Source organism: Aeromicrobium sp. 9AM (assembly GCF_902506105.1).
Classification (GTDB): domain Bacteria; phylum Actinomycetota; class Actinomycetes; order Propionibacteriales; family Nocardioidaceae; genus Aeromicrobium.
The window spans coordinates 1,764,082-1,820,343 of sequence record NZ_LR733304.1; the positions used below are offsets into that span (position 1 = coordinate 1,764,082).

Consider the following 56,262-nt stretch of genomic DNA (forward strand, 5'->3'; position numbering starts at 1 on the left):
GTCGAACCATGCGGCCAGCTCGTGCCCGAAGACCCGCGAGGCCCCGGCCGTGCTCAGCCGCTCGTGCGCGTCGATCAACAGCCATCCGGCTCGCACCGCCGCTGCCTCTGCCGGGTCCGACACCTCGCGATCCACGGGGCGTGGCGTGTCGGCCGGCGTGTTGACCACGCGGATCCACCGACCGTTGACGTTCTTGGCCTGCGCGCGGGTCCGGGTCGGTGCCTTCAGCGCCGGCTTCTGCGGCCTCGGGGCGGGCGCGCCCTTGACGAGGACGCGGGCGGTCGTCCGGAGCCGGTGGCCGACCCGCGCGAGGAGTCCACGGCGTGAGGTGGCTGGAGAAGTCATGTCGCGACCCTATCGACGGCTTGTCCGTGCCCGGAAATCGACGGCTCGAGGCAGCGACTCATTGGTACTGTCCGGCCCATGGCACGCCTGTTGATCGTCCATCACTCCCCCACGCCGAACCTGCAACGGATTCTCGATGCCGTGGTCGATGGGGCGTCGGACCCGGCGATCGAGGGGGTGGAGGTCGTCGTACGTCCTGCGCTGGAGGCGGGCGCCGACGACGTGCTCGGCGCGGACGGCTACCTGCTCGGTACGTCGGCGAACTTCGGCTACATGAGCGGAGCGCTCAAGCACTTCTTCGACACGATCTTCCTCGAGGCCGGTGGCTCGCTCGCCGAGGACGGCTCGGCGGGCAAGGGCGCGGGTGGCAAGAAGCCGTACGGCCTGTGGGTGCACGGCCGGTACGACACGACGGGTGCCGTGCGGTCGGTCCAGAGCATCGTGCAGGCGCTGTCGTGGACGCAGTCGGCCGACGTCCTCGAGATCCTGGGAGACGTCGGCGATGCAGAGCTCGTATCAGCCCGCGAGCTCGGCGGCACCCTGGCCGCACTGCTCATGGATTGAGCAGTCGCGTTCCTTGGCGTGCAGGTGGAGAATTGCTGCAGAACGAGGGAGTGACCATGAACATGCCCGATGCCCTGCCGACTCTGTCCGCGGGCTCCCACGACGCCGAGCACGGCGAAGCCTGCGTGATGGAGTACGTCTCGCTGCTCGCCGGCGAGGAGTGGAGCGACCGTCCGGACTGTACGCACCCGATGCTGGCGCACGAGGCGCGGACGACGAACGACCTCTTGCGCGACAGCGACCGCGCACGACTCGTCCCGTTGATCGGCCGGCTCTTCGGCACGACTGAGGACTCCTCCGAGCTTCGCGCCAAGCTCCGCATCACGCAGGCACGCCAGGTCATGGCGCTCCTGGAGCCCGACTCCCGCGGACGCGTCATCGCTGCGATCGAGGAGGCCGAGGCGTGGCTCGACCGCGAAGGCGACTCGACCCACGTCCAGCAGGCGATCGATGGCGCGATCGCCTACCCGCGGCGCAGCGGCGACCTCGACCCCGCCCACACGAGCTTCCACCTCAACGCGTCCAGGGTGTTCGCGTTCGTCATGACGCCAGAGCTCGGGCCCGCCGAGGCGTACGCCGCGAAGGCGCACGTCATCGCGCACCTCGTGGCCGCATCAGGCGAGTGCCGGGCCGACTGCGGCAGCGAGCCGGCACGGGCACGACGCATGGTCAAGGACCTGGCGGGACTGATCGATGCGTACGACGAGGTCACCGGCCGCACCGCGCGCGAGGTGTCCCCCGACGAGATCCGGGAGCTGGCCGACACCCTCGGCTGACTCAGCGTTTGGCGTGTGACCACTCGAGCAGGCGCTCGACGGGCCAGGTCGTGACGATGCGCGACGCCGGCACCTTGTTGGCCGCCGCCCGCTCCGCGCCGTAGTCGAGGAAGTCGAGCTGCCCCGGTGCGTGCGCGTCGGTGTTGATCGCGAACAGGCAGCCGTAGTCGAGCGCCATCTGCATCAGCTTGCTCGGCGGGTCGCGTCGCTCTGGTCGCGAGTTGATCTCGACGGCGACATCGAACTTCTCGCAGGCGGCGAACACGATCTCGGGGTCGAAGCGGGACTGGTCCCGCCCGCCGCGCGAGCCCGCGACGAGGCGGCCTGTGCAGTGGCCGAGCACGTTGATGTGCGGATTGGCGATCGCGTTGACCATGCGGCGGGTCATGAGGTCGCGGTCCATCTTGAGCTTGGAGTGCACGCTGGCGACGACGACGTCGAGGCGTCCCAGCATCTCGTCGGTCTGGTCGAGCTCGCCGTTGTCGAGGATGTCGACCTCGATGCCACTGAGCAACCGGAGATCGTCGTGCTCGGCGTCGACCTCCGCGATGACGTCGAGCTGTTCGGCCAGTCGCTCGGCCGACAGTCCGTTCGCGATCGTGAGCCGGGGCGAGTGGTCCGTCATGACCTGGTACTCCCGGCCCAGGCGTGCCGCCGCGCGGGCCATCTCCTGGATCGGCGAGCCACCGTCGGACCAGTTGGAGTGGCTGTGCAGGTCGCCGCGCAGCTTGGCTCGCAGCTTCGCACCGCCCGAGGCCAGCGGCGCCTTCCCACGTTCGCGCAGGTCGGCAAGGTAGCCGGGCACCTCGCCGGCGACCGCTTCGGCGATGATGCCGAACGTACGGTCGCCGATTCCCTTGATCCGCTTGAGGCTGCCGTCGCGGACCTGCTTCTCGACCTCGGCCGGAGTCAGGTGCTCGATCGCCGCGGCCGCCTTGCGAAAGGCTTCGACCCGGTAGGTCTTGGCCAGCTCGCGCTCGAGCCAGAACCCGATCTCCTTGAGTGCCTCGACAGCATCCATACGCCTCTCCTACCCCGCCCAGTGTCCGGGTCGCGCGAGCCGGGCCGGGATTCTCGTACGTGCGTCGCCGCGTGCGGAGTTGACCTGCGTCTGGGTGAGGAACAGGGCTCCGGTCAGGTCGGCGCCAGTCAGGTCGGCGTCGCGCAGGTCCGCGCCGATCAGGTCCGCCTCGCGGAGATCCGCGCCGCCCAGGTCGGCAGCGATCAGCAGCGCGCCTCGAAGGTTGGCACCCCGGAGATCAGCCTTGCGCAGCCTGGCCCCTACGAGATCGGCTCCGCGTCGCTCGGGCCCGCGGTGCGCCGATCGTACGAGCTCGCTGGCGCGCTGCAGCAAGGGGTCGACGCCTGCGCGATGGCCCGGGAGATCGAGTCCGGCGAGGGTGTCGGTGTCCGTACGCGTGAGGGCTTCCGTAGCGGCGTATGCCTGCTCGAGCTCGGGGTGCAGCGACTCGGCGGCAGGACGGGTCAGCGCCTCCGCGACGTACCAGAGCATCTCGTGCAGCTGCCGCATCACCGGGAGGGCGGCGAACATCGGCGCCGACGTCGCAGGCGCGTCCCGCCAGCTCACCCCGGCGAAGGTCACCTGGGCCACTTGTTGTCCCGCGCCGAAGCAGTCGTACACGGCCGAGCCACGAAATCCCTCGTCGCGGAGCCGATCGTGGATCCCGCAGCTGAAGTCGGCGGCCAGGTTGACGCACGGGTCCCCGGCTCGCTTGTCGATCGGGAAGTCGGCCGACTTCTCGAACGCGAGGGCGACGCAGCACAGCCCGAAGCAGCTGCTGCAGTCGGCGACGAGATCGAGACGGCGGTCCACGCCGGGAGCCTAATACGCTGGGACGATGATCCGCCGACGCGTCGTGGTGAGCGGCAACGTGCAGGGAGTCTTCTTCCGGGCCTCGTGCCAGCAGGAGGCGTCGAGGCATGGCATCGCCGGGTGGGTGTCGAATCGCCCTGATGGCGCGGTCGAGGCGGCTTTCGAGGGCGACGACTCCGCAGTCGAGGCATTGGTCGCGTGGTGCCGTCAGGGTCCCGCGCGGGCAGAGGTGTCCGACGTCGACGTGCGCGAGGAGGAGCCGGAAGGCCTGAGCGGATTCGACGTGCGCTGAGTTCGGCGACCGGAGCAACCAGTTGTGCGGGAGGATCTAGTCACCGGCGGAACCTCCGCCACGCGACGCAAAGGATCGACATGCCCAAGACCACGTTCACCGTGCACACGAGCCTGTCGCAGAGCGACGTGCTCGCGCTGCTGACCGACTTCGGCCCTGAGCGGCCCGACATCTGGCCGAGCATCGACGCGGCACACTTCACGGTCCACGAGCTCGGTGCGACCACCTCCGATGTCACCGAGGGCACCGCGATGGGCTGGGAGCGCAGCCACTACACGTGGGACGCCGCCGCCGGCACCGTGGCAGTCGACACGGTGGAGTCCAACCTGTGGGGACCCGGCAGCGGGTGGCTCTACAAGCTCGAGCCGGTCGCCGAGGGCACCGACGTGCACGTGACGCTGACCCGTGTCGGGAACTCGCTCAAGGGCAAGCTGATCGGCGCACTGATCCCGGTCGTGGGCGCCAGCGCGCTCAGCAAGCAGCTCAAGTCGGTGCTGCGAAAGGCCGAAGCACGCTGATCGCTGGCCGTCGTCGGGCAGGATGACTGTGTGACTACCAGTCTCACTCCGCACCGGACCGTCATCCTCGAAGCAGATGCCGGCCACCGTGAGGACATCTACCGGGCCCGCCATGAGGTGTACGCCCTTGAGCTGGGCCAGCACCAGCCCAACGAGCAAGGTTTGCTGCGCGACAGGCTGGATGAGGTCAATCGCTACCTCGTCGCGGTCCGTGACGGGACGCTCGCCGCGTTCGTGAGCATCACTCCGCCCGGCGAGCACGGCTACTCGATCGACAAGTACTTCGAACGTGCCGAGGTGCCGTTCGAGATCGGCACCGGCACGTACGAGATCCGGCTGCTGACCGTGCTCGAGGAGCATCGGGACTCCGACCTCGCCGCCACTCTCATGGTGGCCGCATTCCGCTGGATCGAGGCGCGCGGCGGCAGCAAGGTCGTCGCCATCGGGCGGGACGAGGTCGCGGGCATGTACCTGCGCGGCGGGATGCTGCCGACCGGCCTGTCGGTCAGCTCAGGGGCCGTGAACTTCGAGCTGATGTACGCCGACGTCGCGCAGGTCCGCTCCGACTTCGACGCCCTCGAACCGGTCGTCGCCTCGATCGAGCGGTCGGTGGAGTGGCGACTGCACGTGCCGTTGCGGAAGCCGGCCGCCTGCTTCCACGGGGGTGAGTCGTTCGACGCGATCGGCACCAGATTCGACGATCTCGGGCGCCGTCACGACGTCATCAACGCGGACGTGCTCGACGCGTGGTTCCCGCCGGCACCGGCGGTGGTCACGGCGATCGCCGATGAGCTGCCGTGGCTGCTGCGCACCTCGCCGCCGGTCGACTGCGCAGGCCTCGTGGCCGCCATCGCCTCGGCGCGTGATCTGGACGCCGCGGCGGTCCTCCCGGGCGCCGGATCGTCCGACCTCATCTTCCGTGCCCTGCCGCGCTGGCTGTCGCGCGACTCACGCGTCCTCCTGCTCGACCCGACGTACGGTGAGTACGCGCATGTCCTCGACAAGGTCGTCGGTTGTCACGTCGATCGCGTCCCGCTCGAACGCTCGACGGGCTATCGCCCGGACCTGGCGCAGCTCGAGGCGATGATCGCCTCCGGCCCCGACCTCGTCATCCTGGTCAACCCCAACAGCCCGACCGGGCAGTTCATCACGGCGGCCGAGATCGAGAGCCTGCTCCGAGCGGCGCCGCCGTCCACTCGGCTGTGGGTCGATGAGACGTACGTCGACTACGTCGGTGAGACCGTCGAGCCTCTGACGCGGCGCCACGACAACCTGATCGTCTGCAAGTCGATGTCCAAGGCATACGCGCTCAGCGGTGCCCGAGTCGCGTACCTGGCCGCTGGGCCGCATCAGCTCGAGGACCTGCGCGGTCTGACGCCGCCCTGGGTCATCGGCCTGCCTTCCCAGGTCGCGGCGACCCGCGCGCTCGAGTCGACTGCGTACTACGAAACGCGATGGGCCGAGACGCATCAGCTGCGCGAGACCCTGGCGGGCGGTCTCGCCGACCTCGACTGGGACGTGGTCCCGGGCTGCGCCAACTTCCTGCTGGCGCACGTGCCCGACCATGGGCCCTCAGGTGCCGAGGTCGTGGCTCTCGCGCGCACGCGCGGCCTCTACCTGCGGGACGCGACCAACATGGGCAGCGCGACCGGCGACCGAGCGGTCCGACTCGCGGTCAAGGACGCCACGACCAACCAACGGATGCTCGAGATCCTGACCGATCTCACGACAGCAAGCTCGTAGGCATCAGCCTTCGCTGATCCGCGCGTACATCCACATGTCACGACGGGTGTCGCCGACCAGCCGCCACGACCGCATCAAGCCCTCACGCTCGAACCCCGCTGACTCTGCGGTGCGGATCGATGCCTCGTTCCAGGGCTCCACGTAGAGCTCGAGGCGCGGGATCGACTGTGCGGTCAGCGCCCAGTCACCCAGGGCCCGCAGGGCCAAGGCGGCATAGCCGCGGCCTCGGTGTGACGGCCCGATCCAGTAGCCGGTCGACGCCCGCCCGTTCTCCAGCAGACTCAGCCCGATGTAGCCGACCGCCACGTCGTCCGACGCACGTGCGATCGCGTACGCGTAGCCGACGCCGGAAGGCAGCCGGCCATTCTGGCGAGCGATGTACGCCTGCGCACCGTCCTCGTCAGGAACGGGCGGAACCGTCGTGATGAGCGGGATCAGCGGATCCGTCGAGGCGGACAGCACCAGGGCGGCATCGTCGGGCCGGAAGTCGCGCAGCCGTACGACGCCTCCGTCGATGTCCGGCTGAGCCACCTCAGAAGCCGAGCTTGCGGAGCTGCTTGGGGTCGCGCTGCCACTCCTTGGCGACCTTGACGTGCAGGTCGAGGTAGACCGGCGTGCCCAACAGCTTCTCGATCTGCGAACGGGAGTTGGTGCCGATCTCGCGCAGGCGGGCACCCTGCTTGCCGATGATGATGCCCTTCTGGCTGTCGCGTTCGACGTAGACGTTGACGCGTACGTCGACCAGAGGCTTGCCCTCGGGGCGGTCGGGCCTCGGGACCATCTCGTCGACGACGACCGCGATCGAGTGCGGGAGCTCGTCGCGTACGCCTTCGAGCGCGGCCTCGCGGATGATCTCCGCGATGAGGGTCTCCTCGGGCTCGTCCGTCAGCTGGCCCTCGGGATAGAGCGCCGGGCCTTGGGGCAGCGTGCCGATCAACAGGTCTGCGAGCAGGTCGACCTGGTCGCCGGCCACCGCCGACACCGGGATGATCTCCTGCCACTGCAGGCCCGCGTCGATGCCGGCCTGCTGGATCTGGAGCAGGTGGTCCCGCAGCTTGTCGGGCTTGACCAGGTCGGTCTTGGTCGCGATCGCGAAGACCGGCTTGCTGCGGATCTGGGCCAGCTCGCGGATGAGGAACTTGTCACCCTCGCCAACGGTCTCGTTGGCCGGCAGGCACATGCCGATCGTGTCGACCTCGGACCAGGTCGACCGGACCAGCGCGTTGAGGCGCTCGCCGAGCAGCGTATGAGGCTTGTGCAGGCCGGGGGTGTCGATCAGGATCAGCTGCGCGTCGGGTCGGTTGACCAGCCCGCGGATCGCGTGACGCGTGGTCTGTGGCTTGGACGAGGTGATGGCGATCTTGCCGCCGACCAGCGCATTGGTCAGCGTGGACTTGCCGGCGTTGGGCCGGCCGACGAAGCACGCGAAGCCCGACTTGAACTCGCTCATGACTCGTTCACCGATCCCACGGCTCCAGTGGCGTCAGCGACGAAGACGCTGATGCCATGGCCAGCCAGATCACGTACGGATGCCGGGTCGACCGACTCTGCGTCGGTCACCACGGCGGCCGCCTCGAGGCCCTTGGCCCCGGACGAGACGGCCATGGCGACAGCGAGGTCGAGAGCCGCGACCTGCAGCGAGTCGAGCGCCACGGTCGACGCGGCGTACGTACGACCGTCGAGGTCACGCACCGCGGCACCTTCTGCCGTTCCGGTGCGGGCCCGCGAGGCACGCGCGAGCGTCACCAGCTTGGCGTCCTCAGGACTGAGTTCCATGGTCCGAACCTCTCGATGCAGCGTTGTCTGTGGTTTGTTCGATGCGGCTGACGACGACCTGGCCGATGCGATTGCGGCGACCCGACGGCCCCTCGGCCTCGAACCGCAGGCCTTCGACCTCGACGACGCTGCCCCGGATCGGCACCTTGCCGAGGTGCTTGGCCATGAGACCGCCGACCGAGTCGACGTCCTCGTCCTCGATCGGTATGTCGAACAGGTCCTCGAGGTCGTCGACCTCGAACCGCGAGCTGAGCCGCCACGAGCCGTCGGGCAGCTGCTCGCTCTCCTCGGGCTCGGAGTCGTACTCGTCGGTGATCTCGCCGACGATCTCCTCGAGGATGTCCTCGATCGTGACCATGCCCGACGTGCCGCCGAACTCGTCGACGACGATCGCGACGTGGGTGCGCTCGGCCTGCATCTCCTTGAGGAGGTCGTCGGCATGCTTGGTGTCGGGCACGAACAGGCACGGCCGGGCGATCGACTCGATGCGTTCCGTCGTCTCGGCGACGTGGTTGTCGAACACGCGCTTGGTGACGTCCTTGAGGTAGGCCATGCCGATGACGTCGTCGAGGTTCTCCCCCACGACCGGCATGCGTGAGTAGCCGCTGCGCAGCGCCAGCGACATCGCCTGCCGCAGCGTCTTGTGCCGCTCGATGAACACCAGATCGGTGCGCGGCACCATGACCTCGCGCGCGATCGTGTCGCCCAGCTCGAACACCGACTGCAGCATCTTGCCCTCGTCGGACTCGATGACCGAGCTTGCCGCGGCGAGATCGACGAGCTCACGCACCTCGACCTCCGAGGCGAACGGCCCTTCGCGAAAGCCCTTGCCGGGTGTCACGGCGTTGCCCAGCAGGATCAGCCACTGCGGGATCGGCCCGAGCAGCCGGGTCACGCCGATGACCGGGAGCGCGGACGCGAGCGCGATCGACTCGGCGTGCTGACGCCCGAGCGTACGGGGACCGACGCCGATCAGGACGAAGCTGACCACGACCATGATGCCGACGGCGATCAGCAGGCGGTGCCACAAACCGTCGACGTGATCGGCGACGAACAGCGCGACCAGCACGACGCTCGAGGTCTCGGCGACGACGCGGACCAGCAGGACCGAGTTGAGGAAGGGAGCGGGGTCCTCGAGGATCTGCGCGAGGCGACCGGCTCCCCCGCGTCCGTCGTCCTCGAGCTCCTCGGCGCGCGCCTTTGAGAACGCCGAGATCGCTGCGTCGACGCTGGCCAAGGTGCCCGCGACCAGCGCCAGGACGACCGACACGACGATCGGCGCCCAGCTCATCGTGGGCTCGTCACGGTTGTTCGGGGTCCTTGCCCTCGGCGGCCTGCTGCCACTCGAGGAGCAGCCGGCCCTGGATGCCGAACATCTCCTTGTGCTCCTCGGGCTCGGCGTGGTCGTAGCCGAGGAGGTGCAGGATGCCGTGCACGGTCAGCAGGTCGACCTCGTCCTGGGTCGTGTGGCCGGCGGCCGGCGCCTGCTGCTCGGCGACCTGCGGGCACAGCGCGATGTCGCCGAGGTAGCCCTCGGGGCTCTCTGCGTCATCGCGGCCCGGCGTGAGCTCGTCCATGGGGAACGACAGGACGTCGGTCGGCCCCTTCTTGCCCATCCACTGCTCGTTGAGCGTGGCGATCGTGTCGGGATCGACGAGGCGTACGGTCAGCTCGGTCGCGGGGTGCAGGCGCATGCGCCGCATCGTGAAACGGCACAGTCGGGTCAGGCCGACGACATCGACGTCGGCCCCGGACTCATTGAGTACGTCGACGTTCATGCGGCTCTGCACCTGCCTCGGCCACGCGGCGCTGAGGCTGATCGGCCTCGAACGAGTCGTAAGCGGCCACGATGCGACCGACCAGCTTGTGCCGGACGACGTCGGAGGCAGTCAGCTGCGAGAAGTGGATGTCGCGCACGTCGTCGAGGATGTTCTGGACCACGCGCAGGCCACTCTTGGTGCTGTTGGGCAGGTCGACCTGGGTGACGTCGCCGGTGACGACGATCTTGGAACCGAAGCCGAGGCGCGTCAGGAACATCTTCATCTGCTCCTGGGTCGTGTTCTGCGCCTCGTCGAGGATGATGAACGCGTCGTTGAGCGTGCGACCGCGCATGTAGGCCAGCGGAGCGACCTCGATGACGCCCGACGTCAGCAGCTTGGGAATCGACTCGGGGTCGATCATGTCGTGCAGGGCGTCGTAGAGCGGGCGCAGGTAGGGGTCGATCTTCTCGCCCAGGGTGCCTGGCAGGAAGCCGAGGTGCTCACCGGCCTCGACCGCGGGCCGGGTCAGGATGATGCGGGTGACTTCCTTGGCCTGCAGCGCCTGGACGGCCTTGGCCATCGCGAGGTAGGTCTTGCCGGTGCCAGCCGGGCCGATGCCGAACACGATCGTGTGGTTGTCGATCGCGTCGACGTAGCGCTTCTGGTTGACCGTCTTGGGCCGGATCGTGCGTCCGCGGTTGGACAAGATGTTGAGGCTCAGGACCTCGGCCGGCTTCTCCTCGGTCTCGGTGCGCAGCATCGAGATGCTGCGCTCGACCGTCTCGCGGGTGAGGTTCTGGCCGGTCCGCACGATCGTCACGAGCTCGTCGAGCAGCCGCTCGACCATCGCCGCCTCGGCGGGCGATCCGGTCACCGTGATGGTGTTGCCGCGCGCGTGGATGCGCGCCTCGAAGGAGTCTTCGATGAGGCGCAGGAATTCGTCGGCGGGCCCGAGCAGGGCAACTGCCGGGACGCTCGACGGGATCGTGAACGTGTGAGCAGGCGTGGTGTCATCAGTCATGTGGTCTCAATCGTACGCAATCGCAGTGACAGCGTGCCAATTCAGACGGCCGGGGAGCCCAGCCAGTGCCGCACGCTGTCCCAGGTGCCCGGGAGGTTGACGTCGACGGTCGCCGCCAGGTCGCCGATCGTGACAGCGCGCAAGGAGTCCCGCCACGCGGTCTCGGCCGTGGCCATGACCTTCGCGATGCCGCACGGGATCTTGCACGCCTCCCCCGTCGTCGGCAGCGGTCCCTGCTGACGGATCTCCGTGCAGCGGAACGCCGCTTCGGGACCGTCGACCGCGCGCACCACGTCGTACACCGTGACCTCCCCAGCAGGCCGCGACAGCTCGTAGCCGCCGTCGCGCCCCTCCACCGCGTGGATCAGGCCCGCCCGCGACAGCGCCTGCAGGTGCTTCGCGAGGTACGTCTTGGAGACCCCGTGCAGCTCGGCGAGCCGGTGCGCCGGGACGGGAGCGCTCGCCGTGCTGAGCACGGTGCAGCAGTGCAGGGCCCACTCGACTCCGGCCGACATCTTCATGCCCCGACTATACCCGGACACGTTGTATCTGAGTATGATCGGCCCATACTCGGACAACAGTTGTCCGACTCACCGAGAGGATCACATCATGCGCATTGCTGTCGCCGGCTCCACCGGACTCGTCGGACGCAACGTCGTCGCGGCCGCCACCGCCGCTGGGTACGAGGTCGTCGGCCTCGCCCGCGAGAACGGGATCGACCTGACCTCCCCCGACGGGCTCGCCGAGCGGCTCGCAGGTGTCGACGCCGTCATCGACGTCACGGCAAGCCCCGGGATCGACGGGGACGAGTCGAAGAAGTTCTTCACCACCGTCGCCCGCAACCTCGGCGGGGCCGCTACCGAGGCGGGGGTCGCCCGCACAGTCGTGCTGTCGATCATTGGCGTGGACGCGGCGCCCGACTACGGCTACTACCTCGCCAAGCTCGCCCAGGAGGAGGCCGTCATCGAGCACGCACCGGGTCCGCGCATCCTCCGTGCGGCTCAGTTCCTCAACTTCCCCGGACAGATGCTGGACTGGAATCGCCAGGGTGACGTCGTGACGCTCCCCGCGATGAAGACCCAGCCCGTCGCCGTCGAGGAGATCGCCAAGCTGCTGCTCGCCCTCGCCGACGGCACCGAGACGCGTACGCAGGTCGAGCTGGCCGGTCCCAAGCCCGAGGAGCTCAGCGACCTCGTCCGCCAGCTCGCCGCGCACCGCGGCGAGGAGGTCACGGTCGAGACCGAGGTCCAGAGTCAGGCGCTGGCCGACGGCGCGACCCTGCCCGGCCCTGACGCGATCATCGCCGGCCCGGACTTCGCGACGTGGCTCGCCGAGCAGGACTGACAGCCAGGACTAGCCCGGAGGCCAGCCGAGCTCGCGCCCGGCCAGCACGTGGGCGTGGCAGTGGAACACCGTCTGGTGGGCGTCGGCGCCGGTGTTGAACACCAAGCGGTAGGAGCCGTTGCCCTCCGTCTCGGCGATCTGCTTCGCCTCGGCGAGCAGCGCGATCGTCGCCTCGGCATCGGCCGCCGCAAGGCTGCCGATGTCGGGCTCGTGGCGCTTGGGGATCACGAGGACGTGGGTCGGTGCCTGCGGATCGAGGTCGCGGAATGCCACCGTGTGCTCCGTGGTCGACACGATCTCGGCCGGGATGTCGCCCGCGACGATCTTGCAGAACAGGCAGTCGGGATCAGTGAAGCTCACTTGAACGCGTCCTTGATCTTGCCGAAGACACCCTTGTGGTTGTTGGCGATCAGCGCCTCGGGGCGTTCCTCGTCGCGCAGCTTGGCCAGCTGCACCAGCAGGTCGCGCTGCTCGTCGTCCAACCGTGCGGGCGTCTCGACGACGACCTGCACCTTGAGATCGCCCCGACCGGAGCCACGCAGCCGCGGGACGCCGTGCCCCTTGACGGTCAGCGTGTCGCCCGACTGGGTGCCCGGGGCGACGTCGAGCTCGACCGTCGTCGAGCCCTCCGGTGGCTCGGGCAGATCGGCCTCGAGCGTCGGCAGGTCGAGGTGGGTGCCGAGCGCGGCCGCCGTCATCGGCACCGTGATCTGGCAGAACAGTTGATCGCCCTTGCGCTGGAACACCGCGTGCCGGGCGACATTGACCTCGAGGTAGAGGTCGCCGGCCGGTCCGCCACCCGGGCCGACCTCGCCCTCACCGGTCAGCTGGATGCGGGTGCCCTGGTCGACGCCCGCCGGAATCGTGACCGAGATCGAGCGACGCGAGCGCACCCGACCCTCGCCGGCGCACTCGGGGCACGGATCGGGGATGACCGTGCCGAAGCCGTGGCACGTGGGGCACGGGCGCGACGTGCGGATGTCGCCGAGCAGCGACCGCTGCACGTGCTGCACGTCGCCGTGACCGTGGCACGTGCGGCACGTGACGGGCTGGGAGCCGTTGGCGGCGCCGCTGCCCTTGCAGGTCGTGCAGGTGACCGCGGTGTCGACCTTGATCTCGTGGGTCACGCCGAACGCCGCCTCGGCGAGATCGACGTTGAGCCGCAGGAGCGCGTCCTGGCCCCGCTGCGTGCGTGGCCGCGGGCCGCGACTCGCGTTCTGGCCGAAGAACGCGTCCATGATGTCGTCGAAGTTGAAGCCCTGGCCGCCGAACCCGCCGCTGCCGTGGGCGCTCAGCGGGTCGCCGCCCCGGTCGTACGTCGAGCGCTTCTGCGGGTCGGAGAGCACCTCGTACGCGACCGTGACCTCCTTGAAGCGGTCAGAGGCGTCGGGCTCGCTGTTGACGTCGGGGTGCAGCTGGCGCGCGAGCTTGCGGTACGCCTTCTTGATCTCGTCCGCCTCCGCGTCGCGTCCGACGCCGAGCGTTGCGTAGTAGTCCTGGGCCATCAGTGGTGGGTTTCCTTGATCACGTGGGGGTTCAGTTGTCGGCCAGCATGCGGCCGACGTAGCGGGCGACGGCGCCGACGGCGGCCATCGTTGCGGGATAGTCCATGCGGGTCGGCCCGACGGTGCCGAGCGTCGCGAGGGCCTGGTCGTCCAGACCGTACGCCGAGGAGACGACAGCCGTGCTCGACAGGCTCTCGTGGCCGGTCTCGGTGCCGATGCGCACCGTCAGGCCCCCGGTCGCCTCGCCGAGCAGCTTGAGCAGCACGACCTGCTCCTCGATCGCCTCGAGGACGGGCTTGATCGCGGTGTCGAAGTCGCTGCCGAAGCGGGCGAGGTTGGCCGTGCCGCCGACCGCGATGCGCTCGTCGGAACGCTCGTTGGTGAAGGTCTGCGACAACGTCGTGACGATCGCCGTGACGATCGGGCGGTCGTTGGGAGCGAACGTCTCGATCATGTCGGCCAGCCGCAGCGAGGCCTCCGGCAACCGCTGGCCGACCGTCGCATGGGTGATGCGCGAACGGATCTCGCCGATCAGGTGCTCGGTCGGGGTCTCGACCAGCTCGATGATGCGCTGCTCGACCCGGCCGCTGCTCGTGATGACCACGAGCAGCACGCGAGCTCCTTCGAGCGCGACGACCTCGATGTGCCGCACGGTCGACCGGGTCAGCGAGGGATATTGCACGATCGCAACCTGGTTGGTGAGCTGCGCCAGCACGCGTACGGACCGCTGGACGACGTCGTCGACGTCGACGGCACCGGTCAGGAACGTCTCGATCGCGCGCCGCTCGGCCGGCGAGAGCGCCTTGACCGTCGCGAGCCGGTCGACGAACATCCGGTAGCCCTTGTCGGTGGGGATGCGGCCCGCGCTGGTGTGCGGCTGCATGATGTAGCCCTCGTCCTCGAGGGCGGCCATGTCGTTGCGGATCGTCGCGGGCGAGACACCCAGCTGGTGGCGGTCGAGCAGCGAGCGGGAGCCGACCGGCTCCTGCGTGGACACGTAGTCCTCGACGATGGCTCGCAGCACGTCGAGGCGGCGGTCGTCAGACATTGCCATCCCCAATCACCGAGTCCCTCTCCGCGAGCCTGCTGGCACTCTCCATGGTCAAGTGCCAGTCTAGCGATGTGAGGGGAATCAGGACGAACGACGACGGCGCGATCGTGGTCGAGGGCACTGAGCGATCCCTCACATACACGCCCCGGCTCGTCACGCTCGACGACGGCACCACGGTCGCCCACGAGTCACAAGGTGGCGAGATGTCGTCGGTATGGGCGGCGGATCTCGGTGGAGGCTGGTTCGTCGAGGTGGCGCATCTCGGCGACGGCCCGGTCGGCGGCGAGCTCGTGATGACGGCGACGTTCATCGGCCTCGACGAGACCGTTCGCTACGTCGCGATCGGCGACCTCTGGGCCGACGAGCTGCCCGCCAACGTCCCGCCGAGCTGGCCCGTCGCGGTCGACCTCGCGCTGGGGCTCATGGAGGGGCAGGTCCAGATCCTGGGCGCGGACGTCACCAAGGACGACGTCGAGACGCTGCACCAACGACTTCTGGGGGCACTGCATGGTTGACCGTTACGGCACGGACGTCCTGTCGAGCGACTGGCGCAAGCCGCCTCGTGGGCGCACCGTCGATGTCGTCGCCGAGCACGGCATGGTCGTCGAGGACGCCACGACCGGCTTCTGCGGCGAGGTCATGATCATCGAGAAGGACCTCGGCATGATGATCCTCGAGGACCGCCGGCTCGTCCGCCGTTCGTTCCCCTTCGGCCCGGGCTTCCTCCTCGACGGCAAGCCGGTCAACCTCCGGCCGCCCTCGGCCGCGACCAAGGCGACCTCAGGGCGTACGGCATCGGGTTCTCGCGCGGTCGTGGGCGCCAAGGCCCGCGTCGCCCTCCCGAGCCGCATCTACGTCGAGGGCCGGCACGACGCCGAGCTGGTCGAGAAGGTGTGGGGCGACGACCTGCGGATCGAGGGCGTCGCGGTCGAGTACCTCGGCGGCATCGACGACCTGTCCTCGATCGTCGACGAGTTCTCCCCCGGCCCTGACCGGCGCCTCGGCGTGCTGGTGGACCACCTCGTGGCGGGCTCCAAGGAGACTCGCATCGCGCAGCAGGTCTCGGGGCGTCCGCACGTGCTCGTCGTCGGTCATCCGTACGTCGACGTGTGGCAGTCGGTCAAGGCCGACCGGCTGGGCATGGCGGCGTGGCCGGTCATCCCGCGCGGCACGGACTGGAAGCACGGCATCTGCGAGGCGATGGGCTGGCCGCATCGCGACCAGACCGACATCGCCCGGGCGTGGAAGCACATCCTGAGCCGGGTCGACTCCTACGCCGACCTCGAGCCGGCGTTCCTCGGCCGGGTCGAGGAGCTCATCGACTTCGTCACCGCACCGTGAGGCGGATCGACGTGCTGCTGGCCGTGAACGCCACCGAGCGGCGATAGCGCACGCTGATCGTCCAGCGACCCTTGCGTTGCCGCGGCAGGGTCACGGTGGTCCGGGTGCCACTGAGCAGCGACACCCGCTTCAACAGCGTCGAGCCCCGCATGATGTCGACCGTGCCGCTCGCCCGGGTCGGCGCGAGGCTGACCCGCACCTTGGGGTGCTGCGTCCGGGCGATCGACGAGTCGACGAACGACGCGTGCGTTGCCGACCTCGAGCGCACCGTGACGGCGCGTTGCCCGAGGAGGACGTCGCGGCCGGCGGTGCCCGGAGCGTTCAAGGCGTAGAGGTACATCGTGGTCGGACCCCTGGTGCCGACGTTGCTGATGCGGTGGAAGCGGAAGAACTCGCTCTCGAACGTGTACGACTCCGCGCCGGCCGTGCCGCGAGGACCGCCGAGGCTCACCAGATAGGTCCGGTTGCCGGGCGGGCCGTCGGGATCCGACGCCGACCCCCAGAAGTCGAGCACGCCGGCGTCGGGCGACGCCACGGAGATGAACTCCCCTCTCGGCGAGCCGTCAGACGCCGGGTAGTGGATGAATCCTGACGGCCACGTGCCGTCCGAGCGGGTCATCAGGCGCCAGCGGAAGTCGCCGTGAAGGTTGTCCTCCGACACCAGCAGGGCGCCCGGCAACACCGCCTCGACATAGGCAACGTGCCCCGATGTTGCCGACGCCCCGCCGACTCCCGCCTCCCACCACGCAACGGCCCCGACTGCAGGGACGTCGTCGACCGGGACATGCGCCCGGACTGCGGCAGGGCCCCACGTCATGGCGCTGTTGGTGCCCGGCGGGCGGGCCACGAGCCGGCCATGGGTCAGCCGGTACGCGACGTAGTTGGTGCAGTTGTGCCCGGCGGTCATGCCCCAGAACGACCGGAGGTAGACCGCGCCGTACCCGCCATCGGGGCGCCCGGCCGTCGAGCATCCGACGAATCCCGTGCACAGCACGGTGATCGACAGCCCCTGTGCCGGTGCCGCACAGAAGGTCATGACCAGCGCGACCGCAGCTCCCAGCAGTCGTATCGGCCCATGCGCGTGGCGCATAGCTCCCTCGCCGTTTCTCCCCCGAGCTCCCAGGGTCCGCTCCCATGGACCCACTCCCTCTTCGGAGCGTAGGCAGTAACAGCGGGTTACTTCAGCGGTTTGCGATTATTCGACGAGCTCGCGCACGACGGCGTCGGCCAGCAACCGCCCCGAGCGGGTCAGGACGAGCCGGTCACCCTCACGGGTGGCCAGGCCACGGGCCACGACACCAGGCACCGCTGCCCGGGCCGATGTGCCGAGCGAGTCGAGCCCCAGTCCCGTGCGGAGGCGGGTCTCCAGCATGATCCGCTCCACACGCGCGGTGGCCGCGTCGATCGTCTCCCCGTCGTGCCGCGGCGACTCCCCGGCAGCAAGCCTTTGCGCGTACGCAACCGGGTGCTTGACGTTCCACCAGCGTTCGCCTTCGACGTGCGAGTGCGCGCCCGGTCCGATGCCGAGCCAGTTGTCGCTGCGCCAGTAGAGCACGTTGTGCCGGCACTGCGCCGCCTCGTCGTGAGCCCAGTTGGACAGCTCGTACCAGCCGAGGCCGGCAGCCGAGAAGAGCTCGTCGGCCAGCAGGTACTTGTCAGCCGTCTCGTCGTCGTCGGGCATCACGACCTCACCGCGCCGGACCTTGCGGGCGAATGCCGTGCCGTCCTCGACGATCAGGGCGTACGCGCTGATGTGGTCGGGCGCCAGCGCGATCGCCTGGTCGACGCTGGCCCGCCAGTCAGCCATCGACTCCCCCGGCGTGCCGTAGATCAGGTCTACGCTGAGCTGCTCGAACCCGGCCTCGCGCGCCCACCGGACGGCCTGCGGCACGCCGGCCGGGTCGTGCGTACGGTCGAGGGTCGCCAGCACGTGTGGCACCGCCGACTGCACGCCGAACGAGATGCGCGTGAAGCCGCCCTCGCGGAGGGTCGTGAGCGACTCGGGCGTGACGCTGTCGGGGTTGGCCTCGGTCGTGACCTCGACATCGTCGGCGAGCCCGAACGTCCGGCGGATGGCGTCGAGGATGCGTACGAGGTCGGCGGACGGGAGCTGCGTCGGCGTGCCTCCGCCGAAGAACACCGTGTCGACCGCAGGCGCACCCGTCAGGCGGCGGCCGGCCTGCTCGATCTCGAGGATCGCCGTGTCCGCGTACGACGCACGGGTCGCGCCCTCACCCAGCTCGTCCGCGGTGTAGGTGTTGAAGTCGCAGTAGCCGCACCGCACCGAGCAGAACGGCACGTGCACGTAGATACCGAATGGTCGCTCGCCGAGCCCCGGGAGCGGTCGTTCGGTCAGTGGCACGTGGTCAAGCGTAGAAGCCGTCGAGCAATTCCTTGTTGTTGGCTTCGACGACGTTGCGCTTGACCTTCATGCTGGGCGTGATCTCACCGTTCTCCACGCTCAGGTCGTGGTCGAGGATCGCAAACTTCTTGATCGTCTCCCAGCGGTTGAGCTTGGCGTTGAGCTCATCGATCTGGCCCTGGATGACGTCGTGGATCTCCGGCGACGCGACGACCTCGGCGTACGACTTGCCGCTCATGCCGTGCTTGCCGGCCCATTCCGTGACGCCGTCGGGGTCGAGGGTGATGAGCGCGGAGCAGAAGTTGCGCTCGTTGCCGTGCACGACGATCTGGCTGGTCAGCGAGCTGATGCCCTTGAACATGCCCTCGATGTGCGGCGGGGCGACGTACTTGCCGCCGGAGGTCTTGAACAGCTCCTTCTTGCGGCCCGTGATGAACAGGAAGCCGTCCTCGTCGATGCGGCCCTCGTCACCTGTGTGCAGCCAGCCCTCGGCCGTCAGCGACGACGCGCTCTCGGCGTCGAGGTTGTGATAGCCCTGCATGATGTGCGGGCCCTTGATGAGGATCTCGCCGTCCTCGGCGATCTTGGCCTCGCTGCCCGGGAACGGCGTGCCGACCGAGCCGAGCTTGAACGCGCTGGGCTGGTTGACGAACGCGCCGGCCGACGTCTCGGTCAGGCCGTAGCCCTCGAGGATCAGCACGCCCGCCGCGTGGAACCACTCGGCGATCTCGGGCGACAGCGCCGCCGCGCCGGAAATGAAGAAGCGCACCCGACCACCGAAGCGGTCACGCACCTTGGAGAAGACGAGCTTGTCGGCGACCGCGAACTTGGCCTTGAGCACCGGCGAGACGGACTTGCCCGAGCGCACGGCCCGGGAGTGCTCGAGGCCGACGCTCTCGGCCCAGCGGAAGATCTTGAGCTTGGCGCCGCCCTCAGCCTCGGCCATACCGACGATGCGTCCGTACGCCTTCTCGAAGATGCGCGGGGCCGCGCCCATGAACGTCGGCTTGATGATCGCGAGGTTGTCGACGATCTTGGGGACGCGCCCGTCGATGGCGGTCGGGAAGCCGATCGCGATCTGCGTCGACAGCAGGACCTTGCCGAACGAGTGCGCCATCGGCAGCCAGAGGAACTGCAGGTCGTCCTCGGTGAGGAAGCCGCCGGAGACGATGACCGCACCCTCGTACGTCCAGCCGTCGTGGCTCAGGCGTACGCCCTTGGGTCGGCCCGTCGTGCCGGAGGTGTAGATGAGAGTTGCGAGCGAGTCGGGCTTGGTCGCCGCGACCCGGTCGGCCACGATCGTGGGGTTCTGCTCCAGGTAGGCCTCGCCGAGCTTCTCGAGCTCGTCGAACCCGATGACCCAGTCGCCGTCGGTCGTGCCTTCGAACACGACGACCTTGATGATCGAGGGCAGCTCGGAGTGCTTCTCGCGGAGCTTGGCGACCTGCTCGTCATCCTCGGCGAACACGATGCGGCTGTCGGAGTCGGCGAGGATGTAGGCGACGTCGTCGGACATCGTCGACGGGTAGACCGTGGTCGTCGCGGCACCGGCGGCGACGATGGCCAGGTCGGCCAGGATCCACTCCAGGCGGGTGCCCGAGGCGATCGCCACGCGCTCCTCGGCCTCGATGCCGAGCGAGACGAGACCGGCCGCGAGGCGGGTCACCCGTTCACCGGTCTCGGTCCAGGTCAGCGAGTGCCAGTTCTCGTCCTCGTCGGGGTAGCGGTAGGCCTCACGCGGGCCGGACTGCTCGACCCTGGAGAAGAACGCGGCACCCATGTTGGGGGCCCGGTCGTTGACGATCTCGATCTGTTCAGGGGTGGCGACGGTGACGGTCATGAAGGGTCCTCTGGCGCAGGCGTGCAGGCTGGTGGAGCTGTGGTGCGGATCACCCTAACTTACCGCTGAGTCACGTTCGTGTGTTGAGGTTGCGCGTGCCGAGACGACGCGCGACGAATGCGTCCAGCCGCGGCTCGTCGGCGAGCTGCGGAATGAGGTGCCGCTCGGTGGTCAGGGCACGGAACAGCAGGTCAACTGTCACGTCGTGGTCGCGTCGCTCTACGACCTCGATGGCGTCACCGGCGGCGACGGTCCCCGTCTCCAGCACCCGGAAGTAGGCGCCCGGACGGCCCTCCAGCGCGAAGCGCTTGACCCACTGCTTCTCGTCGATGAATCCCTGGAACACCGAGCACGGGATCCGTACGCCCGACAGCTCGAGCAGGGCGCCGCCGACCCGCCAGCGCTCCCCCGTCTTGGCCGCGTTGAGGTCGATGCCGTACGTCGTCAGGTTCTCGCCGAACTGCCCGGCGCGGATCTCGCGGCCGAGAGCCTCTTCCCACACCGCGAGGTCCTCGCGGGCGTACGCATAGACCGCCTGGACCGGGCCGCCGTGGTGCTGAAGGTCGGCGATCTCGTCATGCCCGACCCCGTAGTGGTGGACGTGCACCGCCCCGTCGACCGGACGCTTGTCGATCGCCGTGCGCTTGAGCTGGCCCCACGGGACGTCGACGGTGCGACCGACGTTGACCGACTCGACGTAGGGGCTGGCCTCAGTCAAGGCTGTCTTCGCGGGACTGCGGCATCGTGAATCTCTTCTCCTCGTCGTGCGCCTCGCTCCACTGGAACACTCCCAGGAGGATCCAGACTGCTCCGATCATCACGATGATGTAGACCGGCCAGGCGAACGCCCAGGCGCCGACGCGGAGCGGGCCGCCCGTCATCTCACGATCGGCCGACGCCTGGTGCACGTCGAAGATCAGGGCGAGTGGCAGCGTCACCAGCATGAAGCCGATGCCACTCGCGAGCTGGAACATGGCCCCTTGCGTGCGGGCAGGATCGAGCATGACGTCTCCGCTGGTTCGTGAGGTCGGGTCCGCACCATTCTGTCGCCGAACCCGCCAGCGCGAGGCCAACTTCGACAGTTAGATCCCACGATTTGCAACCAGCAACGGCTACTTGTCGGCGTCGCCGGTGGAGAGGGCTGCGATGAAGGCTTCTTGCGGGACTTCGACGCGGCCCACCATCTTCATGCGCTTCTTGCCCTCCTTCTGCTTCTCGAGCAGCTTGCGCTTGCGCGAGATGTCGCCGCCGTAGCACTTGGCGAGCACGTCCTTGCGGATCGCGCGGATGTTCTCGCGGGCGATGACGCGGGCTCCGATAGCGGCCTGGATCGGCACCTCGAACTGCTGGCGCGGGATGAGCTCCTTGAGCTTCGAGGCCAGCGAGACCCCGTACGCATACGCGTTGTCGCGGTGCACGATCGCGCTGAACGCGTCGACGACCTCGCCTTGCAGCAGCACGTCGACCTTGACCAGGTCGGAGGCCTGCTCGCCGGTCGGTTCGTAGTCGAGCGACGCGTATCCCTTGGTGCGGCTCTTGAGCGCGTCGAAGAAGTCGAACATGATCTCGCCCATGGGCAGCGTGTACTTGATCTCGACGCGGTCCTCGGAGAGGTAGTCCATGCCGATGAGCTGGCCGCGACGCGCCTGGCAGAGCTCCATGATGACGCCGATGTAGTCCGACGGGCTCAGCACCGTCGCACGGACGACCGGCTCGTAGACCTTGTCGATCTTGCCGTCGGGATACTCCGACGGGTTGGTCACCGTGATCTCCTTGCCGTCCTCCATATCGACCCGGTAGACGACGTTGGGTGCGGTCGAGATGAGCTCGAGGTTGAACTCGCGCTCGAGCCGCTCACGGACGATCTCGAGGTGCAGCAGGCCGAGGAAGCCGATGCGGAAGCCGAAGCCCAGGGCGCCGGACGACTCCGGCTCGTAGACGAGAGCGGCGTCGTTGAGCTGCAGCTTCTCCAGCGCGTCACGCAGCGTCGGGTAGTCATCGCCGTCGAGCGGATAGAGGCCTGAGTAGACCATGGGATTCGGCGTCTTGTAGCCGCCGAGCGGCTCGGTCGCACCGCGGATGTTCGACGTGACGGTGTCGCCGACCCGGGACTGGCGGACCTCCTTGACGCCGGTGATGAGGTAGCCGACCTCACCCACGCCGAGGTCGCCGGCCTTGACCGGCTCCGGGGAGATGACGCCGACCTCGAGCATCTCGTGGACGGCGCCGGTCGACATCATCTTGATCCGGTCGCGGTGCGAGAGCTTGCCGTCGACGACACGGACATACGTCACGACGCCCCGGTAGGTGTCGTAGACCGAGTCGAAGATCAGGGCGCGCGGCGGCGCGTCGGGGTCACCCTTGGGCGGCGGGACCTCGTCGACGATGAGGTTGAGCAGCTCCTCGACGCCCTGGCCGGTCTTGGCCGACACCCGCAGGACGTCGTCGGGGTTGCCGCCGATGATCCCGGCGATCTCCTCGGCGTACTTCTCCGGTTGTGCGCCGGGCAGGTCGATCTTGTTGAGCACGGGGATGATGTCGAGGTCCGCGTCGATCGCGAGGTAGAGGTTGGCGAGGGTCTGCGCCTCGATCCCCTGCGCCGCGTCGACGAGCAGGACAGCACCTTCGCACGCCTCCAGGCTCCGGCTGACCTCGTAGGTGAAGTCGACGTGCCCCGGCGTGTCGATCATGTTGAGCACGTAGACCGTGCCGGCGTCGTCACCGCTCGACTTCACGAACGGCATGCGTACGGCCTGGCTCTTGATCGTGATGCCACGCTCGCGCTCGATGTCCATGCGGTCGAGGTACTGCGCCTTCATGTCGCGACCGTCGACGACACCGGTGTGCTGCAGCATGCGGTCGGCCAACGTCGACTTGCCGTGGTCGATGTGCGCGATGATGCAGAAGTTGCGCAGGACCTTCGGGTCGGTGGCCCCGGGCTGGGGAACGGGGCTGGTGCTCATGATGCCTCCATTGTCCCATCACCCCGGGGCTGCTCGCGCCACGCGGGTGTACGTCTTGTGGCTCGCCCGCCAGTGAGGCCGCCCGCGGCCGAACGTGAGCGAAGCGAGGCGGGGCTCTTTTCAGCGTTGGGAGGTCATCTCACCAGGTTTCGTCATCTGGCGGCTTCGCCGCGATCGCTCAACCTGTCTCGACGCTCCTCGCTGCGCTCGTCGGTCTCGCCAATTTGAGCCTCGTGCCCGCGCACTGATAGAGTTGGCGGTCGCGTGCCTCGGCACGTCCAACAAACTTTTTCGCAGCATTCACACATTCGAGAGAAACAGGTTTGCCCCGTGGCGAATATCAAGTCGCAGATCAAGCGCAACCGGCAGAACGAGCTGGCTCGCGAGCGCAACAAGTCCGTGCGCTCGGCCCTCAAGACCGCTGTGCGTCGCTTCGAAGAGGCCGTGACGGCCGGCAACACCGACGACGCCAAGAAGTTCGCCGGCGAAGCCACCAAGAAGCTCGACAAGGCGGCCTCCAAGAAGGTCATCCACAAGAACCAGGCGGCCAACCGCAAGTCGGCCATCGCCAAGAAGGCCGCGTCGCTCTGACGTACGCCTGAACTGAGCCGCCCCTCGGGGCGGCTTTTTTCATGCCCGGGTGCGCCGCCGGCCCCACACCGAGAGCCGGCGAACGACCCATTCCAGCGGGCCCTTGCCGATGAACCGCTGCCACAGCGCCGCCGCCAGGAACAGCACGACGACCTGGATGAGCCAGTCGCGGTAGCTGCCCCTCGAGAAGCCCTCGGGATGATCCTCGAGGAGGTCGACGCGCAGGCGCCAGGCCCAGAGCACGTGGATCGTGTAGAGCGTCAGGGTCATCGCACCCGCCGCCCGGATCGGCGTGAGCAGCAGTCGAGCCCACGGCACCCTGACGACGAGGGCACACAGACCGATGACCAGGATCGCCGAGCCGATCGAGCCAAGGACGTTGAGCGGTGTCGAGGTGTGCTCGCCGACCTGCAGGAGGTCGTTCCAGTGCGCTGAGTCGTAAGGCCAGTAGCTCTGGGCGAACAGCTGACGCCAGCCCAGCTCATAGCGATCGTCCACAGCGCCGGTGCTGATGAGCAGCCAGCCGACCGCAAGGGTGCCCGCCACGAGCGCGGCACCGGCGCCCACGAGCCAGCACGCCACAGCGGAACGGCGCAGGTCGAGGCGTCCGACCGCGAGGCCGACCAGCACGTACGCGAACCAGACGGCAGCCGGATAGGCGCCCCACACGAGGATCTCCATGACCAGGTAAAGCGGGTGCTTGAGGTCCGTCAGCTCGGCCTGGCCCGTCTCGACACGTGAGTGCTCGACCTTGGCCCACATCAGGAGGACCGGCGCCACGACGGCCCATGCGCCGGCCACGACCAGCAGGGCTCGCGTCGACAATCGCCGGAACGGCAGCGCGACCACGATCAGCAGGCCGTAGTAGGCCAGGATGATGAGCACCGGCATGTCGTGCAGGGATCCCAGGCCCAAGCCGAGCGCGATCAGCAGGACCGCTCTGATCAGCGTCGCCCGTGTCGAGCCGGCGCCGCGCGGCTCCCGGTCGTGCACGAGCATGAGCGCCGTGCCGGCGAGCATCGCGAACAGCGGTGCAGCCCGGCCCCCGGCGACCATGTGACCCACTGGCGGGTCACGGTCGACCCAGTAGGCCGCGAGGTGCACCAGCATCATCCCGAGCAGCGCGATGCCGCGCGCCAGGTCGATCGCGTCGACCCGTCCCGTGCGCGTGGTCGCCGGCTCCGGCCGCGCGCCCACCTCGGTCGTCATCAGTGGCGGCGGCGAGCCGCGGCAACCTGGAGAACCATGCGTTCGATCGCGTACGCCGGATCGGCCGAGCCACCCTTGACGTCGAGATCGGCCTGCGCGACGGCGCCGAGCGCGTGCGCGAGCCCGTCGGTCTCCCACGACCGCAGCTGCTGCCGCATCGACCGGATCTTGAACGGCGGAGCGCCGATGTGCGCCGCCAGGTCGTTGTCGCGCATGCCGTCAGGTGCGCTGGCGAGCTTGGCCAGCGATCGCAGCCCGCTCGCGAACGCACTCGTGATGAGCACCGGCGCGACCTTGGCGGTCTCGGCCCAGCGTGCCGCCTCGAGCGCGACGTTGATGCGCCCGTCGATCGCGGCGTCGGCGATCTCGTAGCCGCGCACGTCCGCGCGGCCGCCGAAGTACTGGCGTACGAGCGAGGCGCTGATCTCGGCGCCCTTCTCGAGGTTGGACACGAGCTGATCGGCCGCGCCGCCCAGGGCCCGGAGATCCTGCCCGACGGCCGCGACGAGCAGCGTCGCCGCCTCCTCGTCGATGCGCGCGCCGAGGTCACGGATCTCGGTGTAGACCCAGCGGGCGTAGTCGCGTTCGTACTTGGGCTGCTCGAGCTTGACCTCGCTGACCGTGCTCATCTTGCGCAGCTTGTCGAGCAGGCCCTTGGCCTTGGTGCCGCCGCCATGGACCAGCACCACGGCAATGTCAGGCGACGTCTCGGCCGCGTAGGCCAGCAGCTCGGCCTGTGCCACGTCGGGGAGGTCCTGCAGCTCGGTCAGCACGAGGGCACTGACATCGCTGAACAGCGACGGGCTGGTCAGGCCGGCCAACTCACCGGGTTGCAGACCCGCGGCGCTCGCCTCGGCGACCTGGCACTCGGGATGCTCGGCCGTCACGGCCTTGACGGCACGGGCACGCGTGCGATCGGCAAGGAACTCGGCATTGCCGGTGATGAGCAGGATCTTGCCGAATGCCGTGGCCACGGACCAAGACTAGTGCCGGGTGACGACGAGAAGTCGCCCGTCGCGCACGACGATCGCGATGTCGCCGTCGGTGTCGGTGCGCCACCAGCGCATGCCTTCCTTGCGAAGCAGTCCGAGGGCTGCGGCGGCGGGATGTCCGTAGTCGTTGTCCTCCCCCGCGCTGATCGTGGCGAGCCGTGCACCGACGGCCTCGAAGAACTCCTTGGACTGCCTGGCGCTGCCGTGGTGCGGCATCTTGAGCACGTCGGCGGTCAGGTCGGGACTGTCGCGCAGGATCGCCTCCTGCGCTTCGGGCTCGATGTCGCCCGACAGCATCAGGCGTACGCCCCGGACCTGCGCGCGCAGCACCAGGCTGGCGTTGTTGGCGGTCGAGCCGTCACTGCCCACCCGCATCGGCCCCGGGGTCGAGGGCCACAACACCTGCGCCGTGACATCGCCGACGGTGAACGACTCCCCCGGTGTGGCCACGTGCTGCGGTACGCCTGCACCCCGCGGCCCTCCGGTCGGCCCGACCGCGATCTGGTCGACCCGCCGGCCGCCGAGCACGCCGGGCCAGCCGTCGATGTGGTCGGCGTGGGCGTGCGTGAACATCATGAGGCGTACGCGATGGACGTCGAGCCGGTCGAGACAGCGATCGACAGCCGTCGGGTCCGGCCCGGCGTCGACGACCACTGCGGAGCCACCGCCGGCGTTCAGCGCCGTGGCGTCGCCCTGGCCGACGTCGCACGCCACCATGACCCAGCCGGCCGGTGGCCATCCCGTCTCGGGCGGTCGCCAGACCGCGATGAGCAGACCCGTCGACAGGCCGATGAACAGGACCGGTCGCGACGAGATCGCGAGGATCGTGACGGTGACCAGCGGGACGACGACGAGCAGCCACTGCCATGGTGACCGCCACTCCAGCGACGCCGCGTCGAGCGCGGCCGCACGATGGCCGACCGTCAGGATCCAGCTGGCGCACGCGCCCGCGACGATTCCGGCAACGTGGCTCAGCGGGACCGAGACGAGGGCCACGAGGCCTCCGAGCAGTCCGGCGACGGTGGCAGGCGCGACCGCCGGTGCCGCCAGCAGGTTCGCGACGACCGCAACCAGCGAGATCTGGCCCGATATCGCTGCGATCGCGGGCGTACATACCAGCTGTGCGGCGATGGGCACGGCGATCGCCAATGCACACCACCGCGGCATCCAGCGCTCGAGGCGACGGGCGAACGGCGGCGCCAGCAACAGAATTCCGGCCGTCGCGGTCGCCGAGAGGATGAAACCGGCCGAGCGCGACAGCCATGGGTCCAGGAACAGCAGACCCACGACGGCCCACGCCAACGCGCGTACGCCGCCGCGCACGCCGAAGCCCAGCGCCGCGACCCCGACGGCGCCCATCGCGGCGGCCCGGATGACGCTGGGATCCGGTCGGGCGAGCAGCACGAACGCGACGATCGACACCGCGCCGAGCAACCACAGGCCCCGGCGCCGGATGCCGGCGGCCCGCCCCACCGCCATCACGACGGCGAGGACGATCGTCAGGTTGGTGCCTGAGACCGCCATGAGGTGGGTCAGCCCACTGCGTCGGAAGTCCTCCTCGACCTTGTCGCTGACCCGTCCGTCATCACCATCGACCAGAGCTGGGACCAGGGCCTGGGGCTCGTCGCTGACGGGTGACACCGACTGGCGTACGCCCTCGCGCACGCGCTCCGATGCCTCCCACCACCAGGTCGCGCGGTCCGCGGGGCCCCTGCGGACCACGTCGATCACCGCAGCCTCGTCCGATGCGTCCGACGGAGCGAGCCGGCCGACGGCCGTGAACCGGCGCCCGACGACGAGGTCATCGGCGTCGCCGTCGATGAATGCGGTGGCGTGGTCGCGCGTCGTGATGTCGACGTGGCGGCTGACGGCTCGCCGTACGAGCACCTCGACCACGACCGATTCGTGACCGTGATGCGTGAACGTGCGGGCGTCGCGGCGCACCTCGAGGTCGAGGGTCGCGAGCCTCTGGTCGTTGGCCAGGCTCGTGAGCGGTGAGTGCTCGATCGAGCTGAGGCGCCAGGCGCACGAGGTGGCAATTGCCGCGAGGCAGACGGCGCCGAGCAGCCACGGCATCCCCCGCCGTGGACGCCACCTGGCCAGGACGCCGGCGCCGATGACTGCCGCGACTGCGACGACGACCGAGACGTACGAGCTCGCCGTGACGAGCCACGCCGCCGCGCCCCAGGCAAGGAGCGCCGACGGCACCATGCGGAGGTCGTGCATCAGACCGAGACGTGATCGCGGAGCTCAGCGAGCGTCGCGTCGCCGATGCCCTTGACGTCGAGCAGGTCCTCGACGGAGCCGAATCGGCCGTTCTCCTCCCTCCAGTCGAGAATCGCCTGCGCCGTGACCGGACCGACTCCCGGCAGCGTGTCGAGCTGCTCGGCGGTCGCGGTGTTGAGGTTGACCTTGCCCCCGGCAGCATCCGGAGCCACTGCCGCCGCACCCGCGGGCGCCGAGACCGGTTCGATGCCGACGACGATCTGCTCGCCGTCGGTGAGGACACGCGCCATGTTGAGCGCGGCGGTGTCGACTCGCCCCTTGAGGCCCCCGGCCGCCTCGATCGCCTGGTAGACCCGCGACCCCTTGGGCACCGTGACGATGCCGGGCTTGCGCACCTTGCCGACGACGTCGATGATCAGCTCGGCCTGCGGCTGCTTGGACGGTCCTGCGGACGCCGTCGACTCGCCGAAGGCCAGGGGTGCCGCGGGTTCGCTGGTCTCGGGCCGGCCGGACAGCAGCCACCAGACCAGGAGCACCGAGGCAGCGACCGCGATCGTCGCGAGGACCTTGGCATGCGGGAGCACCACGGTGCGACGTACTGGAGCGCGCTCGGGCTCGTCGGCCGGCGGCAGCTCGGCGTCGAACGAGGCCGCGAGCTGCGCCAGCCGGCGCCGGGCGATCTCGGCGCGGGTCTCGTCTGTCGGAGGAGAAGGGCGCCGGGGCTTCACGTCTCGACGTTAGGCAGGGCGGCTCGCCTTTCGAGTGCCGTCGAAGAGCGGCTGTGGACGGCGGCGAACGTCGTACGCCCAGTGGAAAACCTCGCGTCGCGTCGTGGGCGGTGAGTTAGGGCCCACGTGGGCCGGCGCCTTGGGCCCTAAGTCACCGCTCCGAGGGGGGCGTGGGCGCTAAGTCACCGCTCGACGGTCGACGGGTCAGCGGGGGGTGACGGTCACGGAGATCATGCCGGGGCCGACGTGGGCGCCGATCGACGCGCCGACCTCGTCGACGCCGATCGCGTCGATCCCCAGCGCCGCCGCGAGGCGCTCGGCGACGGCCGTTGCCACGGGCAGGCTCGCGAGGTGTTGGACGCCGATGTCGAAGCCGTTGTCGCAGGAGCCGGCCTTCTCCACGGCCAACGCCTCGAGGCGGCCGAGCGCCTTGGCCTGCGTGCGTACGCGTTCGAGCGGCACGACGAGACCGTCGGTGATCGTGAGGATGGGCTTGACCGCGAGCGCGGAGCCGATCAAGGCCGCTGCGGCGCCGACGCGGCCGCCCCGCTTGAGGTACTCGAGGGTGTCGACGTAGAGCAGGACCGTCGAGGACTCACCGGCGCGACGAGCCGCGTCAGCCACGCCGATCGCATCCTCGCCGGCGTCGCGTGCGGCGGCCGCGCGGCCGGCCGCGAACCCGGTCCCGATGCCCACCTGCGTCGAGTCGATGCAGGTCACGGGCACCGAGGCCTGCTTCGAGGCCAGGATCGCCGAGTCGAGCGTGCCGGACATCTTGGCGCTGAGGTGCACCGAGACGATCGCCTCGGCACCCTCGGCAGCGAGCCGCTCGTAGACCGCCAGGAAGTCGTCCGGCGTGGGTCGAGACGTGCTGACCGGCACGAAGGACGCGAGCGCCTCGGCGATCATGTCGGCCGTGACGTCGACGCCTTCGGTGTAGGTCTCGGCGCCGATGATGACCTGCAGCGGCACGACCGAGATCTCCTCGCGCTCGGCGTCGGCGCGCGACAGCGACGACGTCGAGTCCGTGACGACTGCGATGCGACTCATGATCGGCATGGTACTTGCCTCGCCCCGCAACCACGGGGCGAGTGAGCGGAGCGAGCGCAGGCGCTTCAGACGACGATGCTCACGAGCTTGGGTGCCCGCACGATGACCTTGCGGATCTCGCGGCCGTCGATCGACCGTACGACGTTGGGCTCGGCCAGCGCGAGCGCGGTGAGCTCCTCGTCCGAGATGTCGGGGCTGACCTCGATCTTGCCGCGCACCTTGCCCAGCACCTGCACGACGCAGGTCACCGAGGCCGAGGTGAGGTGTGCCGGGTCGGCGACCGGGAACGGCTCGTGCGTCAGCGACTCGGCGTGTCCGAGCCGCGACCACAGCTCCTCACCGAGGTGCGGCGCGAGCGGCGCGAGCATCAGCACGAGCGGCTCGACGGCGGCCCGGCTGCGTACGCCGGCCTTGGTCAGGTGGTTCGTCAGCTCGATCAGCTTGGCGACAGCGGTGTTGAAGCGCATGTCATGCATGTCGCCGCGGACGCCGTCGATCGTGACGTTGAGGACGTGCAGCGTCGCTGCGTCCAGCTCGGAGTTGTCCGCGAGCAGCTCGCCCGTCTCCTCGTCGACGAGCAGCCGCCAGACGCGCTGCAGGAATCGCTGAGCGCCGACGACCGCACGGGTCTCCCACGGACGGGACACGTCGAGCGGGCCCATCGACATCTCGTAGACCCGGAACGTGTCGGCGCCGTACGCGTCGTACATCTCATCTGGCGTCACGACGTTCTTGAGGCTCTTGCCCATCTTTCCGTACTCGCGGTTGACCTGGGCGCCGTTGAACCAGTATGTCGGGTGGCCCGCGTCGTCGAGCTTCTCCTCGACCTGGTCGGCCGGGACGTACGAGCCCCGGTCGTCGGTGTAGGCGTACGCCTGGATGTAGCCCTGGTTGAACAGCTTGCGGAACGGCTCCTCGCTGGAGACGTGGCCGAGGTCGAACAGCACCTTGTGCCAGAATCGGGCATACAGCAGGTGCAGCACGGCGTGCTCGACGCCGCCGACGTAGAGGTCGACGCCACCGGTGTCGCCGGCCTCACGAGGACCGAGCCAGTAGCGCTCGTTCTCCGGATCCGTGATCCGGTCCGGGTTGTGCGGGTCGGTGTAGCGCAGCTCGTACCACGACGACCCGGCCCAGTTGGGCATCGTGTTGGTCTCGCGGCGGTACATCTTGGGCCCGTCGCCGAGATCGAGCTCGACGTTGACCCACTCCGGCACGCGGGCCAGTGGCGGCTCGGGGTTGCTGCCCGCGTCCTCCGGCTCGTACGTCTTGGGCGAGTAGTCCGGCACCTCCGGCAGCTCGACCGGCAGCATCGAGTCCGGCAGCGCGATCGGCTGGTCGGCCTCGTCGTAGACGATCGGGAACGGCTCGCCCCAGTAGCGCTGACGGCTGAACAGCCAGTCGCGCAACCGATACGTCGTGGTGCCCTCGCCGGCGCCGTGCAGCTGCAACCACGAGATGACCGCGGCCTTGGCCTCGTCGATCTCCATGCCGTCGAGGCTGAGCTCGTCGTTGGCCGAGTTGATGACCTTGCCCTGACCGGTCCAGGCGCCGCCGTCGAACCCTTCGGGCGCCTGCACCGTGTGGATGATCGGCAGCCCGTACGTCTCGGCGAACTCGTGGTCGCGCTCGTCGCCGCCGGGCACCGCCATGATCGCGCCGGTGCCGTACCCCGTGAGCACGTAGTCGGCGATGAACACCGGGATCTCGGCACCGTTGACCGGGTTGACCGCGTAGGCGCCGGTGAAGACGCCGGTCTTCTCCTTGTTCTCCTGGCGCTCCAGGTCGGTCTTGGCCGCGGCCATGGCCCGGTATGCCGCGACGGCCTCCGTCGGCGTCTCCGCGCTGTTGGTCCACGGCCGCGGCGTGTCGTCGGGCCAAGCCTCGGCGGTGAGCTGGTCGACGAGGTCGTGCTCGGGCGCCAGGACCATGTAGGTCGCGCCGAAGATCGTGTCCGGCCGCGTCGTGAACACGTCGATCGGGGTTGCGAGCCCGTCGACCGGGAAGCTGATCCGTGCGCCGTGCGAGCGGCCGATCCAGTTGCGCTGCATGTTCTTGACCGACTCCGGCCAGTCCATGCGGTCCAGGTCGTCGATCAGGCGATCGGAGTAGGCAGTGATGCGCATCTTCCACTGCCTGAGGTTGCGGGTGAAGACCGGGAAGTTGCCGCGCTCGCTGCGTCCTTCGGCGGTGACCTCTTCGTTGGCGAGCACCGTGCCGAGGCCCGGGCACCAGTTGACCGGCGATTCGTCGACGTACGCCAGGCGGACCGAGTCGATCAGCACGCTGCGCTCGATGGGCGTGAGGTCACCCCACGCCGTACCGTCCGGCGCCGTGCGGGCGCCCGACTCGTACTCGGCACGCAGCTCGCTGATCGGGCGCGCCCTGCCCTGCTCCTCGTCGTACCAGGACTCGAAGATCTGCACGAAGATCCACTGCGTCCACCGCATGAAGTCGGGGTCGATCGTCGCGAAGCTGCGGCGCGGGTCGTGCGCCAGGCCGAGGCGGCGCAGCTGGCGGCGCATGTTGGCGATGTTGGACTCGGTGTTGGTGCGCGGGTGCTCGCCGGTCTGCACGGCGTGGATCTCAGCCGGCAGCCCGAATGCGTCGTAGCCCAGGGCGTGCAGCACGTTGTCGCCACGCATACGGCGGTAGCGGCCGACGACATCCGTCGCGATGTAGCCCAGCGGGTGACCGACGTGGAGGCCCGCGCCCGAGGGGTACGGGAACATGTCCATGATGAAGTACTTGTCGCCCGCGACGTCACCGGCGAGGTCGCCGACGGGGTTGGGCGCCTCGAACGTGCCGTCAGCCGCCCAGCGGTCCTGCCACCGCTGCTCGATCTCGCCCGCGAGAGCGCTCGTGTAGCGGTGGGGAGCCGGGGTCAGGTCAGGCGTGGTCACCGCCCGAATGTTACCGGTGACGCGTCCACCGAAACCGACCGCGCCCCTTGAGCTTGTCGAAAGGAACCCGACCACTCGCCCCTTGAGCTTGTCGAAAGGAACCCGACCACTCGCTCCTTGAGCTTGTCGAAAGGAACCCTGTGGAAATCCCGGGTGACGACAGGTCCGCAACGGACTTTCCTGAGCCTCATGGCCCACGTCTACATCCTCGAGTGCTCCGACGGTTCCTACTACGTCGGCAGCACCCGCAACCTGGAGTCTCGACTCTGGCAGCACCAGCAGGGTCTGGGAGGCGCGTACACCAGCGCAAGACTTCCGGTGAAGCTCGTGTACGCATGTGAGTTCGCCAGCGTCGTCGACGCGTGGGGCGTCGAACGCAAGCTCCATGGCTGGTCCCGCGCGAAGCGTGAGGCCCTCATTCGCGGCGACTACGCCGCGCTACCGAACCTCGCGCGGAATCACCAGGATCGTTCGCCCGGAGCCTGACCATCGCTCGTTGAGCTAGTCGAAGCGAGTCCTTTCGACAAGCTCAAGGACCCAGTTGGAGCGTCCCTTCGACAAGCTCAAGGAGCGTCGGTCGACTCTGCGTCGTCGGGGACGATGACGGGGCGGAGCCTTGCCCACGCCATGAATGCGACGCCGACGACGAGCATCCCGAGGCCCGCCCACAGGTTGATGTTGAGCCCGTCGCCCTTGGCGAGCTCCTTGTCGCTCGCGTTGAACACTCCGAGGAACGTGAGGATCACGCCGTAGAGCCCGATCAGCCCGCCGATGATGAATCGGATGTCGAACAACCCGACCGTACGTTTGCCGTTGGCAGCCATGAGGTGCTCCTTACCAGAAGATCACGTTGAGGATGATGACCAGCACGAGGGCGACGCCGGCGAGCTTGGGTGGCGACTGCCACCACGGGAGGTGCACCTCGTCGGGATCGACGAGGGACTCCTTGGGCGTCAGCGAGTAGACCAGGCCCTTGAGGTCCTCCTCGGCCTTGGGCCGCGTGAAGCTCGTGACCACGACGCTCACGATGATGTCGACGACGAACGCCGCGCCGGCGGCCACGAAGCTCGCGCCCTGACCGCTGACTCCCAGGACTCCCCAGCTCGCCGAGCCGAAGGTGTCCTCGCTGAGGAAGGCGACCAGCACTGCGGCGACCGTGCCCGACACGAGGCCGGTCCAGCCTGCGGTAGCGGTCATGCGCTTCCAGAACATGCCGAGGATGAACGTCGCGAACAACGGGGCGTTGAAGAAGCCGAAAAGGGTCTGCAGATAGTCCATCAGGTTGGAGTAGTTGGACGCGATGCCCGCCGTGCCGATCGCGATGAGCGTCGCCGCGACCGTCGCGATGCGTCCGACCCGCGTGTAGTAGGTATCCTCCTCGTCCTTCTTGACGTACTGCTGCCACAGGTCGTAGGAGAACACGGTGTTGAACGCCGAGATGTTGGCGGCCATGCCGGCCATGAACGAGGCGAGCAGCCCCGCGATCGCGATGCCGAGCATGCCGTTGGGCAGCAGGTCCTTCATGAGCAGCAAGATCGCGTCGTTGTACTTCACGTCGCCCTTGCCCGTCTCCTTGAGGTCGGCGAGCTTGGGGATGATGATCGCCGCGATCACGCCCGGGATGATGACGATGAACGGGATGAACATCTTGGGGAACGCGCCGATGATCGGTGCCCGCTTGGCCGCCGAGATCGAGTCGGACGCCATGGCACGCTGCACCTCGACGAAGTTGGTCGTCCAGTAGCCGAACGAGAGCACGAAGCCCAGGCCGAAGATGATGCCGATGACCGAGAGCAGCGGGCTGTCGATGCCCGTCAGGTCCGTGCCGGGCCACGACGAGAGCTGCTCCTGGCCGGGCTGGACCTTGTCCTTGATGCCCTCCCAGCCGCCGACCTTGTGCAACGCGACGATCGTGAGCGGCAGCAGCGCGGCCACGATGACGAAGAACTGCAGGACCTCGTTGTAGATCGCCGCCGACAGGCCGCCCAGAGCCGTGTACGACAGGACGATCGCGGCAGCCGCGACGAGGGAGACCCACAGAGGCCAGCCCAGCAGCCGGTTGACGATCGTGGCGAGCAGGTAGAGGTTGATGCCGGCGATCAACAGCTGCGCCACGGCGAAGCTGATCGCGTTGACCAGGTGGGCCCCGGTGCCGAACCGTTTCCGCATGAACTCCGGGACGCTGCGGACCCCCGAGCCGTAGTAGAACGGCATCATCACGATGCCGAGGAACAGCATCGCCGGGACGGCGCCGACCCAGAAGTAGTGGACCGTCGCCATGCCGAACTCGGCACCGTTGGCCGACATGCCCATGATCTCGACCGCGCCGAGGTTGGCCGAGATGAACGCCAGACCCGTCACCCACGCCGGCAGCGACCGGCCGGACAGGAAGAAGTCGAGGCTCGTCGACACCTGGCGGCGAGCCATCAGGCCGATGCCCACCACGACCATGAAGTAGAGCGCGACGATGATGTAGTCGACCGCGTTGGCGTCGAGCCGAAACGTGCTGTCGGCGGTGTGGATCACGGTTGGTCTCCGTCTCCCGCGGGGCTTCACCCCACCCCCCTGGCGGGACCCTCAGCGCACGTTACCCCCGCTGAACCGGGGCCGCATTCCGACCGGCGAGCGTGTCGATCGACTCTCCGAGCTTGCGCAACAGACCTGCCAGTGTCTCCCGCTCGTCGGCACTCAACCCGGACAGCAGCCGCTCCTCGTTGGCGACGTGATCGACGACGGCCTCGTCCACGATCGTGCGTCCCTTGGCCGTCAGCTTGATGAGCCGGGCGCGCGCGTCGACCTCGCTGACGCGCCGCGTGACGAGCCCGGACCGCTCCAGCCGGTCGACCCGCTTGGTCACGGCGCCGGAGGTCACCATCATCGAGGCGCCGAGGTCGCCGGGCGACAGCTCGAACGGCTCGCCCGAGCGCCGGAGGGTCGCCAGCACGTCGAACTCCCCGTCGCCGAGCCCACGCGAGGTGAAGACCGGGGCCAGGAGCGGGTCGAGGTCGGCCGCGAGCCGCGAGATGCGCCCGATGACGTGCATCGGGCTCGCGTCGATGTCGGGTCGTTCGACTTCCCACTGCGCAACGATCAGGTCCACGATGTCCATGGTTGCATATTATCTTCCTGGGAAGGTATTATGTCTTCCATGGAAACTAACTCGTGGACCTGGCGCACACCCGCTGTCACGGTGGTCGCTCCGGTGGCTTGGGGCAGCACGTACGTCGTCACCGAGAACTTCCTCCCGCCGGACCGGCCCCTGTTCTCCGCCGCGGTCCGCGCGCTGCCGATCGGCCTGGTCATCGTCGCGGCCCGCGGCCAGCTCCCCCGCGGCTCCTGGTGGTGGAAGTCGCTCGTGCTGGGCACCTGCAACATGGGGCTCTTCTTCGCCCTCCTGTTCACCGCGGCGTACCGGCTGCCGGGCGGCCTCGCCTCCACCGTCACCGCGATGTCACCCCTCGCGGTCATGCTCATCGCCGCCGTGCTGATCCGCGAACGCGCCACGATCGCCGGGATCGGCGGCGGCATCGTCGGCGTCGCCGGCGTCGCGCTCCTGGTGCTGCGCTCGGATGCGGCGATCGACCCGATCGGCCTGCTGGCGGCGATCGGCGCGGTGCTGGTCTCCGGGATCGGATTCGTCCTGGTCAAGCGGTGGGAGCGTCCGACAGACCTCATCACCGTCACCGGATGGCAGCTGACGGCCGCCGGCCTCGTGCTCGTGCCGATCGCGCTGCTCGTCGAGGGCCGTCCGCCCCACGTGGACGGCACCAACGTCATGGCGTACGTCTACCTGGGCACGATCGGCACCGGGTTGGCGTACGTGTGCTGGTTCCACGGGCTGAGCCGCATGCCGGCCGGCTCGACCGCGCTCGTCGGACTGGTCAACCCGGTCGTGGGCACGGCTCTGGGTGTCGCCGTGATGCACGAGGCCTTCGGACCCGCCCAGCTCCTCGGCGTCGTGCTCGTGCTCGGCGGAGTGCTCGCCGGCCAGCCCGCCGCCGTCTCAACCCTGCGCAGGCTGGTCCGCGACCGGACTCAGGGCAGGGCGCAGAACGCCTCGACCTTGTGGGTCGGGCCCGACACGATCAACTCGTCGGAGTGCGAGATCGAGGTCTCGGGCCGGGCGTAGGTGAAGTCCTCACCACGGGTCTTCACGCCGACGACCGTGATGCCGTACTTCTGGCGGAGTGCCGACTCGGCGAGGGTCTTGGCGCACGCCACCTGGGGCGTACGTGTCCGGGCGATCGCGAAGCCGTCGTCGAACTCGATGTAGTCGGTCATCGTGCCGGTCACGAGGTGAGCGACGCGCTTGCCCATGTCGGACTCCGGGCGTACGACGTGCGTCGCCCCGACCCGCTCGAGGATCGCGGCGTGCTTGCCGCTGATGGCCTTGGCCCAGATCTCCTTGACCCCGAGATCGGACAGGCTCAGCACCGTGAGGACGCTGGCCTCGATGTCGGTGCCGATGCCGACGACCGCCCGGTGGAACTGCTCGGCACCGATCTGCCGCAGCGCCTCGGTGTCGGTGCTGTCGGCCGAGACGACGTGCGTGAACTCCCCGGCGAACTTCTGGACGATGTCGGGCCGCTCGTCGACCGCCAGCACCTCGTGGCCGAGACGCACGAGCGACTTGGCGACGGACGAGCCGAAGCGCCCCAGGCCGATGACGAGGACGGGGGCGGTCGGGGAGTCTGCGCTCTTAGCCAATGATCGGTTGCTCCTCGGGAAGGCGGTACCTGGGGACGCGCTGTCGGAGGACGAACGCGGACGCAGCCGTAATCGTGCCCACTCTGCCCAAGAACATCAAGACGATCAGCACGATCTGGGCGTCCGCAGGCAGATCTGGGGTGATTCCGGTGCTGAGGCCGACGGTGGCGAACGCCGAGGTGCTCTCGAACAGCGCAGCATCGAACTCGATGTCGGTCATGAGCATGATCAGCAACGTCGTCACCGAGACGAGCATGACCGCGAGGAGCGCGATCGTCAGCGCCGACCGGATGACCGCGGAGCTGATCGACCGGGTGCCGATCGTGACGTGCGGATCGCCCCGGAGCTCGGCCAGGATGACGTACGCGAGCAGCAGGAACGTCGTGATCTTGATGCCGCCGGCGGTGCTCGCGCTGCCACCGCCGATGAACATCATGACGACGCCGATGTTGAGGGTCTCCGGCCGCACCGATCCCCAGTCGAAGCTGTTGAGGCCGCCGGAGCGCGGCATGATCCCGCCCTCGATGCCCGACACGATCTTGTGACCGAGCGGCAACCCGCCGAGCGTGTCGGGATTGCTCCACTCCAGGGCGAGGAACGCGATCGCGCCGACCAGCAGCAGCCCGATCGAGCCCCACACCGTCAACCGCGTGTGGATCGTCCAACGGGCCGGCGTACGCCACTCCTGGAAGAGCTCGGCGAGCACCGGGAAGCCGATCGCGCCGACGAACACCGCGAAGCAGATCGGGATGATGATCAGCCCGTCGCCCGCATAGCTCGTGAGGCTGTCGCGGTTGAGGGAGAAGCCGGCGTTGTTGAACGCCATGACGGAGTCGAACACCCCGTGCCACAGGGCGGTGGGCAGGTCGTCGAAGTAGTGCGCGCGGTAGCGGATGGTCAACACAGCAGCCGTCACCGACTGGAAGAACAACATCGTGACCGCGACGCGGCGAAACAGCGGGCGCACCTCACCGAGGCTCACGACGTGCATGTCGGCCTGGGCGACCAAGCGCGTGCGCAGACCGAGACGACCGCCGATGAACAGGCCCAGCACCGTGGCCAACGCGATGATGCCGAGGCCGCCGATCTCGACGAGCGCCAGCATGATGCCCTGCCCGGCGGGTGACCAGTACGTCCCGGTGTCGACCGTCGCCAGGCCCGTGACCGTGACCGCCGACGCCGACGTGAAGAACGCCGGCATGAAGCCCGCGGAGCCGTCGCCGGACCGCGCGAACGGCAGCAGGAGCAGGATCGTGCCGATCAGGATCAGCGTCAGGAACGTCAGCGGCAACAGGCGCACGGGATGGGCGATCGCGGCAGGGATGCGAAGGCTCCGAGGGCGGGGCACGCGATGACGTTACCGCAGAGAACGCCACAGACCCGCGTGATAATTTCGTCGGCATGGTCTCGCCCGTTCGTGCTGCTCAGGCCGCATTCTCCCGATTGGGCCGGACCGAGGAGCTCCCCGGCTTCCTGCTCTCGGTCGGCTGCCTCTTCCTCGCCCTGCTGTGCGCCGTATTCGGTCTCGAGATCGGCGCCCTGGTGTTCCTGCTCCTGTCGGTGATCGGCGAGCTCCCGTTCGAGGTGCGGTCGTCCCAGTCGTCCGAGCTCCTCGACCAGGCCGAGTTCGGGATCCCGATGCGATTCGTCCTGCGCGTCCTCGCCGGCCTTGTGGTGAGCGACCAGCTCGACGGCGAGAACGCGGTGCGCGCGTTCGCGGCGGTCGCCGTGGCGTACGTCCTGGTGCTCTGCGCCCGGGCCCTGCACCAGGAGTACCGCCGGGTCGGCCCGCTCAAGCCCATGGAGACCCGCAACATCCCGGGCTCGCCGCGCATCCACGACGCTCCCCCACGCCGCGCGCTCGAGGTCGTCGTCACGCAGCTCCTCGTGCTCGCGCCTGTGCTGTTCGGCGCTCCGTGGCTGCAGGTCCTGCTCACCGGCATCGTGGCGATCGCGGTGCTCGCGACCGTCACGATTCCTGACGCCCGCGCCTCGTGGACCCTGCGGCAGCAGAAGCGCGCCACCGGGTTCACCGCACCACTGCGCCAGATCCAGGAGTTCCTCGACGACTACCAGCCCGAGGTCGTCGTGCACCTGAGCGGCCCCGCGGAGGCCGGCTACCAGATCAACACGTGGCTCGAGAGCCTCGAGGCGCTCGATCGCCGGGTGTTCATCGTGCTGCGCGACCACCCGCTGTTCACCCGGCTCGCATCGACCTCGATCCCGACGCTCGAGCTCAAGGATCCCGGCGAGCTGCTGATGCTCGACTTCTCGTCGGCGCGGGTCGCGCTCTACCCGTCCAACACCGGCAACAACATCCACCTGCTGCGGCTGCCGACGCTCATGAGCGCGTTCATCGGGCACGGCGACAGCGACAAGAGCGCCTCCAACAACCCGTTCTCCCGCGCGTACGACGAGCTGTGGGTCGCGGGTGAGGCCGGCGCCGACCGCTACCGCCGGTCCAAGCTCGGGGTGCACGAGGACCAGTACCGCTTCGTCGGCCGGCCGCAGGTGCACGGCATCTCCCGCGAGCCGCGGCTGGGCGACGAGGCCGTCCCGACGGTGCTCTACGCGCCGACCTGGGAGGGCGTCAATCACGAGCAGGAGTACTCCTCGGTGTCGGCCGTCGGCGTGCAGGTGGTCAAGGCGCTGCTGGCCGCCGACCCGCCGGTGCGCGTCGTGTTCAAGGCACACCCCTTCACGGGCCAGCGCGACGCCAAGTACCGCGCGGTCCTGGCCCGCATCGCCGGGCTCCTCGACGACGCGGCCGCGCGTACGGGCGTCGACCACCGGGTCATCAAGGGTGGCTCGATCAACGAGTGGTTCAACCGCGCTTCCGCGCTCATCACCGACATCTCCAGCGTCGTCAGCGACTTCCTCGCCAGCGAGAAGCCGTACGCCGTGTTCAACCACACCGACGACGACGACGCGACGTTCCGGGCCGACTACCCGTCCACGGGTGCGGGCACGACGATCGGGCGTGACGGCCGCGGCATCGCCGAGTTCATCGACGTCGTGACGCAGCAGGCTCCCGACGTGCTTGCCGGCGCCCGCGCACAGCTGGCGACCTACCTGCTCGGGCCGCCGGAGCAGCGCACCCTCGAGTCTTTCGCGGCATCGATCGACGCGTTTGTCGCACGCTCGGAGGCCGAGCGTGCGGACTACCGGGGCCACTCGTACGCCGTCGAGCCCAGCGACTCCGACGACGAAGCCGCCCTCTGAGCCCTACGCGCCGGCGGCGAACCGGTCGGTCGCCTCGATGATCGCGTCGAGGATGCCTGGCTCGGTGAAGGCGTGGCCCGCGTCGGGAATCATCCGGAGCTCGGCCTCCGGCCACGCGCGATGCAGGTCCCAGGCCGTCGTCGCCGGCGTGCACATGTCGTAGCGGCCCTGGATGATCACGCCGGGTATGTCCCGGAGCCCCGGGGCGTCAGCGATGAGCTGGCCGTCGGTGAACCAGCCGTCATTCATGAAGAAGTGGTTCTCGATCCGGGCGAACGCCACCGCGAACGCGTCCTCGGTGAAGTGCGCGACCAGCTCGGGATCGGGCAGCAGCGTGATGGCCGAGGACTCCCACCGGGCCCACGCCCGGGCAGCCGGGACGTGGACGGCCGGATCGGGATCGTGGAGCAGGCGCGCGTACGCCTCGACGAGCCGCCCGCGCTCGCCCTCGGGCACCGGGGCGACGAAGCCCTCCCAGAGGTCTGGGTAGACGTTCGCGGCACCGCCCTCGTAGAACCAGTCGATCTCGCTTCGGCGCAACGTGAAGATGCCGCGCAGCACCAGCTCGGACACATGGTCGGGATGCCTCTGGGCATACGCCAGCGCCAGCGCAGAGCCCCACGAACCGCCACACACCAGCCACCTGTTGATGCCGAGATGAGAGCGCAACGCCTCGATGTCGGCGACGAGGTGCCACGTGGTGTTGGCGCTCAGGTCGGCCCCCGGGGCGCTGGCGTGGGGCACGCTGTTGCCACAGCCGCGCTGGTCGAACAGCACGATGCGGTAGCGCTCCGGGTCGAACACCCGGCGCTGCTCAGGACTCGAGGCGCCGCCCGGGCCGCCGTGCAGGTAGACGGCGGGCTTGCCTTGCGGATTGCCCGAGACCTCGTAGTGGACCCGCTGGCCGTCGCCGACGTCGAGCAGCCCCGACTCGTACGGTTCCAACGGCGGGTACATCTCACGCATGCCGCGGACAGTAGCACCGCCGAGATGTTCGTCACCGGCGGCGCCGGAGCGCATCCGTTGGGGCACCTCGCTCACGGTAGGGTTGACCGGGTGAATTCGGCTCCTGGGAAGATCGCGATCGCGATCGTGACGTTCAATCGATCGACGTTCCTCAAAGAGCTCCTGGCCAGCGCGGCGACGATGGACACGCCGCCGTTCAAGATCGTCGTGGTCGACAACGCCAGCACCGATGACACGCAGGAGGTCCTCGCGGCCGCCGCCAAGGACTTCCCCGCCGATCTCCTCGTCAACCACCGGCTCGACACCAACACCGGCGGCTCGGGCGGCTTCAGCGAAGGCACCAAGGTCGCGCTCGAGCTCGGCGCCGACTGGGTGTGGCTCATGGACGACGACGTCGAGATTCTGCCCGACGCGCTCGAGCAGTTCGCCCCGTGGATGCAGCGGTTCCAGGTCATCCACGGTCGCCGCTACGACTTCGACGGCACCCCGTTCTACTGGCAGGCCAAGTTCAACGAGTTCCTCGGCGTGCCGCTGCCCTACAGCGGCAAGCAGTTCGGCCGCGAGGGCTACGCCGTGACCAACTCCGGCACGTTCGAGGGCATGCTGATCAGCGCCGAGATCGTGCGCAAGATCGGCCTCCCCGACCCGCGCTTCTTCATCTCGTGGGACGACGCTGCCTACGCGTGGCTGGCCGCGCAGCACACCGACGTCGTCTACGTCGACGCGTTCGTGCTCAAGCGCAAGCGCGAGCAGAAGCAGGTCAACCTCGGCATCCGTCATCTCAACGACGGCAGCCCGCTGTTCCGCTTCCACGTGATCCGCAACCGCGCGTACGTCGGCAAGTACTTCGCCGAGTACGGCAAGCTCAACCGGGTCGGCTTCGGCATCGGCACCGCCCTGACGCTGGCCAAGGAGGTGTTCCGCCTCGTGGTCGTCCAGCACACCCTCAAGGGCCTCGGCGACCTCGCGCGGGGATTCCGGGCCAATCGGGCGCTGTGGCGGGACAAGACGTGGCGTCCGATGGATCCTGCGGACGTACCGGCACAATTGACGAATGACCGCTGACCTCCTGATCGTCGGCTCCGGGTTCTTCGGGCTGACGATCGCCGACCGGTGTGCCCGTGAGCTCGGCCTGCAGGTGCAGGTCATCGACCGCAGGGACCACATAGGTGGCAACGCCTACACCGAGGTCGAGCCCGAGACGGGCATCGAGGTGCACCGCTACGGCGCCCACCTGTTCCACACCTCCAACCAGCGGGTCTGGGACTACGTCAACCAGTTCACCGACTTCACGCCCTATCAGCACCGCGTCTACACGACGTACCGCGACGAGGTCTTCTCGATGCCGATCAACCTCGGCACGATCAACCAGTTCAACCGATCCGCCTTCACCCCCGCCGAGGCGCGGGCGTGGGTCGCCGAGCAGGCATCGCAGCTGACCGGTGAGCCGGCCAACTTCGAGGAGAAGGCGATCTCGCTGATCGGGCAGCCGCTCTACGAGGCGTTCATCAAGGGCTACACCGCCAAGCAGTGGCAGACCGATCCGCGCGAGCTCAGCGCCGAGATCATCTCGCGCCTGCCGGTCCGCTACACGTACGACAACCGCTACTTCTCCGACACCTACGAGGGCCTGCCGGTCGACGGCTACACCGCGTGGCTCGAGCGCATGGCTGACCACCCCAACATCACGGTGACGCTCGAGGCCGACTTCTTCGACGAGTCGCAGCCGCACCACAAGGCCGCTACCGTCGGCCAGGTGCCGATCGTCTACACGGGGCCGGTCGACCGCTACTTCGACTTCGCCCACGGCGACCTGTCGTGGCGGACGCTCGACTTCGAGACCGAGGTCCTGCCTATCGGCGACTTCCAGGGCACGACGGTCATGAACTACGCCGACACCGACATCGACTACACCCGCATCCACGAGTTCCGCCACTTCCACCCCGAGCGCAACTACCCGGACGACAAGACCGTCATCATGCGTGAGTTCAGCCGTTTCGCGGAGCACAGCGACGAGCCGTACTACCCGATCAACACGCCGCAGGACCGCGAGCGGCTGCTGGCCTACCGCGAGCTGGCCAAGGGCGAGACCGACGTGTTGTTCGGCGGCCGACTGGGGACCTACCAGTACCTCGACATGCACATGGCGATCGGATCGGCGCTCAGCATGTACGACAACAAGCTCGCGCCGCACTTCAAGGACGGGAAGGCCTTCGCCGATCATGGCCTCTGAGGCGCGCGTCGGCCTGGTCCGCCGCTTCCAGCTGTGGGCGATCGGTCGCCTGCGCCGCTCCCGATTCCTGCCCGTCGGCATGCCCGACAAGCTGACCGACGAGTCGCGGCTCGGCAAGCCGTTCGACCAGCAGGTCATGGTCTACTTCCCGACGCCTCAGGACAGCCTCTACCAGCTGCGACCCTGGTACCACGCGCTGAAGGCGCTCGACGAGGTCCACCCGATCGTGTGCGTCTTCAAGGACTCCCGCACCGCCAAGGTCGTGCGCGACGAGACCGGCTTCGACTGCGTGACGCTCGCGCGCTACGGCCAGCTCGACGAGATCCTGTCGATGTCGGACGTCAAGCTCGCGCTCTACATCAACCACGACCCGGTCAACTTCGAGTCGCTGCGCTTCACCTCCCTCGTGCACGTCTACCTCGGCCACGGCGACAGCGACAAGGGCGTCTCGGTCTCCAACCAGGTCAAGGCGTACGACTGGTGCTTCCTCGCCGGCCAGGCGGCGCTCGACCGTACGGCATCAGCGGTCATGCTCTATGACGCGCCGGCTCGCAGCATCCTGATCGGCCAGCCGCAGCTCGACGGGGCCGCGGCCGTCAGCGGCACGCCATTCCCCGACGGGCGGCGGACCGTGCTCTACGCGCCTACGTGGGAAGCCTCGCAGCCGTCCGTGTCGTACGGCTCGCTGGAGACGCACGGTGAGGCGCTCGTCCGCGCGCTGTCGCCGGCATACCGGGTGATCTACCGGCCGCACCCGCTCAACGGCGTGATCCGCTCGTCGTACGCCGCTGCCGATGCCGTCGTGCGCGGGCTGGCCGACCGCGTCGACACCGACGTCACCCTCGAGCAGTCGTTCGCCGACGCCGACCTGCTCGTCACCGATGTCTCGGCGGTGACGCTCAACTGGCTGCCGACCGGCAAGCCGCTGCTGGTGACGACACCCCTCGTCGCCTATCCCCCGAGCCGGCTGATGCAGCTCGTGCCCCAGCTCGCGGCCACGGACGACTTCGCCGCGATCGTCGGCGAGCAGCTGTCGGCCGATCCGACCAAGGCCGATCGCGACGCCCTGATCGACTACTACCTCGGCGATCCGACTCCGGGCGTGGCGACGGCCCGCTTCATCGCTGCCTGTGAAGACGTCATGGCCATCCGCGACCGTGAGTGGGATGCCGCGAGGGCCCGCGGCGCCAACGGGATCTAAGGCGTGTCGACTCCGGCACGTCGCCGCATCCCGGCATGGGCGGTCATCCCCGCCGCCATCACCGTGCTGATCGCCGTACGCCTCGTGATGTTCCGCACGTACGTCGGGGGCGACGAGGCCGGCTTCCTCATGGTCGGCAACCACTGGCACGACGGCACGTCGCTCTACGGCAGCTACTGGGTCGACCGCCCTCCCCTGCTGCTGTGGCTCAACGACCTCGCCGGCGGCGTGACGCGGCTGCGGTTCCTCGGTCTCGCCGCGTCCGTACTGACCGTGCTCGGCGCCGCCTGGGCCGCGCAGCTCGCTCGCGGCGCAGATGCGGCTCGGTGGGCAGCCGGCGCGGCGGCGATGTTCGGGGTCGCCCAGTGGCTCGGCATCGCCCGGGTCAACGGCGAGATGCTCGCCGCCCCGTTCGTGGCGTGGAGCATCGCCCTCACCCTGTACGCCGTCACGCGCACGCCGTGGCGCGTGCCGGCCGCAATCGGCGCGGGGATGCTGGCGGTCGCCGCGTTGTCGATCAAGCAGAGCGTCATCGAGGCGTTCGTGTTCGCCCTCGCCCTGGCGCTGGCGACGGCCGTGCAACGGCGCGAGTCGCGCGGTGTCGTCGTACGTGTGCTGGCCTGGGGCGCGTTGGGTGCCGCGCTCACGCTCGCAGCGGTGGTGCTGGGCGCCGACGCGCGCGGGACGTCGCCTTCGGACCTGTTCGATGCCGTCATCCGGTTCCGCGCCGAGGCAGGTGAGGTGATCCGGTCGTCTGCCAGCGATGCGACTCCTTTGCGTCTGCTTGTCATGATGGGCACGTGGACTGTCAGCGGGCTGGGTGCGGCCACCGCCCTCACGGTGTGGCAGGGCGTACGCCGCAAGGACCCGTTGCTCCTGGCGACCGCCGCGACGCTGCTGTGCAGCCTCGTCATCGCCCTGTTCGGCGGCAGCTACTGGGCGCACTACCTCATCCAGATGGTTCCCGCCGCGAGCCTGGGCATCGGGCTCATGGCCGGTCGGCTGCCGTCACACCTGATGCGCCGTCTCGCTGTCGCGACGGTGGCGCTGACGATGGTCAACCTGATCTGGTCGGTCGGCTTCCAGCCCGACGACAACGGCCAGCAGCACACCGTCGGGACCTGGTTGCGCGAGGCACGCCAGCCCGGCGACACCGGCGTGGTCGCGTTCGGACAGCCCAATGTGCTCTACGAGGCGCACATGTCGAGCCCCTATCTCTACCTCTGGAGCCTGCCCGTACGCACGAGGGACTCGCACCTGCGCGAGCTGTCCCAGGTCATCACCTCACCGCAACGCCCCACCTGGATCGTCAACTGGTCGGGACTCAACTCATGGGGCATCGAGCCCGGTCGCACGGAGGCATTGCTTCGTGACGGCTATCGCAAGGTGGCAACGATCTGTGGCAGGTCGATCTGGTTGCTGACGACCCAGACACGTACCCTGCCCGAAGTCCCGAAGGTGTGCCCATGACGACCCGTACCGATCAGCCGACCACGACCTCCTGGCGTTGGCGCGGCCCGGCCCTGGCGGTGTACGCGATCGCCCTGGCCGTCTGGATCGTGCTGATCGGCGTGCCCACCGATCCCTATCAGATGTTCGGCTGGCTGTGGCTCGCGACGATCGTCTGGAACATCCAGGCGCCGGTGCGTTCGCACCTGGCGTTCGTGCGCGACTGGTGGCTGATCTTCGCCGGCCTGATCCTCTACCTCTACAGCCGCGGCATGTCCGACAACCTGCTGCCGGTGTCGGTGCACTGGACGTTCCCGATCCGGTTCGACGAGTGGCTCGGGCGCGGCGAGATCCCCACCGCCCGCCTGCAGGACGCCTGGTGTGCCGCACCGTGCACGAGCTCGACCGACCCGCGCTGGTACGACGCGGTGCTCACGACGGTCTACTTCTCGCACTTCGTGACCGGACTGACGATCGCCGTGGTGCTGTGGCTGCGCAACCGCGAGGCATGGATCCCCTGGATGCGCCGCTACCTCGTCATCAACTTCGCAGCTCTGGTCATCTACATCGTCTACCCGATGGCACCCCCATGGCTGGCGTCCAAGGAGGGCTACATTCCCGAGCACATCCCGCGGCTCACCGGTCGCGGGTGGGACGACCTTGGCCTCGGCGGGTTCCACATCCTGCTGGCCAAGGTCGGCAACCCGGTCGCCGCGATGCCGTCGCTGCACGGTGGCCTGGCGATGCTGGTCGCGATCTACGCGATCAGTCGCCTGCGCAGCCCGTGGCGCTGGCTGCTCGTGGCCTATCCCCTCCTGATGGGTGTTGCCCTCGTCTATGCGGGCGAGCACTACGTCATCGACATCCTCGCCGGCTGGCTCCTCGCCGCCGTCGTGATGCTGGGCTGCAGCTGGTGGGAGCGGGCACATCCGCGGCCGGCTCCCGCCGAAACCTGAGCCCGCAGGGAACCGAACCGCCTCGAGATCCGTCGTAAGGTGACAGGTCATCTGAGGAGGCGGCGTGGACGCGACGTCCGAGGCGAGCTTTGCGGAGTTCGTACGCACGCAGTGGCGTGACCTCGTACGCGCCGCCATCTTCCTCGGTGCCGGTCCGCACGAGGCCGAGGACCTCGCACAGCAGACTCTGGTTCGCTGCTACGCCAGCTGGGACCGCGTCACCGACGCCGACAACCGTGATGCGTACGTCTACCGGATGCTGCTCAACCAGCTGCGCGACGTCAGGCGTACGCGCTGGTGGCGCAGCCGGGTCGACATCGAGCCGGAGGGCCGGGTCGACGACGCAAGCAGCCAGGTCGTCCTCGCCGACGCGGTCCGCCAGGCCCTCGGCGGGCTGTCCAAGGAGCAGCGCGATGTCGTCGTGCTGCGCTACTTCGTCCAGCTGACCGAGGCGCAGACCGCGGCGGCGCTCAGGGTCCCGGCCGGCACGGTCAAGAGCCGGCTCTCGCGCGCGCTCGCTGCCCTGGCCGGCTCCCACCACCTCACCGAACTCTCAGAGGAGCGCGATCATGAGCAAGCTTGAAGACCTCTGGGACGGCACGCCGACCGGCAAGCCGCCCGTCGACGCGATCCTGGCTGCCGGCCGGGCCGAAGCCGCTCGGCGTCGCAAGCTCCGGCAGACCGTGCTGGCGGTGGGCGCGACGGCCGCGGTCGTCGGCGCCTTCGTCGCCGGAGCGGCCGTCGGCAACGGACCCGGCCCGCACGTCTCGGCATCGCGCAGCGACGCGAGCCCGGCGGCGTTCCAGGCCGACCTTAAGCCGGCGCAGAGCTGCGCCCAGCTGCTCGAGTCGTACCGCGACCGCGGGCTGGGCATCGTCACGGCGTGGGGCTGGGGGTTCGGCGACCGCCGCGAGACGTACAAGGCAGAGGACCTTGGTGCGGACTTGGCGGAACAGGCGGCTCCCGAACGTACGTCTAGCGGCCAGCGTTCGCAGACGTCTAGCGAGACCGGGACCAACGTGCAGGAGACCGGCGTCGACGAGCCCGACACGGTCAAGACCGACGGCGACCTCGTCGTGCGGCTGCGTGGTCGTGACCTGGTCGTCTACGACGCGACGGGCCCCACGATGGTCAAGCGGGCGACGCTCAACCTCCCCCGCCTCGAGGACGGCGAGCTCCTGCTGTCTGGGTCCAGGGTCGTGGCGATCGGCTCGGATGCAGTCAGCCCCAGGGACGAGCTGACCGGCGCGCGTCGCGGCAGTCGGGTCATCGCCGTCTCCCTCGCTGATCCGGCCGACCCCAGGATCACGTCCACGGTGACGTACTCCTCGCGCGTGCTCTCCGCCCGTCAGCACGCGTCCAGCGTGCGGCTCGTGCTTGCCGCCGGTCTGCCGACGCTCGACTTCGTCCAGCCCGGTGGCAAGGTGTCCGAGCGCGAGGCACTGGCCGCCAACCGTCGCGCGGTCGAGAAGTCGACGATCAAGGACTGGCTGCCGTCTTACGACGTCGGCGATGGGTCCGAGCAGCTGCTCGAGTGCACCAACGTCGCCGTGCCACCGGACTCAGCCGGTCTCGACACCGTCAGCATCGTCGGGTTCACCGCCAAGGAGCCGACCAGGCCGCATGCCATCGGGCTCGCCGGCGCGACCACGATCGCGTACGAGTCGGCGGACCATCTCTACCTCGCCGACAGCCAGACGCCGTGGGGCTGCGGCAGGTGCATGCTCGACAGCCGCATGGAACCCTTCGCGCCACCGAAGGGCGCCGGGACCACCCACCTGTACGACTTCACGCTCGACGGGATCGACGCAGTCCACGTCGCCTCCGGCGAGGTCGAGGGCACGATCGCTGACCGATGGTCGCTCGACGAGGCCGACGACGTCCTGCGCGTCGCGGTGGGGCCGTCGAGCGAGACCGGCAACTTCAACTCCGTCGTCACGTTCCGTCGCGAGGGCAAGGAGCTCACCGAGATCGGCCGGCTCGACGGGCTGGGCAGGGACGAGGAGCTCAAGGGCGTCCGCTGGTTCGACGGCCTCGCGGTGCTGGTGACGTACCGGGAGACCGACCCGCTGTTCACGGTCGACCTCGCGGACCCGGCGAAGCCGCGACTGCTCGGCGAGCTCAAGATCCCCGGCTACAGCGACTACCTGCACCCCTTGAGTGACGCGTGGATGCTGGGGATCGGCGATGGTGGCGGGGGCTCCGGGGCGCAGATCGGCCTGTTCAACACCGCTGACCTGACGAACGTCAGGCGTACGGCGGTCGAGAGCTATCCCGGCGCCTATGCCCTCGCGTCACAGGATCCCCGGTCGTTCACCTGGCTGCCCCTGCGCGACACCGCACTCACGGTCATCCAGCACGAAGGGCAGGTCAAGCTCGTCGTGCTCAAGGTCACCCACGGCCGCCTGAGCAGCAAGGTCAGGACCGTGGAGTACGGCGACGACGCCGCCCAGGTCCGCACGCTCGGCCTTCCCGACGGCCGCGTCGTCCTCGTCACCGGTGAAGACGTCCGCTTCCTCGACCTGCCCTGAGATCCCGCTGGGAGTGACGTTCCGGTCGGGTGGTCGCGGCGTGTCGCGACCGAAACGTCACTCCCAGCGGTCCCACCTCACAGCTCGGGCGCGACCCACTCGTCGAAGTCGCCGAGGCGGCGCGGGAAGAATGTCGCGAGGGCTGCGCCGACGGTCCACCAGCCACGGTGCACCAGGGCACGGCACAGCGCCGGCTCGAGCTTGTCGAAGACCGTCGGCACCAGGGCGAGGTCACGGCCGTCGTACGTACGCGCCTCGGGAAATGCCGCGCGCCAGGCCCGCAGAGGCGCAGGTCCGGGATCGGGCAGCGCCGTGACCAGGCCGGTCAGCACACCGCGGCGGGCGTCGGCGGGCAGCGGCCCCGCGCCGGCCTTGCGACCGCGCTGGAACTGCGCCACCAGGCTCGTAGTCCGCAGGGCGACGCTCTGGCGATAGAGCAGCGAGTTGGCCCGGGCGAGGTCGCGGATGACCGGCACTCGCCCGTAAGGCCCCGGTCGCAGCAGGCCGCCGGCGTTGAGCGCCACGAGGAAGACATCCCGGTATGCCTTGTCGTCGAGCGCCTGCAGCCCGGTGTTGTCGTACGTCCCGCCGTCCATCAGCACGGGCGTCTGCTCAGCGCCAGGGAACTCCGGCGACGTGAGCACCACCGGTGCGAACGCGCCCGGCACCGCAGCAGAGGCGGCCACCGCGGTGCTGAGCCGCAGCCCCGTTCCGGCCGTCGGCACGTGCCCGATCGTGTAGTCGCCGACCATGTCGCGCTCGAACCCGAAGCGCACACCGGTCGTCAGGTTGGCCGCGTTGACGATCCAGCGCACCCCACGATCCAGCTGCGCGAGCTCGACGCCGTCGAACCACCACTCGTCGAAGCGCCGGGCCAGCAGGTCCGTACGCGTCGACGGCCCGATCGTGCGCCAGATGCCCCGCACCAGCGACCACTTGAGGGACTCCGACGAGATCCGCTGGATGAACGGGTCGATCAGGTGCTCCTGCACCGCCGCGCCGGTGAAGCCGGCCTCACGCAGCACCGGCCAGCGCGATGCCAGCAGGCCGTTGGCCAGCGAGCCGCCAGAGACCGATGAGACGTACCGGAGATCCGGCAGCATCCCGGCATCGGCGAGCAGCCGGATCGCGCCGAGGCCGGCGAGCGTCGCCCGGAACCCGCCGCCGGAGATGGTCAGCGCGACCGGCGCGGCCGATCGTGGTGGCTTGCGGGGCGGCTTGTCACCGCGGAACCGCGAGGGCTGGAGCCCAGACCCGAGGGCCGGTGAGTCGACGACCCACCGATCCGGGTCGACCGCCCCCCCAGCCATCGGCCTACGAGCCTCCGCCGACCGCGGCCGGACCGTCCTCGCGCCGGATGTCGATGATGTGGCCGGTCTGCTCGGCCAGCAGGACGTCGAGCGACTGCCGCGCGACCTCCATCGAGCTCAGCAGCGTCCCTTCGGGCTCCTCTCCGAACGCCTTGGTGCGCATCGGCGTGCCCGTACGTTCGGGGTTGACGCAGTTGACCCGCACCTCGCCGGCCCACTCGTCAGCGAGTGCCTGCGTGAGGTTGACGACGGCGGCCTTGGCCGAGGAGTAGAGCGAGTAGCCGCCGCGACCGCGCGTGTAGGACGACGACGTGAACAGCAGCAGCGAGCCCGACGACTGCGCGAGGTGGGGGTAGAACTCCTGCGCGATGAAGATCGGCGCGAGGTAGTTGATCTCGGTGGCGGCGAAGATCGTCTCCTCCGACGTGTCGGCGAGGTCCTCGATCACCAGCACTCCGGCCGTGTTGACCACGAAGTCGATCGAGTCGGACTCCTTCAGCACGGCGGCGGCAGCAGCGGCGATGTCCTCGCGACGATCGACGTGCGTGTTGGTCGACGAGCGCGAGAACGAGTGCACCGTGGCGCCGAAGCCGCGGGCCAGCTCGGCGATGTCGCCGCCGATGCCGTACGAGCCGCCGAACACGACCATGGTCTTGCCCTCGAGGGCGGCGCGGTACTGCTCGTCGGTCAGCTGGTCGGGCGTGTCGGCCGAGTGCAGCTGGAAGAGCTTGTCGGCGATGTAGACGTCGATCGGCTCGGTGACCTTCATGTTGCGCTCGTGGCCCTGGACGACCGCGATCGGCACCTCGGGCAGGTAGCGCAGCACGACGGTGCAGTCGTCCGTTGCGGTGAAGTCGGGATCCTGCCACGCCAGCTCGTACGCCTTGCGGATCACCGAGAGGCGGAAGGCCTGCGGGGTCTGCCCACGGCGGAGCAGGTGACGCGGGAGGACGTCGGAGATCGTGTTGGTCTCGTCGGGGGTGTCGTGCACCTGGACGACGGTGTCCGCCGACGGGATCGCGGTGTCCACGGCCTCGTGCGTCGCGAGTGCCGCGACGACGTCGCCGATGATGGTCTGCGACACCAACGGGCGTACGGCGTCGTGGAAGAGCACGTTGCACTCGTCAGACCCCAGGGCCTCGAGCGCACGACTGGTCGACTCGTTGCGGGTCTCGCCGCCCTCGACGATCTGGGTGACCTTGCCGTAGCCGCCGTTCTGGACGATCGCGCGCACGGGATCCAGGTGGCCCGGAGCCATCAGGATCACGATCTCGTCGATCAGCGGGGACGCCTGGAACGCCGCGATCGTGTGCTCGATGATGGTCTTGCCGGCGATCTTGATGAGCTGCTTGGGGATCGACAGGCCGACCCTCGTGCCGGTGCCACCGGCCAGGACGACAGCCACATTGCGGAGTTCAGTCACCCGACGAGGTTACCGTCAGCGCAGCGCTCAGGACGCCCCCGGTCGCATGACCGCGTCCTTCTGCGCCGACTTCCACTCACGGAAGCCCTCCTCGGTCGCACCGCGCCGCCAGTAGGCCGACACCGACACGTCGGCGCGGGCCACGCCGCGCTCCTTCAGCACGTACGGGCGGACACTCTTGAGCAGCGCGGACTCGCCGTGGATGAAGGCCTGCGCGCGTCCCGGGAGCCACTCCCACGCGCGCACAGCGTCGTCGAGCAACGTCGTCGTGCCGGCGGGGGCATCACCGCGGTGCAGCCAGTGGATCTCGAGCTCGGCGACCGTGGCGATGGCGATCTCGTCGCCGGCTTCCCCGACTTCGACGAACGCCACGGCTCGGGCCCCCGCGGGCAACGCCTCGAGTCCGGCACAGATCGCGGGCAGGCCGGCTTCGTCGCCGACGAAGAGGTGCCAGTCGGCCGCGGGATCCGGCGCGTACGCCCCGTTGGGCCCGCGCAGGTGCATGAGGTCGCCGGGCTCGGCGTGTGCCGCCCACGGGCCGGCGATGCCCTCGTCGCCGTGCACCACGAAGTCGATCGCGAGCTCCTGTGCCTCCGGATCGACCCAGCGGATCGTGTACGTCCGCAGCACCGGCCACGCCTCGTGGGGCATCGTCTCGCGCACCCCGTCGAGGTCCAACGGCTCGGGATACACGTATCCCTCCGCGAGGAAGACGAGCTTGACGTACTCGTCGGTGTACGAGCCGCCGAGCGCCTGGTGGCGGCTCAGGAACTCGGGAAAACCGTCGCCGCCGAACACGACGCGTCGCATCGAGGGCGCCACGAATTCGGTCCGGATCACGGTCAGTTGGACGGGAAGGGTCTTGCTCACTTGTGTAGCCTACTGGCGTGACCCACGGCATCGACATGACGCAGTTCGACCCGTCCATCCGCGTTCAAGACGACCTGTTCCGACATGTCAACGGCCCTTGGCTGCGCACCGCCGAGATCAAGCCCGATCGGGCCACCGCCGGCTCGTTCGTGACACTCGTCGACGAGGCCGAGGCCAAGGTTCGCGAGATCATCGAGACCGCGAGCAAGGCGCCCGAGGACGACGAGCAGCGCAAGATCGGCGACCTCTACGCGAGCTTCATGGACGAGGACCGCGTCGAGGCTCTCGGCGCATCACCGCTCCAGGGTGAGCTCGCCCAGGTCGACGCGATCACCGACATCCCCAGCTTCATCGCGACGCTCGGCACGCTGGACCGCCAGGGCGTCGGCAGCGTCTTCGGCATGTACATCGGTCCCGACAGCGGCCAGCCCGATCGCTACGTGACGCACCTCGGGCAGGGCGGCATCGGCCTGCCCGACGAGGCCTACTACCGCGAGGAGGGCTCGGCGGCGATCCGCGAGGCGTACGTCGTACACCTCACGACGATGCTCGGCCTGGCCGGGCTCGACGACACCGCTGGGCGCGCCCAGCGGATCATGGACCTCGAGACCCGCCTGGCGAAGTTCCACTGGGACCGCGTCGAGTCCCGTGACGCGCAGAAGACCTACAACCTCAAGACGCTCGAGGGACTGCGGGCGCTCGCCCCGTCGTTCGACTGGACCGCATGGTCCGAGGCCGCGAAGATCCCGGCACCCGTGATCGCGGAGATCGTGGTCGCGCAGCCGTCCTACCTCGAGGGGCTAGAGACCCTGCTGGTCCCGGCCGAGCTCGACGCCTGGAAGGACTGGCTGCGCTGGCAGGTCGTCCACAGCGCCTCGCCCTACCTGTCGTCGGCGTTCGTCAACGCCAACTTCGAGTTCTACGGCAAGACGCTCAGCGGTACCGACGAGCTGCGCCCCCGCTGGAAGCGCGGCGTCGGCTTCGTCGAGGGCGCGATGGGCGAGGCGGTCGGCAAGATCTACGTACGCACGGAGTTCCCGCCCACGTCCAAGGAGCGGATGACCGAGCTGATCGACAACCTCCTCGAGGCCTACCGGCAGAGCATCTCCGCGCTGCCGTGGATGAGCGACGAGACCAAGAAGCAGGCGCACGAGAAGCTCGACACCTTCAACCCCAAGATCGGGCACCCCGACGAGTTCAAGGACTACTCGGCCCTCGAGACCGCGCCCGACGACCTGCTCGGCAACGCCCGCCGGGCCATCGCCGTCGCCACCGACCGCGAGCTCGCCAAGATCGGCTCGCCGATCGACCGCGACGAGTGGTACATGACGCCGCAGACCGTCAACGCCTACTACAACCCGACGATGAACGAGATCGTCTTCCCCGCCGCGATCCTGCAGCCGCCGTTCTTCCACGCCGATGCCGACGACGCGGTCAACTACGGTGCGATCGGCGCCGTCATCGGGCACGAGATCGGCCACGGCTTCGACGACCAGGGCTCGCAGTACGACGGCACCGGGGCGCTGCGCAACTGGTGGACCGACGAGGACCGCGAGTCCTTCGAGAAGCTCACGTCGGCCCTCATCGCGCAGTACGACGCGCTGTCGCCCGAAGGCGCTGACGATCGTACGGTCAACGGCTCGCTCACGATCGGCGAGAACATCGGCGATCTCGGCGGCCTTGGCATCGCCTACCAGGCGTTCCGGCTCACCAACCCCGACGACATCGAGATCGACGGGCTGACCCCCGACCAGCGGTTCTTCATCTCGTGGGCCCAGGCGTGGCAGTCCAAGGTACGTCCGGCCGAGACGGTGCGCCGCCTCACGGTCGACCCGCACTCCCCGCCGGAGTTCCGGTGCAACCAGGTCGTCAGCAACATCGGCGCCTTCTACGAGGCATTCGGCGTCACGGCCGACGACGACCTCTGGCTCGACGAGGACGCCCGCGTCACCATTTGGTAAGCCGCTAGATTGCTCGGGTGAGCTCACCTCCTGACCCGGCCCAGCGGCGGATCGTCTCGGTTCTTTCACTGGTTCAGGTCATCGGTGGGGTCGGCAACGGTGCCGGTCTTGCCGTCGGGGCGATCCTGGTCAAGGACGTCAGTGGCTCCTCCGGCTGGGCCGGCATGGCCGTCGTGATGCTGACGCTGGGCGCCGCCGCGTTCACGATCCCGCTGTCCTCGATCGCGGCACGCACGGGTCGCCGACCGGCGCTCACCCTCGGCTGGCTGAGCGGAGCGCTGGGCGCCGCCACCGTGGTCCTCGGCGCCGAGCTCGAGTCGTTGTGGGTCATCCTGGCCGGCCTGACGCTGTTCGGCGCCAGCACCGCCGCCAACCTGCAGTCCCGCTTCGCGGCCGTCGACCGAGCCGCTCCGGGCCAGATCGGCCGCGCCCTGTCGCTCGTCGTGTGGTCCACGACGATCGGAGCGGTTGTCGGCCCCAACCTGACCGGTCCCGGTGCGGCGTTCGCCGACCGGCTGGGACTCCCCGACCTCGCGGGTCCCGTGGTGTTCTCGGCGGCCGGCTTCGGGGTCGCCGGTGTCCTGACGTTCATCCTGCTGCGTCCTGACCCACTGGTGCACGCAGCCGATGCCGCGCCGGCAGCCCGCGGCATACGCGCCGCGCTCCCCCACATCCGTGGTCGTACGTTCACGGCGATCT

General features: G+C 69.0%; 55 protein-coding genes (2 of these 55 cut by a window edge). 21 read left to right on the plus strand and 34 right to left on the minus strand.

Annotation, left to right across the window (positions count from 1 at the left end):
• Positions 1-345 carry the start of a bifunctional 2-polyprenyl-6-hydroxyphenol methylase/3-demethylubiquinol 3-O-methyltransferase UbiG gene (locus tag BOSE46_RS15045; protein WP_159541009.1) on the minus strand. The gene continues 1,113 nt to the left of window position 1, outside the view, so the window shows 345 of its 1,458 coding nt (coding positions 1-345); its start codon is at positions 343-345; its stop codon lies off the left edge, out of view.
• Positions 346-423: 78 nt separating this feature from the next.
• Here BOSE46_RS15045 and BOSE46_RS15050 point away from each other — a divergent pair, with 78 nt between their 5' ends.
• Both BOSE46_RS15050 and BOSE46_RS15055 read left to right on the plus strand, forming a co-directional pair.
• Entirely contained in the window at positions 424-909 is a 486-nt protein-coding gene (locus tag BOSE46_RS15050; RefSeq protein WP_159541010.1) for a flavodoxin family protein, read from the plus strand.
• 56 nt (positions 910-965) lie between these two features.
• Positions 966-1,685, plus strand: coding sequence for a hypothetical protein (locus tag BOSE46_RS15055; protein WP_159541011.1), 720 nt, complete (start codon positions 966-968; stop codon positions 1,683-1,685).
• A 1-nt stretch (position 1,686) separates the two neighbouring features.
• On the opposite strand, the gene BOSE46_RS15060 is transcribed toward BOSE46_RS15055, so the two are convergent.
• Together BOSE46_RS15060 and BOSE46_RS15065 are read right to left on the minus strand one after the other, a co-directional pair.
• On the minus strand, positions 1,687-2,706 hold the full coding sequence (locus BOSE46_RS15060) for a PHP domain-containing protein (protein ID WP_159541012.1): 1,020 nt from the start codon (positions 2,704-2,706) through the stop codon (positions 1,687-1,689).
• A gap of 9 nt (positions 2,707-2,715) precedes the next feature.
• Positions 2,716-3,519, minus strand: coding sequence for a pentapeptide repeat-containing protein (locus tag BOSE46_RS15065; protein ID WP_159541013.1), 804 nt, complete (start codon positions 3,517-3,519; stop codon positions 2,716-2,718).
• 25 nt (positions 3,520-3,544) lie between these two features.
• Here BOSE46_RS15065 and BOSE46_RS15070 point away from each other — a divergent pair, with 25 nt between their 5' ends.
• The 3 genes from BOSE46_RS15070 (at position 3,545) to BOSE46_RS15080 (ending at position 6,072) form a co-directional block, all read left to right on the plus strand.
• Complete coding sequence (locus BOSE46_RS15070) at positions 3,545-3,811, plus strand: acylphosphatase (RefSeq protein ID WP_159541014.1); 267 nt, start codon at positions 3,545-3,547, stop codon at positions 3,809-3,811.
• Positions 3,812-3,891: 80 nt separating this feature from the next.
• Complete coding sequence (locus tag BOSE46_RS15075) at positions 3,892-4,329, plus strand: hypothetical protein (RefSeq protein WP_159541015.1); 438 nt, start codon at positions 3,892-3,894, stop codon at positions 4,327-4,329.
• Between the two features lie 30 nt (positions 4,330-4,359).
• A complete protein-coding gene (locus BOSE46_RS15080) occupies positions 4,360-6,072 on the plus strand; it encodes a histidinol-phosphate transaminase (protein WP_159541016.1) in 1,713 nt (570 codons plus the stop codon).
• Positions 6,073-6,075: 3 nt separating this feature from the next.
• Here the strand turns inward: BOSE46_RS15080 and BOSE46_RS15085 are convergent, their stop codons facing one another.
• From BOSE46_RS15085 to BOSE46_RS15115, 7 genes are read right to left on the minus strand one after another with little or no spacing between them, the layout of a single operon-like run.
• The gene (locus tag BOSE46_RS15085; RefSeq protein WP_159541017.1) at positions 6,076-6,603 is read right to left on the minus strand and encodes a GNAT family N-acetyltransferase; all 528 of its coding nucleotides are present in this window, start codon (positions 6,601-6,603) and stop codon (positions 6,076-6,078) included.
• Between the two features lies 1 nt (position 6,604).
• Complete coding sequence (gene era / locus BOSE46_RS15090; protein ID WP_159541018.1) at positions 6,605-7,522, minus strand: GTPase Era; 918 nt, start codon at positions 7,520-7,522, stop codon at positions 6,605-6,607.
• The gene (locus BOSE46_RS15095) at positions 7,519-7,848 is read right to left on the minus strand and encodes a cytidine deaminase (RefSeq protein ID WP_159541019.1); all 330 of its coding nucleotides are present in this window, start codon (positions 7,846-7,848) and stop codon (positions 7,519-7,521) included. The genes era and BOSE46_RS15095 overlap by 4 nt, the downstream gene beginning before the upstream one ends.
• On the minus strand, positions 7,832-9,139 hold the full coding sequence (locus tag BOSE46_RS15100; RefSeq protein WP_159541020.1) for a hemolysin family protein: 1,308 nt from the start codon (positions 9,137-9,139) through the stop codon (positions 7,832-7,834). Before BOSE46_RS15100 ends, BOSE46_RS15095 begins: the two co-directional genes overlap by 17 nt.
• A gap of 10 nt (positions 9,140-9,149) precedes the next feature.
• Positions 9,150-9,626, minus strand: coding sequence for an rRNA maturation RNase YbeY (ybeY, locus tag BOSE46_RS15105; protein ID WP_149688056.1), 477 nt, complete (start codon positions 9,624-9,626; stop codon positions 9,150-9,152).
• Positions 9,604-10,629, minus strand: a complete 1,026-nt coding sequence (locus BOSE46_RS15110; RefSeq protein WP_159541021.1) for a PhoH family protein — start codon at positions 10,627-10,629, stop codon at positions 9,604-9,606. Before BOSE46_RS15110 ends, ybeY begins: the two co-directional genes overlap by 23 nt.
• A 41-nt stretch (positions 10,630-10,670) precedes the next feature.
• Positions 10,671-11,150: an Rrf2 family transcriptional regulator gene (locus BOSE46_RS15115; RefSeq protein WP_159541022.1), complete on the minus strand. Its 480-nt coding sequence runs from the start codon at positions 11,148-11,150 to the stop codon at positions 10,671-10,673.
• An 88-nt stretch (positions 11,151-11,238) separates the two neighbouring features.
• Between BOSE46_RS15115 and BOSE46_RS15120 the strand changes: the two genes are divergently transcribed.
• Positions 11,239-11,973, plus strand: a complete 735-nt coding sequence (locus BOSE46_RS15120; protein ID WP_159541023.1) for an SDR family oxidoreductase — start codon at positions 11,239-11,241, stop codon at positions 11,971-11,973.
• 9 nt (positions 11,974-11,982) lie between these two features.
• Here BOSE46_RS15120 and BOSE46_RS15125 read toward each other — a convergent pair whose 3' ends face one another.
• From BOSE46_RS15125 to hrcA, 3 genes are read right to left on the minus strand one after another with little or no spacing between them, the layout of a single operon-like run.
• On the minus strand, positions 11,983-12,333 hold the full coding sequence (locus tag BOSE46_RS15125) for an HIT domain-containing protein (protein ID WP_159541024.1): 351 nt from the start codon (positions 12,331-12,333) through the stop codon (positions 11,983-11,985).
• Positions 12,330-13,478 (minus strand): molecular chaperone DnaJ, encoded by a 1,149-nt coding sequence (dnaJ, locus tag BOSE46_RS15130; RefSeq protein ID WP_159541025.1) that lies wholly within the window; start codon positions 13,476-13,478, stop codon positions 12,330-12,332. Before dnaJ ends, BOSE46_RS15125 begins: the two co-directional genes overlap by 4 nt.
• Before the next feature lie 31 nt (positions 13,479-13,509).
• Complete coding sequence (hrcA, locus tag BOSE46_RS15135) at positions 13,510-14,526, minus strand: heat-inducible transcriptional repressor HrcA (protein ID WP_159541026.1); 1,017 nt, start codon at positions 14,524-14,526, stop codon at positions 13,510-13,512.
• A gap of 74 nt (positions 14,527-14,600) precedes the next feature.
• Between hrcA and BOSE46_RS15140 the strand changes: the two genes are divergently transcribed.
• Together BOSE46_RS15140 and BOSE46_RS15145 are read left to right on the plus strand one after the other, a co-directional pair.
• On the plus strand, positions 14,601-15,044 hold the full coding sequence (locus BOSE46_RS15140; protein WP_159541027.1) for a hypothetical protein: 444 nt from the start codon (positions 14,601-14,603) through the stop codon (positions 15,042-15,044).
• A complete protein-coding gene (locus BOSE46_RS15145; protein WP_159541028.1) occupies positions 15,037-15,870 on the plus strand; it encodes a DUF3097 domain-containing protein in 834 nt (277 codons plus the stop codon). The genes BOSE46_RS15140 and BOSE46_RS15145 overlap by 8 nt, the downstream gene beginning before the upstream one ends.
• Here the strand turns inward: BOSE46_RS15145 and BOSE46_RS15150 are convergent.
• From BOSE46_RS15150 to lepA, 6 genes are all read right to left on the minus strand, one after another.
• Positions 15,857-16,960, minus strand: a complete 1,104-nt coding sequence (locus tag BOSE46_RS15150; RefSeq protein WP_159541029.1) for a CHAP domain-containing protein — start codon at positions 16,958-16,960, stop codon at positions 15,857-15,859. The two genes, BOSE46_RS15145 and BOSE46_RS15150, sit on opposite strands and share 14 nt — an antisense overlap.
• 105 nt (positions 16,961-17,065) lie before the next feature.
• Entirely contained in the window at positions 17,066-18,232 is a 1,167-nt protein-coding gene (hemW, locus tag BOSE46_RS15155; RefSeq protein ID WP_159541030.1) for a radical SAM family heme chaperone HemW, read from the minus strand.
• A 4-nt stretch (positions 18,233-18,236) separates the two neighbouring features.
• Positions 18,237-20,072: a long-chain fatty acid--CoA ligase gene (locus BOSE46_RS15160; RefSeq protein ID WP_159541031.1), complete on the minus strand. Its 1,836-nt coding sequence runs from the start codon at positions 20,070-20,072 to the stop codon at positions 18,237-18,239.
• Between the two features lie 70 nt (positions 20,073-20,142).
• Positions 20,143-20,790 carry an MOSC domain-containing protein gene (locus BOSE46_RS15165; protein ID WP_159541032.1) on the minus strand — a complete coding sequence of 216 codons (648 nt, stop codon included), beginning with the start codon at positions 20,788-20,790 and terminating at the stop codon, positions 20,143-20,145.
• A complete protein-coding gene (locus tag BOSE46_RS15170; RefSeq protein WP_159541033.1) occupies positions 20,783-21,076 on the minus strand; it encodes a hypothetical protein in 294 nt (97 codons plus the stop codon). Before BOSE46_RS15170 ends, BOSE46_RS15165 begins: the two co-directional genes overlap by 8 nt.
• Positions 21,077-21,184: 108 nt before the next feature.
• Entirely contained in the window at positions 21,185-23,035 is a 1,851-nt protein-coding gene (lepA, locus tag BOSE46_RS15175) for a translation elongation factor 4 (protein ID WP_159541034.1), read from the minus strand.
• 330 nt (positions 23,036-23,365) lie between these two features.
• Between lepA and rpsT the strand changes: the two genes are divergently transcribed.
• Complete coding sequence (gene rpsT, locus BOSE46_RS15180; RefSeq protein WP_159541035.1) at positions 23,366-23,626, plus strand: 30S ribosomal protein S20; 261 nt, start codon at positions 23,366-23,368, stop codon at positions 23,624-23,626.
• A gap of 39 nt (positions 23,627-23,665) precedes the next feature.
• Here rpsT and BOSE46_RS15185 read toward each other — a convergent pair whose 3' ends face one another.
• From BOSE46_RS15185 to leuS, 6 genes are all read right to left on the minus strand, one after another.
• On the minus strand, positions 23,666-24,835 hold the full coding sequence (locus tag BOSE46_RS15185; protein WP_159541036.1) for a heparan-alpha-glucosaminide N-acetyltransferase domain-containing protein: 1,170 nt from the start codon (positions 24,833-24,835) through the stop codon (positions 23,666-23,668).
• Complete coding sequence (gene holA / locus BOSE46_RS15190; protein WP_159541037.1) at positions 24,835-25,809, minus strand: DNA polymerase III subunit delta; 975 nt, start codon at positions 25,807-25,809, stop codon at positions 24,835-24,837. The genes BOSE46_RS15185 and holA overlap by 1 nt, the downstream gene beginning before the upstream one ends.
• Before the next feature lie 9 nt (positions 25,810-25,818).
• On the minus strand, positions 25,819-28,053 hold the full coding sequence (locus BOSE46_RS15195) for a ComEC/Rec2 family competence protein (protein ID WP_159541038.1): 2,235 nt from the start codon (positions 28,051-28,053) through the stop codon (positions 25,819-25,821).
• Entirely contained in the window at positions 28,053-28,781 is a 729-nt protein-coding gene (locus BOSE46_RS15200) for a helix-hairpin-helix domain-containing protein (RefSeq protein WP_159541039.1), read from the minus strand. The genes BOSE46_RS15195 and BOSE46_RS15200 overlap by 1 nt, the downstream gene beginning before the upstream one ends.
• A gap of 204 nt (positions 28,782-28,985) precedes the next feature.
• Entirely contained in the window at positions 28,986-29,831 is an 846-nt protein-coding gene (locus BOSE46_RS15205) for a DegV family protein (protein ID WP_236551764.1), read from the minus strand.
• Between the two features lie 65 nt (positions 29,832-29,896).
• The gene (leuS, locus tag BOSE46_RS15210; RefSeq protein ID WP_159541041.1) at positions 29,897-32,734 is read right to left on the minus strand and encodes a leucine--tRNA ligase; all 2,838 of its coding nucleotides are present in this window, start codon (positions 32,732-32,734) and stop codon (positions 29,897-29,899) included.
• A 189-nt stretch (positions 32,735-32,923) separates the two neighbouring features.
• Between leuS and BOSE46_RS15215 the strand changes: the two genes are divergently transcribed.
• The gene (locus BOSE46_RS15215) at positions 32,924-33,220 is read left to right on the plus strand and encodes a GIY-YIG nuclease family protein (protein ID WP_159541042.1); all 297 of its coding nucleotides are present in this window, start codon (positions 32,924-32,926) and stop codon (positions 33,218-33,220) included.
• 77 nt (positions 33,221-33,297) lie between these two features.
• Here BOSE46_RS15215 and BOSE46_RS15220 read toward each other — a convergent pair whose 3' ends face one another.
• The 3 genes from BOSE46_RS15220 to BOSE46_RS15230 all read right to left on the minus strand — a co-directional run bounded on the left by BOSE46_RS15220 (position 33,298) and on the right by BOSE46_RS15230 (position 35,843).
• Positions 33,298-33,558, minus strand: a complete 261-nt coding sequence (locus BOSE46_RS15220; protein WP_159541043.1) for a hypothetical protein — start codon at positions 33,556-33,558, stop codon at positions 33,298-33,300.
• Positions 33,559-33,568: 10 nt separating this feature from the next.
• Positions 33,569-35,257, minus strand: a complete 1,689-nt coding sequence (locus BOSE46_RS15225) for a sodium:solute symporter family protein (RefSeq protein WP_371415524.1) — start codon at positions 35,255-35,257, stop codon at positions 33,569-33,571.
• A gap of 64 nt (positions 35,258-35,321) precedes the next feature.
• Entirely contained in the window at positions 35,322-35,843 is a 522-nt protein-coding gene (locus tag BOSE46_RS15230; RefSeq protein ID WP_159541044.1) for a MarR family winged helix-turn-helix transcriptional regulator, read from the minus strand.
• Positions 35,844-35,882: 39 nt separating this feature from the next.
• Here BOSE46_RS15230 and BOSE46_RS15235 point away from each other — a divergent pair, with 39 nt between their 5' ends.
• Positions 35,883-36,863: an EamA family transporter gene (locus tag BOSE46_RS15235; protein ID WP_159541045.1), complete on the plus strand. Its 981-nt coding sequence runs from the start codon at positions 35,883-35,885 to the stop codon at positions 36,861-36,863.
• On the opposite strand, the gene BOSE46_RS15240 is transcribed toward BOSE46_RS15235, so the two are convergent.
• Positions 36,770-37,441 carry a TrkA family potassium uptake protein gene (locus BOSE46_RS15240; RefSeq protein ID WP_159541046.1) on the minus strand — a complete coding sequence of 224 codons (672 nt, stop codon included), beginning with the start codon at positions 37,439-37,441 and terminating at the stop codon, positions 36,770-36,772. The genes BOSE46_RS15235 and BOSE46_RS15240 overlap by 94 nt on opposite strands.
• The gene (locus tag BOSE46_RS15245) at positions 37,434-38,789 is read right to left on the minus strand and encodes a TrkH family potassium uptake protein (protein WP_236551766.1); all 1,356 of its coding nucleotides are present in this window, start codon (positions 38,787-38,789) and stop codon (positions 37,434-37,436) included. Before BOSE46_RS15245 ends, BOSE46_RS15240 begins: the two co-directional genes overlap by 8 nt.
• Before the next feature lie 53 nt (positions 38,790-38,842).
• Here BOSE46_RS15245 and BOSE46_RS15250 point away from each other — a divergent pair, with 53 nt between their 5' ends.
• Positions 38,843-40,663: a CDP-glycerol glycerophosphotransferase family protein gene (locus BOSE46_RS15250; RefSeq protein WP_159541047.1), complete on the plus strand. Its 1,821-nt coding sequence runs from the start codon at positions 38,843-38,845 to the stop codon at positions 40,661-40,663.
• A 3-nt stretch (positions 40,664-40,666) separates the two neighbouring features.
• Here BOSE46_RS15250 and pip read toward each other — a convergent pair whose 3' ends face one another.
• Positions 40,667-41,629: a prolyl aminopeptidase gene (pip, locus tag BOSE46_RS15255; RefSeq protein WP_159541048.1), complete on the minus strand. Its 963-nt coding sequence runs from the start codon at positions 41,627-41,629 to the stop codon at positions 40,667-40,669.
• Positions 41,630-41,719: 90 nt separating this feature from the next.
• Between pip and BOSE46_RS15260 the strand changes: the two genes are divergently transcribed.
• The 7 genes from BOSE46_RS15260 (at position 41,720) to BOSE46_RS15290 (ending at position 49,999) form a co-directional block, all read left to right on the plus strand.
• Entirely contained in the window at positions 41,720-42,694 is a 975-nt protein-coding gene (locus BOSE46_RS15260) for a glycosyltransferase family 2 protein (RefSeq protein ID WP_201299646.1), read from the plus strand.
• Positions 42,684-43,862: a UDP-galactopyranose mutase gene (gene glf / locus BOSE46_RS15265; protein WP_159541050.1), complete on the plus strand. Its 1,179-nt coding sequence runs from the start codon at positions 42,684-42,686 to the stop codon at positions 43,860-43,862. Before BOSE46_RS15260 ends, glf begins: the two co-directional genes overlap by 11 nt.
• Positions 43,852-45,063 carry a CDP-glycerol glycerophosphotransferase family protein gene (locus tag BOSE46_RS15270; protein ID WP_159541051.1) on the plus strand — a complete coding sequence of 404 codons (1,212 nt, stop codon included), beginning with the start codon at positions 43,852-43,854 and terminating at the stop codon, positions 45,061-45,063. Before glf ends, BOSE46_RS15270 begins: the two co-directional genes overlap by 11 nt.
• Before the next feature lie 3 nt (positions 45,064-45,066).
• Positions 45,067-46,533: a hypothetical protein gene (locus BOSE46_RS15275; RefSeq protein WP_159541052.1), complete on the plus strand. Its 1,467-nt coding sequence runs from the start codon at positions 45,067-45,069 to the stop codon at positions 46,531-46,533.
• Positions 46,530-47,468, plus strand: coding sequence for a phosphatase PAP2 family protein (locus BOSE46_RS15280; RefSeq protein ID WP_159541053.1), 939 nt, complete (start codon positions 46,530-46,532; stop codon positions 47,466-47,468). Before BOSE46_RS15275 ends, BOSE46_RS15280 begins: the two co-directional genes overlap by 4 nt.
• A gap of 64 nt (positions 47,469-47,532) precedes the next feature.
• Positions 47,533-48,051, plus strand: coding sequence for a SigE family RNA polymerase sigma factor (locus BOSE46_RS15285; RefSeq protein ID WP_159541054.1), 519 nt, complete (start codon positions 47,533-47,535; stop codon positions 48,049-48,051).
• On the plus strand, positions 48,038-49,999 hold the full coding sequence (locus BOSE46_RS15290) for a beta-propeller domain-containing protein (RefSeq protein WP_159541055.1): 1,962 nt from the start codon (positions 48,038-48,040) through the stop codon (positions 49,997-49,999). Before BOSE46_RS15285 ends, BOSE46_RS15290 begins: the two co-directional genes overlap by 14 nt.
• Before the next feature lie 77 nt (positions 50,000-50,076).
• Here the strand turns inward: BOSE46_RS15290 and BOSE46_RS15295 are convergent, their stop codons facing one another.
• Genes BOSE46_RS15295 through BOSE46_RS15305 form a run of 3 tightly spaced genes read right to left on the minus strand, consistent with a single transcriptional unit; the run spans position 50,077 to position 53,602 of the window.
• A complete protein-coding gene (locus BOSE46_RS15295; RefSeq protein WP_159541056.1) occupies positions 50,077-51,309 on the minus strand; it encodes a patatin-like phospholipase family protein in 1,233 nt (410 codons plus the stop codon).
• 4 nt (positions 51,310-51,313) lie between these two features.
• Positions 51,314-52,732: a bifunctional cytidylyltransferase/SDR family oxidoreductase gene (locus BOSE46_RS15300; RefSeq protein ID WP_159541057.1), complete on the minus strand. Its 1,419-nt coding sequence runs from the start codon at positions 52,730-52,732 to the stop codon at positions 51,314-51,316.
• Positions 52,733-52,759: 27 nt separating this feature from the next.
• On the minus strand, positions 52,760-53,602 hold the full coding sequence (locus BOSE46_RS15305; RefSeq protein WP_159541058.1) for a siderophore-interacting protein: 843 nt from the start codon (positions 53,600-53,602) through the stop codon (positions 52,760-52,762).
• A gap of 35 nt (positions 53,603-53,637) precedes the next feature.
• Here BOSE46_RS15305 and BOSE46_RS15310 point away from each other — a divergent pair, with 35 nt between their 5' ends.
• Positions 53,638-55,563, plus strand: a complete 1,926-nt coding sequence (locus BOSE46_RS15310) for a M13 family metallopeptidase (protein WP_159542823.1) — start codon at positions 53,638-53,640, stop codon at positions 55,561-55,563.
• Between the two features lie 17 nt (positions 55,564-55,580).
• Positions 55,581-56,262: the 5' portion of an MFS transporter gene (locus BOSE46_RS15315; RefSeq protein WP_159541059.1), read on the plus strand. The gene runs 533 nt beyond the window's last position; only the first 682 of its 1,215 coding nucleotides appear in the window; its start codon is at positions 55,581-55,583; its stop codon lies beyond the right edge, outside the window.

Coding starts and splice junctions, on each gene's coding strand:
- BOSE46_RS15050 (WP_159541010.1), top strand. CDS start 424: ATGGCACGCCTGTTGATCGTCCATCACTCCCCCACGCCGAACCTGCAA.
- BOSE46_RS15055 (WP_159541011.1), top strand. CDS start 966: ATGAACATGCCCGATGCCCTGCCGACTCTGTCCGCGGGCTCCCACGAC.
- BOSE46_RS15060 (WP_159541012.1), bottom strand. CDS start 2,706: ATGGATGCTGTCGAGGCACTCAAGGAGATCGGGTTCTGGCTCGAGCGC.
- BOSE46_RS15070 (WP_159541014.1), top strand. CDS start 3,545: ATGATCCGCCGACGCGTCGTGGTGAGCGGCAACGTGCAGGGAGTCTTC.
- BOSE46_RS15075 (WP_159541015.1), top strand. CDS start 3,892: ATGCCCAAGACCACGTTCACCGTGCACACGAGCCTGTCGCAGAGCGAC.
- era (WP_159541018.1), bottom strand. CDS start 7,522: ATGAGCGAGTTCAAGTCGGGCTTCGCGTGCTTCGTCGGCCGGCCCAAC.
- BOSE46_RS15095 (WP_159541019.1), bottom strand. CDS start 7,848: ATGGAACTCAGTCCTGAGGACGCCAAGCTGGTGACGCTCGCGCGTGCC.
- BOSE46_RS15100 (WP_159541020.1), bottom strand. CDS start 9,139: ATGAGCTGGGCGCCGATCGTCGTGTCGGTCGTCCTGGCGCTGGTCGCG.
- ybeY (WP_149688056.1), bottom strand. CDS start 9,626: ATGAACGTCGACGTACTCAATGAGTCCGGGGCCGACGTCGATGTCGTC.
- BOSE46_RS15110 (WP_159541021.1), bottom strand. CDS start 10,629: ATGACTGATGACACCACGCCTGCTCACACGTTCACGATCCCGTCGAGC.
- BOSE46_RS15115 (WP_159541022.1), bottom strand. CDS start 11,150: ATGAAGATGTCGGCCGGAGTCGAGTGGGCCCTGCACTGCTGCACCGTG.
- BOSE46_RS15120 (WP_159541023.1), top strand. CDS start 11,239: ATGCGCATTGCTGTCGCCGGCTCCACCGGACTCGTCGGACGCAACGTC.
- dnaJ (WP_159541025.1), bottom strand. CDS start 13,478: ATGGCCCAGGACTACTACGCAACGCTCGGCGTCGGACGCGACGCGGAG.
- hrcA (WP_159541026.1), bottom strand. CDS start 14,526: ATGTCTGACGACCGCCGCCTCGACGTGCTGCGAGCCATCGTCGAGGAC.
- BOSE46_RS15145 (WP_159541028.1), top strand. CDS start 15,037: ATGGTTGACCGTTACGGCACGGACGTCCTGTCGAGCGACTGGCGCAAG.
- BOSE46_RS15150 (WP_159541029.1), bottom strand. CDS start 16,960: ATGCGCCACGCGCATGGGCCGATACGACTGCTGGGAGCTGCGGTCGCG.
- BOSE46_RS15160 (WP_159541031.1), bottom strand. CDS start 20,072: ATGACCGTCACCGTCGCCACCCCTGAACAGATCGAGATCGTCAACGAC.
- BOSE46_RS15170 (WP_159541033.1), bottom strand. CDS start 21,076: ATGCTCGATCCTGCCCGCACGCAAGGGGCCATGTTCCAGCTCGCGAGT.
- lepA (WP_159541034.1), bottom strand. CDS start 23,035: ATGAGCACCAGCCCCGTTCCCCAGCCCGGGGCCACCGACCCGAAGGTC.
- BOSE46_RS15185 (WP_159541036.1), bottom strand. CDS start 24,835: ATGACGACCGAGGTGGGCGCGCGGCCGGAGCCGGCGACCACGCGCACG.
- BOSE46_RS15195 (WP_159541038.1), bottom strand. CDS start 28,053: ATGCACGACCTCCGCATGGTGCCGTCGGCGCTCCTTGCCTGGGGCGCG.
- BOSE46_RS15205 (WP_236551764.1), bottom strand. CDS start 29,831: ATGAGTCGCATCGCAGTCGTCACGGACTCGACGTCGTCGCTGTCGCGC.
- BOSE46_RS15215 (WP_159541042.1), top strand. CDS start 32,924: ATGGCCCACGTCTACATCCTCGAGTGCTCCGACGGTTCCTACTACGTC.
- BOSE46_RS15220 (WP_159541043.1), bottom strand. CDS start 33,558: ATGGCTGCCAACGGCAAACGTACGGTCGGGTTGTTCGACATCCGATTC.
- BOSE46_RS15230 (WP_159541044.1), bottom strand. CDS start 35,843: ATGGACATCGTGGACCTGATCGTTGCGCAGTGGGAAGTCGAACGACCC.
- BOSE46_RS15235 (WP_159541045.1), top strand. CDS start 35,883: ATGGAAACTAACTCGTGGACCTGGCGCACACCCGCTGTCACGGTGGTC.
- BOSE46_RS15250 (WP_159541047.1), top strand. CDS start 38,843: ATGGTCTCGCCCGTTCGTGCTGCTCAGGCCGCATTCTCCCGATTGGGC.
- pip (WP_159541048.1), bottom strand. CDS start 41,629: ATGCGTGAGATGTACCCGCCGTTGGAACCGTACGAGTCGGGGCTGCTC.
- glf (WP_159541050.1), top strand. CDS start 42,684: ATGACCGCTGACCTCCTGATCGTCGGCTCCGGGTTCTTCGGGCTGACG.
- BOSE46_RS15270 (WP_159541051.1), top strand. CDS start 43,852: ATGGCCTCTGAGGCGCGCGTCGGCCTGGTCCGCCGCTTCCAGCTGTGG.
- BOSE46_RS15280 (WP_159541053.1), top strand. CDS start 46,530: ATGACGACCCGTACCGATCAGCCGACCACGACCTCCTGGCGTTGGCGC.
- BOSE46_RS15290 (WP_159541055.1), top strand. CDS start 48,038: ATGAGCAAGCTTGAAGACCTCTGGGACGGCACGCCGACCGGCAAGCCG.
- BOSE46_RS15295 (WP_159541056.1), bottom strand. CDS start 51,309: ATGGCTGGGGGGGCGGTCGACCCGGATCGGTGGGTCGTCGACTCACCG.
- BOSE46_RS15310 (WP_159542823.1), top strand. CDS start 53,638: ATGACGCAGTTCGACCCGTCCATCCGCGTTCAAGACGACCTGTTCCGA.